Origin of the sequence: Hydrogenophaga sp., from assembly GCF_050182545.1 — a bacterium.
Taxonomy (GTDB): domain Bacteria; phylum Pseudomonadota; class Gammaproteobacteria; order Burkholderiales; family Burkholderiaceae_C; genus Hydrogenophaga.
Genome location: NZ_JBFXCD010000007.1, coordinates 112,529 through 167,441 on the forward strand (window position 1 = coordinate 112,529; position 54,913 = coordinate 167,441).

Here is a 54,913-nt window from a genome sequence, read left to right on the forward strand (position 1 = left end):
GCAGACCAGGTACACCAGCGCCGCCGCCCAGAGCCGGCGAAACACCATCCAGTTCAGGGTGAGCCAGCCTGCGGGCCCGTTCCATGCCGGGCTGGCGCGGCCCGCCTCATCGAAGCGCTCGAACACCTCCAGGTAGCGCGCCGTGTTCACCGGGCCCAGTGCAGCCCGGTACAGCGCCCGGGTGGCGCTCTCCGGAACGGTCGCGGCGGGTGGCGAGGTAGCGGCGGACATGTCCGCGATTCTGGCACGCGGCATGCGGGTTGTTGCCAGCACCGCAGGCAGGCGGTTCTGCCCACAATGCGCGCATGCGCGCCATCCCCCTCCCCAGCCTGCCATGAGCCCGAGCCAGATCATCGTGCTGGCCACGCCGGTGTTCTTCGCGCTGATCGCGGTCGAATACGCCATCGGGCTCAAACGCCAGCGCAACACCTACCGGCTTGACGACGCCATCAGCAGCATCGGCCTGGGCATGCTCAGCCAGATCAGCGCGGTGTTCACACGGCTGCTGCGCGTGGGCATCTACACCGCGGTGTATTCGGCCGTGGCCATCTGGCCGGACCACCCGTTCTGGACCACCCTGCCCGGCTGGCTGCTGGCGCTGGTGTTCTACGACTTCTGCTACTACTGGCTGCACCGCGCCGGGCACGAGAGCGCCATCTTCTGGGCCGCGCATGTGGTGCACCACCAGAGCCAGGACTACAACCTGTCCACCGCGCTGCGCCAGACCAGCTCGGGCGCGCTGCTGGGCTGGGTGTTCTACCTGCCGATGGCCGTGGCCGGTGTGCCGCCGCTGGTGTTCGGCGTGGTCGCGCTGATCGACCTGCTCTACCAGTTCTGGGTGCACACCGAACAGGTCGGCAAGCTCGGCTGGTTCGACCGCTGGTTCTGCAGCCCGTCCAACCACCGCGTGCACCACGCGGTGAATGACCGTTACGTGGACCGCAACTACGGCGGCATCCTGATCGTCTGGGACCGCCTCTTCGGCAGCTTCAGGGAAGAGGACGAGCCATGCGTCTACGGCACGCGCAAGCCGCTGAACAGCTGGGACCCCCTGTGGGCCAACGGTGAGGTGTACTGGGGCCTGCTCAAGGACTCGTGGCACACGCGGCGCTGGGCCGACAAGCTGCGCGTGTGGTTCAAGCCCCCCGGCTGGCGACCGGCCGACGTGGCCGCGCGCTTTCCTTCGCCCGCTTTCGACATCGACCGCGTTCAGCGCTATGCGCCGCCCATGTCGCGAGGTGTGCAGTGGTTCGCCGGCCTGCAGTTCATCGCCCTGCTCGCCGGCGTGGCCGGTTTCCTGTGGGTGGCCGACGGGTGGCCCCTGGCGCGCAGCGCGGTGGTGTTCGCGGTGCTGCTGCTGGCGCTGTGGGCCATCGGCGCGGTGATGCAGGGGCGCATCTCCATCGGCGAGGCGCTCATGATTGAAAGCGGCGCACTCGCCATGGCCACCGCCGCGCTGGGTGCGGTGGAGCTGCACCGCCTCTTCAAGCCGCTGACCATGGGCATTGCGATGGCGGTGGTGTTCGCCCATGCGCGTGGTGCGGGTGGCCTGCGGCGCGTTGACCTGCTGCTGATGGGCGCGCTCGCCTTCTCGCTTGCGGGCGACGCCTTCCTGATGTTCCCCGGTTACTTCATCCCGGGCCTGGTCGCCTTCCTCATCGCGCACCTGACCTACATCGCGCTGTTGCGGCAGGACGCCTCCTGGTTCGCCAGCCGGCGCGCGCTGCTGGCCACGCTGGGCATCGGCGCGGCCATGTACACCTTCCTCTGGCAGGGCGGCCTGCCGGCTGGCCTGCGCGCGCCGGTCGCGGCCTACGTACTGGTGATCGCCCTCATGGCCGCCCAGGCCATCGGCCGCGCCAGGGTTCTGCGCAACCGTGCCGCCTTCGCGGTGGCGCTGGGCGCGGGCTTCTTCATGCTCAGCGACAGCGTGCTGGCCATCAACCGGTTCGTCGCGCCGCTGCCGATGCCGCAGGTGTGGGTGCTGGGCACCTACTACGCCGCGCAGGTGCTGATCGTGATGGGGATGCTGCGCGGCGAGCGCGCGGTGCGCTGACCGCCGTTCAACGGTCGCAGCGCGGCACACGCAACTTGCCTTCCTCCGTGGCCCCACCGCCGCACAGGAGGAATACCCGGCAACGCCCATCGGTCCACAACCCCGTGGTTGGCGCAGCGTGTCGATCCCCGAGTCCCTGCTTCGTCGTCAAGGCAACATCAACCCACAGGAGTTCGCCATGAAATACCTCGGCCTTGCGTACTACAACCCGGAAAAATTCGCCGCAATGGCACCCGACGACGTGCAGGCATTGGTGAGCCAGTGCCCGGCGATGGATGACCGGATGCGGGCGACCGGCAAGGTACTGGTGGCCGCATCGCTGGCCGAGACCAGGGACTGGGTGGCGCTGCGCCCGCGTGGAGGCAAGCCGCAGATCAGCGACGGGCCCTACACCGAGGCCAAGGAAGTGGTGGGCGGTCTGTTCATCATCGAGGCGAATGACCGCGAAGAGGCCATCCGCCTCGCGGCGATGCACCCCGCTGCGTCCATCGGTGAAGCCGGTGGTTGGGGCGTCGAGTTGATCCCCATGGAATCCTTCTTCGGCTGAGTACCAGCGAGCATATGCCCCATTGCACGGCACGCCCCACGCGCTGGCGGCGCTTCTATTCGCTGAACAACTCGTTGGGTGAACTCGGCGGCGCCACCCCCAGGTGCCGGTACGCCGCCAGCGTGGCGACGCGCCCGCGCGGCGTGCGCTGCAGAAAGCCCTGCTGGATCAGGTAGGGCTCGATCACGTCTTCGATGGTGTCGCGCTCCTCGCCGATGCTGGCCGCGATGTTGTCCAGGCCAACGGGGCCGCCGTCGAAGCGGTGGATGACCGCTTCGAGCAGCTTGCGGTCCATCAGGTCGAAGCCCTGCGGGTCCACGTCGAGCATGGCCAGGGCGCGGTTGGCGATGTCTTGCGTGATGGTGCCGCTGCCCTTGACGTCGGCGAAGTCGCGCACGCGGCGCAGCAGGCGGTTGGCAATGCGCGGCGTGCCGCGCGAACGGCGCGCGATCTCGAAACCGCCCTCGGGGTCCATCGGCGCATTGAGCAGACCCGCGCTGCGCTTGACGATGCGCGCGAGCTCTTCGGCGGTGTAGAACTCCAGCCGCGCGACGATGCCGAAGCGGTCGCGCAGCGGGTTGGTGAGCATGCCGGCGCGCGTGGTGGCGCCGACCAGGGTGAAAGGCTGCAGGTCCAGCTTGATGCTGCGCGCGGCCGGGCCTTCGCCGATCATGATGTCGATCTGGTAGTCCTCCAGCGCGGGGTAGAGGATTTCCTCGACCACCGGGCTGAGCCGGTGGATCTCGTCGATGAAGAGCACGTCGTTGGCTTCGAGGTTGGTCAGCAGCGCGGCCAGGTCCTTGGGCTTCTCCAGCACGGGGCCGCTGGTCTGGCGCAGGTTCACGCCCAGTTCCTGCGCGATGATGTGGCTCAGCGTGGTCTTGCCCAGGCCCGGCGGGCCGAACAGCAGCACGTGGTCCAGCGCCTCGCTGCGCTTCCTGGCCGCGCCAATGAAGATTTCCAGCTGTTCGCGCACCTTGGCCTGGCCCACGTATTCGTCCAGCAGCTTGGGCCGCAGCGCGCGCTCGATCGCCTCTTCTTTCGGGGAAGCCGGTGCGGCGGACACCACGCGCGGCGCGGGGGCGAAGTCGTCGGTCTGGATGCTCATGGTTTATTTCGCCAGCGCCTTGAGCGCCAGCTTGATGCCTTCGCTCACACCCACATCCTTCGGCAGCGCCTTGAGCGCGGCGGCGGCGTCCTTCTCGCTGTAGCCCAGCGCCACCAGCGCCTGCTGGATGTCGCCACCCGCATCGCCCTGCGCGGCCGCGGCACCGGGCAGGTTCAGGTCGGCGCCGAGCTTGCCCTTGAGTTCGAGCAACAGGCGCTCGGCGGTCTTCTTGCCGATGCCGGGCACCTTGACGATGCGCCCGCTTTCCTGCGCGCTCACGGCCTGCGCCAGGTCGGCCACGCTCATGCCCGAGAGCACCGAGAGCGCGGTGCGCGGGCCGACGCCGCTGATCTTGATGAGCTGGCGAAAGGCCTCGCGCTCGGGCGCGGTGCCGAAGCCATAAAGGATTTGCGCGTCCTCGCGCACCACGAAGTGCGTGAGCAAGGTCACTTTTTCGCCGGTGGCGGGCAGGTTGTAGAAGGTGCTCATGGGCACGTCCACCTCGTAGCCAACGCCATGGCAGTCCAGCAGAATCTGGGGTGGGTTTTTCTCCAGCAGGGTACCGGTCAACTTGCCTATCATTGGGCGCTTCTTCCTTGGTTCATGGAATTATCGGCTTGATTCTCAGACACACCTTCTCCCCGCCCGACAACGCGCGCATGGCGCACCTGTGCGGCCCCATGGACAGCCACATCCGCAGCATCGAGGCGGCCTTGCAGGTGAAGGTGGCGCACCGCTTCGAGCAGTTTCGCATCGAAGGCCCCAAGGCCCGGGCCAACCAGGCGCTGGAGGCGCTGCAGGCCCTGTACGAGATGGCGAAGAAGCCGATTCCGCCCGAGCAGGTGCAGCTCATGCTCAGCGGCGACACCGCGCTGGCCGATCCGGGCGACGGCGCCCTGGCCATGCAGACGCGGCGTGGCGAGGTGCGCGGGCGCACGCCCAACCAGGCGCGCTACCTGGAGAACATGGCCACGCACGACATCACCTTCGGCATCGGCCCGGCCGGCACCGGCAAGACCTACCTGGCCGTGGCCTGCGCGGTCGATGCGCTGGAGCGCAGCGCGGTGCAGCGCATCGTGCTCACGCGCCCGGCGGTGGAAGCGGGTGAGAAGCTCGGCTTCCTGCCCGGCGACCTGGGCCAGAAGGTGGACCCCTACCTGCGCCCGCTGTACGACGCGCTGTACGACCTGATGGGCGCGGACAAGGTGAGCAAGGCCTTCGAGCGCCAGCAGATCGAGATCGCGCCGCTGGCCTTCATGCGCGGGCGCACGCTCAACCACGCCTTCGTCATCCTGGACGAGGCGCAGAACACCACGCCCGAGCAGATGAAGATGTTCCTCACCCGCATCGGCTTTGGCAGCAAGGCCGTGGTCACCGGCGACGTGAGCCAGATCGACCTGCCGCGCACCCAGCTCAGCGGCCTGATCGACGCCGAGCGCGTGCTCAAGCGCGTGCAGGGTATTGCGATGACGCGCCTGTCCAGCGCCGACGTGGTGCGCCACCCGCTGGTCGCGCGCATCGTGGACGCCTACGACGCGCGCTCGCCCGGTGCCGATGACGCCCCGCCCGCGAAGCGCCCGCGCCGCAGCGCTGCCGCCTGAAAGGAGCCCGCGGCCATGTCTTCGTCCAACCTATTCGCGCGTGCACTGGGCGTCCTGCTCGTGCCGCTGGCCCTGGGCACATCGGCCCAGACCAACCCGCCCACACCGAAGGCCGCGGCGCAGGCACCCTTGATCTTCAGCAGCCAGGCCGTGCGCTACCGCTGCGACGGCGGGGCCGAAATCGAGCTGGCCTACCTGAACCTGAGCAACGGCACCGCGTTTGCCGCGCTGCACTACAACGACCGCACCGTGATGCTGCAGGGCCGACGCGCGACCACCGGTGTGCGCTTCATCGCGCTCGACGAGCAGTACAGCCTGCGCTGGTACACCCAGGGCATGAAAGGCGAACTCAGTTTCCTGGCCGCCGACCACACCGCGCAGGAACAGACCCTGCTGTCCAACTGCTTCGCCCAGCCGGCGAACAAGCGCTGATGGCACGGCCTTCGCTCAGCCTGTCCCTGCAGTTCGGTGCGCTGCCCGATGCCGCCGCGCACCGCGCCGCGCTGCCACGCCATTGGGTGACACGCTGCATCCGCCACGCGCTCGACGCCGACGCGGAGATCACCGTGCGCATCGTCGACGCCGAAGAAGGCCAGGCGCTCAATCGCGACTACCGCGGGCGCGACTACGCGACCAACGTGCTCACCTTCGACTACGCCACCGACCCCATGGTGATGGCCGACCTGGTGCTGTGCGCGCCGGTGGTCGCGCGCGAGGCCGCCGAGCTGAACAAGCCGCTGGCCCAGCACTACGCCCACCTGCTGGTGCACGGCACGCTGCACGCGCAAGGCTGGGACCACGAGACCAGCGAGGCCGACGCCAAGGCCATGGAGGCGCGCGAGACCGAGATCCTGGCCGGGCTCGGGCAGCCGAACCCTTACGCCTGATTCGCGATCCGCAGCGGAATCGTCACCGGCCCGTCGTTGACCAGATGCACTTTCATGTCGGCGCCGAAGCGGCCCGTCTGCACCAGCGGGTGCTGCGCGCGAGCGGCCCGTACGAAAGCGTCGTAGAGCGCCTCGCCCAGAGCCGGGGGCGCGGCGCCGGTGAAGCCCGGGCGGTTGCCGCTTCTCGTGTCGGCCGCCAGGGTGAACTGGCTCACGATCAGCAGGCCGCCGCCCATGTCCTGCACGCTGCGGTTCATCTTGCCGGCCTCGTCGCCGAAGATGCGCAGCTTCAGGATCTTGGCGAGCATCTTTTCGCCCACGGCCTCGGTGTCGCCGGGTTCGGCGCATAACAGCACCAGCAACCCGGCGCCAATGGCGCCCGCGGTGTCCCCGGCGATCTCCACACGCGCTTCGCTCACGCGCTGCAGCAGCGACATCATTTCAGTTCGTCCTCTTCAAAGAACCGGGTTTCCGTGTCGGCGGGCAGCAACTGGATGGTCGCGCGCAGGCCCGGCACGGCGCCCATCAGCGCCTGCTCCACCTGGGCACGCACGGCGGCCGCACGCCCCAGAGACCAGGACGCGGGCAAGTGCATGTGCAGGTCCACGAAGCGGCGCTGGCCGGCGCGGCGTGTGCTGACGTGATCGAATCGAACCGTGCGCTTGTCGCCGAGCGAAAGGGCGTATCCGTCCAGCGTGGCCTGTATGGTGGTCAACACCTCGGGCTCAACCGCTTCGTCCATCAAGCCTTGCGACGAGCGCCACAGCAGGCGCGCGCCTTCCCTCATGATGTTGGCAGCCACCAGCATGGCCACGAGCGGGTCCAGCCAGAGCCAGCCGCTGAGGGCCACCAGCACCACACCGACCACCACGCCAGCGGACGTCCAGACATCGGAGAACAGGTGCTTGGCGTCGGCTTCGAGCGCGATGGAACGGTGCGCCTTTGCTGCGCGCAACATCACCCAGGCCAGCGTCCCGTTGAGCACCGAACTCAACACCGACAGGACCAGCCCCAGGCCCACTTGTTCAATGGGCCTGGGCTCGAGAAGGCGCAGACCCGCGGCCCAAAGAATTCCCAGCCCCGCCGCGATGATGAGGATGCCCTCGAATCCGGACGAAAAATACTCGGCCTTGTGGTGGCCATAAGGGTGATCGTCGTCCGCCGGGCGCGCGGCGATGGTGACCATCACCAGCCCGAACACCGCGCTCGCCAGGTTCACCAGCGACTCCATGGCATCGGACAGCAGGCCCACCGAATCGGTGATAAGCCATGCCAGGGTCTTCAGCGCGATCGTGGCCGTGGCCACTCCGATCGACGCGATCAGCAGGCGTCGGGGCGTGAGCCATCGGATCGAAGGGAAGTCCATGTCGCGATTGTGCCGGCACGCACGCATGCCAGAATCCGCCGGATGCGACAACAGCTGTGGCTCGGTGTGCGGTGGTGGGTGGTCGGCGGGACCGTGCTGGCGCTGGCAGGCGCGGTGCTGCTGGCGCGCCAGTCGCTGGACGAGCAGCGCGCGCTGTTCGAGACCGATGCGCGCATCGTGCACCGCTTGCTGAGCCAGCAGGTGGTGCAACACGACGCCATCCTCGCCACGCTGGCCTTGCTGCAGCCTGCGCCGCAAGGAACGGCCAGCGCATCGCCCGAACAGCGGCTGCCCGCGCTGTACCCGCAGATCCTGGCGGTGCAGCGCCGCGACCCCGGCCAGGCCTGGGCCGACCCGCAACTCGCCCGCGCCGAAGCGGCCTCGCACGCCCGGCGCCACGCCATGCTGGGCAACGCCGACCTTGCGCAGGGGCGCTACCAACTGGTGCTGTCCGCTTCGCCCACCAGCTACGCGCTGGACCTGGATCTGCGCGCCTTGGTGCCTTGGTCGGAGTGGCCGATGCAGCCTCAAAACAGCCCGGTGCGCGTGGTGCTGGAGCACGTGGGTGCGCGCCACGTGATCCAGCCCGGTAACAGCGAGCCGGGCACCGGCGGCGCGGGCTGGCGCTGGGAGGCGCGCAAGGCGCTGGCCAGCGAGAGCCAGCCCTTCGACGTGATCAACACGCTGAGCGTTGGCGCGGGCGAGCTGCCCTGGCTGCGCATGCTGGCCTGGGTGCTGGCCGTGGCCGCGCTGCTGACGGCCCTGCACCACCTGCAACGCCAGCGCGTGGCGCGCCAGCGCGCGGAGGAGCTGTTGCGCCTGGGCCAGGTGGCGCGCCTGAACACACTGGGCGAGCTGGCCGCCGGCATGGCGCACGAGCTCAACCAGCCGCTCACCGCCGTGCTGGCCAATACCCAGGCCGCGCAGCGGCTGCTCGATGACGAACCGCCCGAACTGGGCACAGCACGCGGCGCCATGGCGCAGGCGGCGGCGCAGGCCCGGCGCGCCGCCGAGGTGGTGGGCCGGCTGCGCCGCGCGGTCGAACGGCCCGATGCGGGTGGCGCCCTGCGCCCTGTCAGCCTGAACGAGACGGTGCGGCGCGCGCTCCACTTGCTGGAGCCGGAGTGCCAGCGTCGCGACATCTCTCCCGCGCTGCAAGGCACCGAGACGGTGACCGTGCTGGCCGATGCGGTGGCACTGGACCAGATCGTGCACAACCTCATCTTCAACGCGTTGCAAGCCCTCGAACAGGTGCCGGCGGCGCAGCGCTCGCTCATCCTCACCATCGGTACACGGGACGGGCGCGGCGCACTGACGGTGGCCGACAGTGGGCCCGGCATTGCGCCCGAAGTCCTGCCGCGCCTGTTCGAGCCCTTCTTCTCCACGCGCCAGGGCGGCCTGGGCCTGGGTCTGAGCCTGTGCGAGACACTGGCCAACGGCATGGGCGGTACCCTGGCAGCGGCCAATCGCACGCACGGCGGTGCCGTGTTCACCCTGCAACTGCCCTTGGGCGGAAACACGACGTGAGCCGCACCGAGCTGCCTGACACCCTCTCGCCTACGGTCCACCTGATCGACGACGACCAGGCCGTGCGCGACGGCCTGGCCCTGTTGATCGGCACCGTGGGTTTGCGCGTGCAGCCGTGGAGTGACCCGCAGGCTTTTCTGGCGCAGTTCGACCGCGAGGGGATCGGTGCCATCGTGCTCGACGTGCGCATGCCCGGCATCAGTGGCCTGAGCGTGCTCGACGCGCTGATGGCGCAGGGTGTGGACCAGCCGGTGATCATGCTCACCGGACACGGCACGGTAGAGATGTGCCGACGCGCCTTCAAGGCCGGTGCGGCCGAGTTCCTGGAGAAGCCGGTGGACGACGAGGCGCTGCTCGAAGCCCTGCAGAACGCGGTGCGCCAGCACGTGCGTTCGCGCCAGCGCCACCAGGCCGACCGCGCGGCGCGCGAGCGATACAGCCAGCTTTCCGAGCGCGAACGCGAGGTGCTGGGCCTGATCGTCGAAGGCCTGACCAACAAGGAGATCGGCCGCGCCCTGGGCCTGTCGCCACGCACGGTGGAGACCCACCGCGCCAACCTGTTCGGCAAGCTGCAGGCACCCTCCCTGGCGCAGCTGATCCGGCACTATGCGGCACTCGTGGACGCCAATGACGCGCAGGCACTGCGTAGTTCTACGGAGGGCCGCGCGTAGCCGTCCGAATGGCGGCAGCGCATCCGGATTTTTACAGTTCTCCCACGGTTGATCGAACCGTTTCACAACCCCGGAGAACACCATGCACGCCTTCGCCAAAACGTCCGTCCTCGCCCTGTCCCTCGCCGCCGCCAGCGTGGCCAGCGCGCAAGGTGTGCGGGTGGAAAAGAACATGTCGCTCGAGCTCGCCACCCAGATCGCCGCCGCCACCGTCGCGTCCTGCACCACGGCGGGCTACAACGTCGCCGCCACCGTGGTGGACCGCGCCGGCACCGTGCGCGTTGTCATGCGGGCCGACAACGCCGGCCCGCACACGCTTGAAGCCAGCCGCCTGAAGGCCTACACCTCGGCTTCGGCGAAGAACACCACGCTGGCCATCATGGAGGCGTCTCAGAAGAACCCGGCGGCCGCCAACCTGGTGAACATCCCGGGCTACCTGCTGCTGGGCGGTGGCGTGCCGGTGAAGGTGGGCAACGAGGTGATCGGCGCGGTGGGCGTGGGCGGGGCTCCCGGCGGTCACCTGGACGAACAATGCGCCATGGCCGCCATCGACAAGGTCAAGGACCAGCTGAAATGAAACGCCGCACCCTGATCAGCGGCCTGATGGTGGCGGCGTTGGCCTCCACCGTGCCCGCATGGGCACAGGTGGCCCCCAGCGCCAGCGAAGCCGCCGCCTACCGCGGCCTGCACGCGGCCGCCCACCAGGGCGATGCCGCGAAGATCGCGCGCCTGGTGGCCGGTGGCGCGGCGGTAAACGCCACCGATGCACGCGGGCGCACGCCCCTGCACGTGGCCACGTTTGCGCGGCAGCACGAATCCATCCGTGCGCTGGCCAAGGCTGGCGCCGACATCGACCGGCTGGAGGCCGACCGCTACGACGCGGTGACCATCGCCTCTGTGGCGGACGACGAGGAGACGCTGCGCGTGCTGCTGCAACTGGGCGCCAGCGCGAAACAGACGACGAGCCGCTACGACGGCACCGCCCTGATCGCCGCAGCCCACCTGGGCCACGACGGCGTGGTGCGGCAGCTCATCGCCGCGGGCGCCCCGCTGGACCATGTGAACAACCTGCACTGGACGGCGGTGATCGAGTCCATCGTGCTGGGCGATGGCGGTGCGCGCCACCAGGCCACGCTGCGCGCGCTCATCGAGGCCGGCGCCAACCTCCAGTTGACGGATCGGAACGGACAGACGCCGCTGGCGCTCGCGAAGTCGCGCGGCTACGCGGCCATGGTGGCGATGCTCGAGAAGGCCGGCGCGCGCTGACAGCCCTCAGGCCAGCGTCACGCGGGCGAACTTGCGCTTGCCCACCTGCACGACGAAAGTGCCTGCGGGGAGCTTGAGGCCCTTGTCGCTGACAACGGCGCCGTCGACCCGCACCCCGCCACCTTCGATCAGACGATTGGCCTCGCTGTTCGATGGCGCCAGCCCCGCGGACTTCAGGAGCGGCGCGATGCCCAGCGGCACACCCGCCAGCGACACGGCGGGGATGTCGTCGGGGATGCCGCCCTTGCTGCGGTTGATGAAGTCCTGCTCGGCCGCTTCCGCCTTCGCCGCGCTGTGGAAGCGCGTGGTGATTTCCTTCGCCAGCGAGACCTTGGCGTCCTTGGGGTTGCGACCCTCTTGCACTTCCTTCTTCAAGGCTTCGATCTCGGCAATCGACTTGAACGACAGCAGCGTGTACCAGCGCCACATCAGCGTGTCCGAGATGCTCAACACCTTGGCGAACATGGCGTTGGCGTCCTCCGTGATGCCGATGTAGTTGTTCTTGCTCTTGGACATCTTCTCGACGCCGTCCAGGCCTTCGAGCAAGGGCATCGTCAGGATGCACTGCGGTTCCTGGCCGTACTCGGCCTGCAGGTGGCGGCCCATGAGCAGGTTGAACTTCTGGTCGGTGCCGCCGAGCTCCAGGTCGCTCTTGAGCGCCACCGAGTCGTAGCCCTGCATCAGCGGGTACAGGAACTCGTGCACGCTGATCGGCGTGCCGGCCTTGAAGCGGTCGTGAAAATCATTGCGCTCCATCATGCGCGCCACGGTGTACTTGGCGGCCAGCTGGATCATGCCCATCGAACCCAGCGGCAAGCTCCACTCGCTGTTGTACCGGATCTCGGTCTTCGCAGGGTCCAGCACCAGGCTGGCCTGCTTGTAATACGTCTCGGCGTTGGCCTTGATCTGCTCGGGTGTGAGCGGCGGGCGCGTGTTGTTGCGGCCGGAAGGGTCGCCGATCAGGCTGGTGAAGTCACCGATCAGGAAGATCACCTGGTGCCCCAGGTCCTGCAGTTGGCGCATCTTGTTGAGCACCACCGTGTGACCGATATGGATGTCAGGCGCCGTAGGGTCCAGCCCGAGCTTGATGCGCAACGGCCGCCCGGTGGTTTCCGACTGTGACAATTTTTTGACCCAGTCGGCCTGGGGTATCAATTCTTCGCACCCCCGCAACGTCACGCCCAGCGCTTCGCTTACACCGTCCGTCAGGGACGAATCTTTTTGAATACGTTCGGCTTCTTTTTCAGGGGCGTTCATACGGGTTTTCTCAGATGCAAGGCACGGTGCGCTGGCTATACTGCCGGTCGCTGGTGACAGATTTTAGTTGGCGCACTTTTTGCACGATATCAAGTCGGTTCGTCACCGCCAGGGCGTTTGAGTGAACTTGTTCCGCCTCAAGCGCTCTTTTTGTGTGCGCCGATCCCCCAGGGAGACGGCTTTACCGGAAACACCGATTTTGACCCGTCCGCTACTCCTCACGCTGGCACAGCTTTTTGGTGCCACAGCCCAGACTCTATCGAGCCACCCACGCCGCATCATGGGCGGCCTTGGCGTGGTCCTTCTGGGCACCGGGGTGACTGCCTTCGGCATCGCCCCGCTCGCGCCAGACGCCTCCGACATCCCGGTGCACCAGGTCATCGAGGCCCTGAATGTGCCGACGCAGACGCAGGCCAACATCGATGCCCTGTCGGCCACTCAGCAGCCGGATGCGGCGCTGGTGCTCTACCGGACGGAAACCACGCGGCGGGACGATACCGCCCAGAGCCTGCTCCAGCGTCTGGGCGTACCCGACTCGCAGGCCCAGACCTTCCTGCGCAACGACCCCCTGGCCCGCCAGCTGTTGCAAGCCGGGCGCACCGGCCGACCTGTCAGCGTCGAAGCCAGCGCAAGCAACGAATTGCTTCGCCTGACGGCGCGCTGGCTCTCATCCGATGAACGTGGATTCACCCGCCTGGTGGTGGAGCGATCGGAAGACGGCAAGCTCCACTCGCGCCTCGAGCAAGGCGCCCTCACCGCTTCGACGAAGCTGGCCAGTGGCGTGATCCGCAGCTCCCTGTTCGCCGCCACCGATGAGGCCGGCATACCCGACCCGATCGCGATCCAGCTGGCCGAAATGTTCTCCAGCGACATCGACTTCCGCCGCGACCTGCGCCAGGGCGACCGCTTCAGCGTGGTCTTCGAAAGCCTGGAAGCCGACGGCGAAGCGCTGCGCACTGGCCGGGTGCTGAGCGCCGAGTTCGTCAACGACGGCAAGGAATATCAGTCCGTGTGGTTCGAGGAGCCCGGCCACAAAGGGGGGTACTACGGCTTTGACGGCCAGAGTTCCCGCCGCTACTATCTGTCCTCGCCGCTCGAGTTCTCGCGCGTGAGCAGCGGGTACGGCATGCGCTTTCACCCGATTTCCGGCACGCGCAAGCCCCACATGGGCGTGGACTACGCGGCGCCCACCGGCACGCCGGTGCGCACCATCGGCGACGGCGTGGTGGAGTTCGCTGGCGTGCAGCGGGGTTACGGCAACGTGATCTATGTGCGCCACCGCAACAACCAGATGACCGTCTACGCCCACCTCAGCCGCATCGGCGTGCGCAAGGGCCAGCGCGTGGACCAGGGCGACTTTATCGGAGCTGTGGGCAGCACGGGCGCCTCCACCGGCCCGCACCTGCACCTGGAGTTCCGCGACAACGGCGTGCACGTGGATCCGCTGTCGATCGCGCGCAAGAGCGAGTCGGTTCCCGTGCCTCCCGCCTTGCGTCAGCGCTTTGATGCGGTGGCCCAACTGCAGCGCCTGCAGCTGGACGCGGCGGCCAGCATCCGGCAGGCCAGCGCCGAGTAAAGGTGCGCTCCAGCACCATGAAAAAGGGAGCCCGAGGGCTCCCTTTTTCGTGGCCATTGCGGTGACCCTGTTTCAGACGCTGAAGCTGGAACCACAACCGCAGGTGGTAGTGGCGTTGGGGTTTTTGATCACGAACTGGGCGCCCTCCAGGTCCTCCTTGTAGTCGATCTCCGCGCCCACCAGGTACTGGTAGCTCATCGCATCGATCAGCAAGGACACGCCATTCTTGGACATCGTCGTGTCGTCCTCGTTGACGATCTCGTCAAACGTGAAGCCATACTGGAAACCAGAGCACCCCCCCCCCTGCACGAACACGCGCAACTTGAGATCGGGGTTGCCTTCTTCGGCCACCAGCTCGGCCACCTTGGCCGCCGCGCTGTCGGTAAAGATCAGCGGGGCCGGCATGTCGGTCGGAATGTTTTCGGCGACTGCGCTCATGGAATACCTCTTGTCGGTACCGCTTCCGTTCAACGGGCTGCGGCAATGGTGGGGCGGGTGCTCCGCACCCGGAAACTCAAAGAATCCCGGCAATGCTATAGCAATCTGCTCGGGAATGCCCTCAGCTGTTGTTTGCCGCCAGTTTCAGTGTGGGTTTGTCCTCGATCCCACCCGCCATGGGCTTGAGCTGACCGGAGATGGTGGCGCCCTGGTGCATTTCCAGGGCCTTGTAGGACACATCGCCCTCGATGCGGGCCTTGGGCTGCAATTCCAGCAACTCGAACGCGAGCACAGGGCCCTTGACCTGACCGTTGATGATGACGTGGTCGGCGTGAATCTGGCCTGTCACCACCGCCACCTCGCTGACCACGAGGATGCTCGCCTGCTCGTCGCTGGCCCGGATGTCACCCACCACCTCGCCGTCGATGCGCAGCCCGTCATGGAACAGCACGTTGCCCTCCACACGGGTGCCTTGCGCAATCAGGCTCTTGATGGGCGGCTGCTTCTTCTTTGCGAACATGGATTCTCCTGACGGCGGACCGTATGGGTTTACAGGTTGAAGGATTGCATGGACCTGACCGAGTTGCCCTGCAGGATCTTGGCGGTCACGTTTTCTACCACGGCCTGCGCGGGCACGTCCACCACACCCTCCATGCGCAGATAGCCCTTGATCAGTACGGGCTGAGGTGACGGCGCCTGTCTGGCCGACCAGGGTTTACCCGCCAGCGTGCCCGCGAACGTGACCTCGAGTGCGCCCTTGAAGTCCGGCGCGTTCTTGCTCGCCTGGATCATCAGCACCTGCCACTTCAGCTCCGTCTCTGAGACGCGCTCGGCCTGCAGGCCGCGAATGCTCAGCGCGCCGTTGCCCGAGCCGGGAATCAGCCGCTCGAAGAAGCCCAGGTCACTGCGCAGCAACTGGTTGTCGGCCTGCAACTGCCGGATCTGCATCATCAGTTGCTCTTGCGTGCTGCGCTCGGTGATCAGCAGGCTGTCGGTGGTGTTGGCCACCGACTGCGCCTCCTGCAGATCGGTGCGCAAAGTCTGAACCTCGCGGCGCAACTGCTCGAGCTCCTGCTGGGCGTTGCGGTCCAGCCCGGCAATGTCCTTGCCGAATTCAAAGGCCCAGACCGCGAGCGCACCCGAGAAGCCCAGTACCACGGCACCCAGCAGCCAGCGCAAGGGCCATGGCAGCGTGCTGCGCACCGACACCCTGGGTGCGCTGACGGTCAGTCTTCTACGCAGCAGGCGGAACCGCATTCAAACCTTTCAAAGTGCAAGCAAACGCAACCCGGGCCCAGAAAGCAAAAACCGCCCCAAGTTTGAACTTGAAGGCGGTTTCTGGAGCATGTGCAGCCGGCTTTAGCGCTTGCTGAACTGCTTGCGGCGGCGCGCGGAGCGCAGACCGACCTTTTTCCGTTCCACTTCGCGCGCATCGCGCGTCACGAAGCCCGCCTGCGACAGGCCAGACTTGAGCGCCGCGTCGTAGTCGATCAGGGCGCGGGTGATACCGTGGCGCACGGCACCGGCCTGGCCGGATTCACCGCCACCATGCACGTTGACCTGGATGTCAAAGGTCTCGGCGTGGTTGGTCAGCAGCAGGGGCTGCTTGGCGATCATGATCGAGGTCTCGCGGCCGAAGTAGGCCTGGATGTCCTTGCCATTGACCGTGATCTTGCCACTGCCTTTTTTCAGGAACACGCGCGCGACGCTGGATTTGCGACGGCCGGTTCCGTTGTTCCATTCACCAATCATCTCAAGGCTCCTTTAGAGTTCCAGCACTTGCGGCTGTTGGGCGGTGTGCGGGTGCTCTGCACCGCCGTACACCTTGAGCTTCTTGATCATGGCGTAGCCGAGCGGGCCCTTGGGCAGCATGCCCTTGACGGCCTTCTCGAGCGCGCGGCCAGGGTGCTTGGCCTGCATGTCGCGGAAGTTGGTGCCATAGATACCGCCCGGATAACCGGAATGACGGTAGTACACCTTGTCGAGGGCCTTGGTGCCCGTGACGCGGAGTTTGGCTGCGTTGATGATGACGATGAAGTCACCGGTATCGACGTGAGGCGTGTAAATGGCCTTGTGTTTGCCGCGCAGACGGAGAGCAACTTCACTGGCTACTCGTCCGAGGACCTTGTCGGTCGCGTCAATCACAAACCACTCGTGCGTCACGTCAGCGGGTTTGGCGCTGAACGTTTTGGTCATGAGTTTTCTCTTGAAGAGGTGGTTTGGCAGCTCTTTTCCACGGTCGGTCGTTCTCTGACGGAACGCTCTTAGGTGGGGTCTGGATACTTCGCCGCGGAGCCAGCAGTTCGCTGCGAAGCCCCCGATTGTACGAAATATCGGGCCTGACTGGCAAACCGCCTGCCGCCAGCGGTCGGGCAGCACGGTCCAACGGCTACCATCGGGGCATGTTCAGTTACCGACACGCCTTCCACGCGGGCAATCATGCCGATGTGCTCAAGCACATCACATTGATCGCCACGCTGCGCCACCTGATGCAGAAGGAAGCCGGTCTGACCTTGATCGACACCCATGCGGGGGCCGGGCTCTACCGGCTGGACGGGGACTATGCCGAAACCGGCGGTGAGGCCAAGGACGGTGTGGTCAAGCTCATGGGCGCCTTGCGGGCTGAAGGCCATGCGCCGGCGCAGACCGTCGCGCCGGCGATCGACGACTACCTGGACCTGATCGAGAGCTTCAATCCCTCAGGAGCACTGCGCGTCTACCCGGGCTCGCCCTTTGTCATGCACCACTTGCTGCGTGCGCAATCGCGTGACCGGCTCAAGCTCTTCGAACTGCACCCGACCGACAGCCGCACGCTGACGGCCAACATCGCGCAACTCGAAGCGGGGCGTCAGATCGTGGTGGCGCGCGAAGACGGATTCGAAGGAATCAAGCCGCTGCTGCCGCCGCCGCCATCGGCCACGGGCTCCAGACGTGCGCTGGTGTTGATCGATCCCAGCTACGAGATCAAAAGCGATTACTCGAAAGTGAGCGCCTGCATACAAGAGGCCATCAAGCGCTTTTCCACCGGCACCTACCTGGTCTGGTACCCGGTGATCCCCCGCCCGGAAGCGCACGATCTGCCGCGCCGCCTGCGCACGCTGTCCAACCAGGCGCAACGGCCCTGGCTCAACGCCACGCTGGCGATCGGTCAGGACCCGGCCCACGGTCCCGATGACCGGCCCGGCCTGACCGCCAGCGGCATGTTCGTGGTCAACCCGCCGCACACGCTCAAGGGTGTGCTGCAGGCGGCCCTGCCGCAGTTGCTCGCCCACCTCGGGCGCGGGCGCGGCAAGTCTCAAACACTTGAATCGGGCGGCTGAGCCGCGGGTTCACCGCGGCCGGCCCAGCGACATCGTCCAGTAGCGGCCGTAGTCGCTGCCCGTTCGCTGCATGCAACTCACGCCCACGTCGCGGTATTCGGCACGCATGATGTTCGCGCAATGGCCCTCACTGGCCAGCCAGGTGGACATCGCCGCCGATACCGTGGACTGCCCCGCAGCGATGTTCTCGCCTGCCCAGGACCAGGCGTAGCCCTCGTCGGCGATGCGCTGCGACGCGCTGCGCCCGTCCAGCCCGGTGTGCGAGAAGTAGTTGTTGGTCGCCATGTCGACCGAGTGGCGCGCGGCGGCGGAGAACAGCCGGTCGTCCCAGGTCAGCGGTGCCACTGCCGACATGAGCGTGCCGCCGCACTGGCGTGCCGTGGCCCGCGCGGCGTTGATCTGCTGCAGCAGGCTGTCGCGGAATTCAGGCAGGCCACAGCTTGTGCCGGCATCCAGCGCCAGCAGAACCGTCGCACTGTCGGTCGCACCGCCCGATCCACCCGATGCGCTGGCGGGCATGGGGCCCACGGCGAGACCGCCGGATCCGGCCTCAGCGCCACTGCCCCCGTCACCACCACCACCGCAGGCCGTCAGGCAGAGCGCTGTGCCAGCGACGGCGACCAGTCGCCGGATCACGGCGGGGCGCGCAACAAAGGACGCATGGGAGGGGTGACTGGGTGGATTGACCATGTGCCAACTCTACGGTCTGGCACCCAGCCTCTGGTAAGCGGATGTAGAAGGCCACCGCCCGTCCGGCAGCGCGACCGCACTTCGGTTGCACCCGGTTCCGGTGTTGCATAATTAGCCGACCGACCGGTTGGTTAATTGCATATACTTGCAACTGCACCCGAAAACCGGGGCCAGGAGACGCCGATGTACACCCAGTCTTTCAACGTGCCCGATGCCGACAGCAAAACCGGCGCGGCACTCCATGCGGTGCCGCCCCACGACACTGCCTTGCAGGCCCATTTCGACGCCGCGATCGACGCCGACGGCAAGATCGAACCGCGCGACTGGATGCCCGATGCCTACCGCAAGACGCTGGTGCGCCAGATCAGCCAGCACGCGCACAGCGAGATCGTCGGCATGCTGCCCGAGGGCAACTGGATCTCGCGCGCGCCCAGCCTCAAGCGCAAGGCCATCCTGGTGGCCAAGGTGCAGGACGAAGGTGGACATGGCCTGTACCTCTACAGCGCCGCGGAAACCCTGGGCACCAGCCGCGACCAGATGTTCCACGCACTGCACTCCGGCAAGGCCAAGTACAGCTCGATCTTCAACTACCCCACGCTGACCTGGGCCGATGTGGGCGTGATCGGCTGGCTGGTGGACGGCGCGGCGATCATGAACCAGATCCCGCTGTGCCGTTGCAGCTACGGCCCGTACGCACGCGCGATGATCCGCGTCTGCAAGGAAGAGAGCTTCCACCAGCGCCAGGGCTTCGAATCGCTGATGGTGATGATGCAAGGCACTGACGAACAGAAGGCCATGGTGCAGGACGCGGTGAACCGCTGGTGGTGGAAATGCCTGGCCATGTTTGGCCCACCAGATGCCGACAGCCCGAACAGCGTGCAGGGCATGCGCTGGGGCATCAAGCGCATCAGCAACGACGACCTGCGCCAGAAGTTCGTCGACGCCACCGTGCCGCAGGCCGAGGTGCTGGGCGTAACCCTGCCCGACCCCGACCTGAAATGGAACGAGGCGCGTGGCCACCACGACTATGGCCGGATTGACTGGGATGAGTTCTGGGCCGTGGTCAACGGCGACGGCCCCTGCAACAAGGAGCGCCTGGCCACGCGCGTGAAAGCCTGGAACGACGGCGCCTGGGTCCGCGAAGCCGCGCTGGCGCATGCCCGCAAGCAAGAGCAACGTGCCATGAAGGAGGCAGCATGAACACCCCCACATTGAAGGAATGGCCCCTGTGGGAAGTGTTCGTGCGCAGCAAGCAGGGCCTGGAACACAAGCACTGCGGCAGCCTGCACGCCAGCGACGCGGCCCACGCGCTGCAGATGGCGCGCGACGTGTACACACGCCGCCAGGAAGGCGTGAGCATCTGGGTCGTGCCCTCGGCCACCATCACCGCGAGCGAGCCCGACAGCAAGGACAGCTTCTTCGACCCGGCGGCCGACAAGGTCTACCGCCACCCGACCTTCTACGAAATCCCCGACAAAGTGGGGCATATGTGATGGTCTCGGCGCCCACCCATGCCCCGATCGGCTACCTGCTGCACCTGGCCGACAACGCCCTGGTGCTGGGCCAGCGCAACGCCGAGTGGTGCGGCCACGGCCCCGTCCTCGAAGAAGACCTGGCCCTGGCCAACAACAGCCTGGACCTGCTGGGCCAGGCCCGCCTGCTCTACCAACACGCCGCGGCGCTCATCAACGACGACGCGGATCTGGCACAGCGTTTCCGGCATCTGCAGGGCGCACGCGCCGATGGTGGTGTGACCGAGGACACCTTGGCCTATTTCCGCGACCCGGCCGAGTTCCGCAACCTCACGCTGCTGGAGCTCCCCCACCACGGGCCGCTCGCCGGCACCGCCGCGGCCGAGCGCGACTACGCCACCACCATCACCCGCAATTTCCTCTACAGCGCGCTGATGGTGCTGGTGTGGGAGCGCCTGCAGGCATCGGCCGACGCGCAACTGGCGGCCATTGCGGCCAAATCGCTCAAGGAGGTGCGATACCACCTGCGCCATGCCAGCGACTGGCTGGTGCGATTCGGCGACGGCACTGAGGCATCGCGCGCGCGCGCCCAGGCCGCGCTGAACCACCTGCTGCCGTATTGCCAGGAATTCTGGACCGGCAGCGAGGCGGAGACGCAGGCGGCGAACAACGGCACCGGTGCCGATCTGGCCAGCCTGAGGACGGCGTGGGAGGCGCTGGTGGACGACACGCTGAACGAAGCGACGCTCACGCGTCCGGTCCATGGCGGGCATGTGACCCAGGGCAAGCTGGGCGTGCACTCCGAACACATGGGCTTCCTGCTGGCGGAGATGCAGAGCCTGGCGCGCGCGCATCCGCAAGCGGTGTGGTGATCGCCGTGACTTCCACCTTCGTCGGGCACGATCACGCGGCCATCTGGGCGGCGCTGGCCGATCTGGCCGATCCGGAGATTCCGGTAATCAGCCTGCGCGAACTCGGCATCCTGCGCGATGTGCGCACGGGTGCCGACGGCATGCCCGAGGTGGTGATCACGCCCACCTACAGCGGCTGCCCGGCCATGGGCCAGATCGAGGACGACGTGCGCACCGCGCTCGTGACCGCAGGCATGTCGGCCCGCGTGGTCACGCAACTCGCGCCCGCCTGGACCACCGACTGGATGGACGAAGCCGCGCGCGAGAAGCTGCGCGCCTACGGCATCGCGCCACCGCAGTGCGACAGCGACAGACGCAGCGACGGCACGAACGTGCTCCGGTTCTCGCGGCAGGCGCAGCCTCGCGAGCATGTGCCCTGCCCGCAGTGCGGCTCGACACGCACGACCGAGACCTCGCCCTTCGGGTCCACCGCGTGCAAGGCGATGTACCGCTGCCTCGATTGCCTCGAGCCCTTCGACTACTTCAAACCGTACTGACGCCATGAGCACAGCAGCCGCCCGCGGATTCCATGACCTGCCCATCGCCCGCATCAGCCCCGAGGCGGCTGGCGCGGTCGCCATCACGTTCGCGGTCCCGCCCGAACAGCGTGACGCCTTCGCGTTCGAACCCGGGCAGTTCCTCACCGTGCGCGCCACCATCGCCGGGCAGGACGTACGCCGCAGCTATTCCATCAGCAGCCCGCGCAGCCTGCTCACGCGGCGCGGCGAACTCACGCTGGGCATACGCCCCGTCGAAGGGGGCGTGTTCTCCAACTGGGCCGCCACCGAACTCAAGGCCGGCGACACGCTCAAGGCCATGCCGCCGGACGGCCGCTTCACGGTGCACAAGCCGCGGGCCCTGCACCGCGTGGGCTTCGCAGCGGGTTCAGGCATCACGCCCATCCTCTCGCTCATGGCAAGCACGCTGGAGGAGTCCGACAACAGCAAGTTCACCCTGGTGTATGGCAACCGGCGCATGGGCAGCGTGATGTTCAACGAGGCACTGCAGGACCTCAAGGATCGCTACGCCGACCGGCTCACGCTGGTCCACATCCTCTCGCGCCAGGCGCAGGAGGTGCCCTTGCTCGAAGGCCGCATCGACGGCGACAAGGTGCGCGCCCTGATCGCCACGCTGCTGCCCGTCGCCAGCATGGACGAGGTTTTCATCTGCGGGCCCGAGGCCATGATCGAGGCCACGGAAACGGCCCTGCTCGACGCTGGCGTGCGCCCTGACCGCGTGCACACCGAGCGCTTCACCTCGCCCACGCTGGAGGCTTTGCCCAAGGCCGAACGCCGCGCCGCAGTGCTCGGCCACCCGGCGGTTCCCACTGAAGGGGAGGTGAGGTTGACCGTGGTGCTCGACGGCAAACCGCACGAATTGCGCATGAACCGCGACGAGCGAGTGCTGGACGTGGCCCTCAACGCCGGCCTGGACCTGCCCTGGTCGTGCCGCGGCGGCGTGTGCTGCACCTGCCGCGCCAAGGTGATGGAAGGCGCGGTGCTGATGGACAAGAACTTCACGCTCGAACCCTGGGAAACCGACAAGGGCTTCGTGCTGAGCTGCCAGGCCCGCCCCACCACCGACCGCGTGGTGGTGAGCTACGACGAACGCTGACCCCCTCGGGCGGCTCCCGTCAGGGCGCGAACACGATCACCGGCGCCACGCCCGCCTGGATGATGCCGATGGCCTCGGCGGCGGCGCGGCTGAGGTCGATCACTCGACCTTTCGTGAATGGACCCCGGTCGTTGATGCGCACCGTCACTTCGCGACCCGTGGTTGCATGGCGCACACGCACGCGGGTGCCAAACGGCAGCGTCTTGTGGGCGGCGGTGAAGTCGTTCATGTCAAACGACTCGCCGCTGGCGGTACGTCGGCCCTGAAATTTCTCGCCATACCAGGAGGCGATGCCGCGTTCGACCTCGCGCCCACTCGTGGTTGAAGCCGTGGCTGCCGATTCATGGTTCGCGGGCCCCGCACAGCCGCCCAGCGCCAACACCGCGACCAGCAGGCCAGCCAGTGCCCAGCCAGGTGGGCCCAATGCGCAGGCATCGGCGTGGATGGGGACGCGGGGAGCGAAAGGAGCAAGAAGATTCATGGTCGGCCAGGTTCCATGGTGACGGCATCCAGTTCAATGTGCCGGGCACAGCATGTGCTGTTGTACCAGACCCAGGCAAGCAAGACCTTGCGGGCTCAATCCGGCCCCGACGGAGCAGCAAATCGCCGACTCAGCACCGGCCACGCCTTGGCCCAGCAACACTGGTGATCAAACGCAGGCACCCGTTGCACCACCGGCGGGTGTGCGAACGGCGCGCCTGCGCCGACAAACCGTTGCAGGACCGCGGGTGGGACCACGCGATCTTCCAAGCCGATGAAGTGCCACTGGCGCAGGTAGGCCAAGCGCACAGACACGTCCCGTGGATTGAGCGACCCCTCCAGCGGCGACACTCGAAGCTGCTGCGCCCAGGTCTCGATGTCCAGCACACCCGCCACCGTCACCAGCGCCACCACATCGTTGCGGCGCGCCGCCAGAAGGGCAGCAATGCCTGCACCGCCGGAGTACCCCACGAGCACGAGTTCGCTGGCACCGGCGTCCGCCGCCAGCAGTCCGACGGCGCGGTCCATCGCCGCCACAACCTCGAGCGCCATGCGATGACTGCCCCAGTACCGTTGATGACACCCCTTGAACGCCGGACCCTGTACGTACTGGCACGGGCGCGCAAGGTAGACCGCCGCTCCACCCTCGTCGGCCATGGCCATCCGAAGCGCCACGGGGTCGACCGGGGTCGGCGCGAACGACGGTGTGTGCCGGTCCAGCCACGCCAGGCCATCGCCTTCGATGTAGACCGTCAGGCGGTGGGACCGGATCGTCCGCGCGGGCACAAAGGCCAGCAGATCGAATGCCGGGCCGGGCAGCAATCGGGGCTGCCACCCTTGGGTGATCGCCCACGCCTGCAGCGAGGCACTGCGTTCGTCCGGGGAGAGCGCAACGCAGCCCGTCAGCCAGGCCAGCGCCAGCGCCGCCAACGGCCACGCGCGCTGGCAAAGACGGCGGTGGGTCAGAACATCCAAGCCAGACGCACCGACGCGGTCTGGTCGCGCAGGCCCTTGCGCAGCCGGAGGTCGTAGCGCGCGCTGATTTCCATCCGTTCGCTGGGCCGATGGCGCAGCCCCAGACCGAACTCCGCCACCATCCGCGACCGGGGCAGACCCTCGGTGGTGAAGGCCACGCCGCCGCCGGTGAAGCGGGCAGTCACGGTGTTGGCCTGACCGCTGAGGTCCGCCCCCACCGCCGCGCGGGTCAGCCATTGGGTCCGTGTGTTGAAGTCTTTCTGCACCTGCGCACCGACCTTCAGGATGGCTTCACGGGCCTTCTGGGCATTGACCTGCAGGTTCAACGCGCCGGCACCGTCCTCGGTGTAGGCCTCGCTCGCGTACTGCCGCCAGTCCAGAGCCACCAGCGGCCGGACGGTCATGCCCTGCCACGGTTGCGCCCAGCTCAGACCGAGGCCAAGGTGCCATGCATCGCCGAAGTAACGCGCCTGTGCCGTGCGGCCGATGAACGCGAGCGAGCGACGGGACTCCACACGACTGCGCGTGTAGTCGCCTCGCCATGTCAGTTGCAGCCCGGTGTCGTTGAGTGCATAGCGGCCATAACCCATCAGCTGGACGCTTTCCATGTCGCTGCGGTGGTTTTCAGCGAATCCTTCGCCGTCCACGTTGCCCTGGAGGTACGCGACTCCCAGACCCAGCGCGGCCGCGGTGCCCACGTCCTGCTGTACACCACCCACCAGGCCGTAGGTGCCGACCTCGTAACCATTGGCGCCATCCCGGCCGTCCTGGTGCACCCAGTTGCCCACCGGCTTCACCCAGAGGCTGCGGCCACTCGACGAGGCGCCTCCGGACTGGCCCGACCCGGCCAGCTGCGCTTCGACGGCAGCGTTTGAGGCAGCGCTGTGCGCTAGGGCGGCGAGCGCCGCATTGCCATGCAACAGCGGCATGGCTTGGCCAACGGCCACCGCGACATCGCGGTTGGTCGCCTGCCGACCCAGCGCAGTCACCACGCTGTCCCAGTCGGTTCCGGTCACACCGCCGCGCACGTAGCCGTCGAGCACGCGAGCGGCGGGCACACCGTTGAGCAGATTGCTAAGCGTCACGGCGGGCACGACGCCCTCGCTGGACGAGGACGATCCACCGGCGGCCACAAGGTCCAGGTCGATGGCACTGCCGTTGACGCTGGATTCGAAATTGAAGAGCGCGCTGTTGTCGACCACATTGGTCGCCGGGGCCGAATTCGTCAGCGTGCCGCTGGCGGACAAAACACCTGCGAGCGTCTGACCCGTGGACAGGGTGTTGAACGCGTTGACGTCGACCTCGAAACGCGCACCCGAATCCAGCGTCGCATTGCCGGTGACGTTTAGCCGGCCGAAGGCCGCAGCGCTGGTGGCGCCAATGCGCAGCGTGCCCGTCTGCTTGTAGTTGCCGGAAATCTGGCCCTGGACGCCGACCGGTACGTACAGGGTGCCCGCGTTGTTGAAGGCGTCGGCCGAGCCGCTGCTCAGTGTGATGGTGTGCGTTGACGCGCCAATGTTCAGACGGCCACCACTCAGGACTTGAAACGTTGCGGCGTTGAACGTGTTCTCGGTGGTGAACACTGCGCCCGACAGCACACGAATCGACCCAGCGGTGTTGGCCACCGCGCCTGTGATCCGCGAGGAGGTGCCAAGCAGGTTGAGGGTGGTGCCGGTGGTCTGGATGCCGCCCAGAATCCGGCCGGCGTTGTTGAGCGTGCCCAGCGTGCCGGTGCTTTCGATGACATTCGGCCACGTGCTCGTACCGGAGATCACGCCCGAGGCTTCGTTGTTCAGCACCGTGATGGTCCCCAGGTTGTACACACCCAGTGCGAAAGCACTGCCCCCCTGAAGCGTCCCGCGGTTGACGATGCTGTCGATGCTGCCCATGTTCCAGATGGCGTCGAACGGCGAACCTGCGATGGTGCCGTCGTTGGTGATCCGCACACCCGTCACGCCAGCACCAACGCGCACACCGACAGACGCACCCAGGCCATCACCTGTGATGCTCCCACCGGATGTGACCGAAAGCGAATCACCGTTGTCGAGGCCGCACTCTCCCACCACGGGAGCAGATACGTTGATCGCCCCCGCCCCCACGCAGGAGCCCGTTCCAGCCAGAGTGAATCCGTGGGACAACGCGAACAGGCCGGGCAACACCAGGCGCTTGAGGGTCAGAGGCGGGAGATATCGGGTCATGCGAGCAGCACCTGAGAGACAGCTTCAGAAAAAAGGCGGATCTGTGGTCCGCCGCTTGAATACAGACGTCTGACTGCATTCAGTTAAATTTTCTTACATTTCTCACAAATTGCTGCGAGCAATTGGTCACAAATTCCTTAGCGCCAGAGGGACAGTGACCCCCGCGCATGCACCGACATCCGCCGTGCCGTCACTCAGTTGATGCCCGCAACCGCCGCATGATCTCCAGCGTCGCCGCGCTCTGGTTCATGGTGTAAAAGTGCAGGCCGGGCGCGCCGCCACGGCACAGCCGCTCGCACAGGTCGGTGACCACGTCCAGCCCAAAGGCCTTGATGGACGCCGTGTCGTCGCCAAAGGCCTGCAACCGCATGCGGATCCAGCGCGGAATCTCGGCACCGCAAGCGTCCGAGAAACGCATGAGCTGCGTGGAGCTGGTGATGGGCATGATGCCGGGCACCACCGGCACATCCACGCCGCGCGAGCGCAGGTCGTCCAGATAGCGGAAGTAGCCGTCGCTGTTGAAGAAGTACTGCGTGATGCCCGAGTCCGCACCGGCCTGCACCTTGGCCACAAAGGCGTCGAGATCAGAAAGCGGCGACCGGGCCTGCGGGTGCGTTTCAGGGTAGGCCGCCACCTCGATGTGGAAATGGCTCCCGGTCTCGGCGCGCACGAACGCCACGAGATCGCTCGCGTAGCGAAACTCGCCACCCACGCCATACCCGCTGGGCAGGTCGCCACGCAAAGCCACGAGGCGGCGGATACCGGCCGCCGTGTACGCCGCGAGGCGCTCGCGGATGCTCTCGCGCGACTGGCCGATGCAACTCAGATGCGGCGCGGCCGGACAGCCCTCGGCCATGATCTCGGTCACGGCCTGCAGCGTGCCGTCCTGCGTGGAGCCACCGGCGCCAAAGGTCACCGAGCAGAACTCGGGCTTGAGCGCATACAGCTGCTCGCGCACCGCGCGCAGCTTGGTCGCGCCCTCGGGCGTCTTGGTCGGAAAAAATTCCAGGCTGATCGGAAGACTCATGGTCTCGTCCTTGCTGATATCACTTGCTTGCACACACAAAGAATTCGCGGTTCCCGTCACCACCGGTGATCGGGCTGTCGAAGTAGTCCTGCAGCGTCAGGCCGTTGTCGCGGCAGGCCTGTTCGATGCGCTCGCGCACCCGCTCGTGGCTGACCGCGTCCTTCACCAGGCCCCCCTTGCCAATGTGTTCGGGCTGCAGCTCAAACTGCGGCTTGACCAGCGTCAGCAGACGTCCACCTGTCTCCAGCAACGGCACGAGGGCCGGCCACACCAGGGTCTGCGAGATGAACGACAGGTCGCCCACGATCAGCTCGAACGGTGGCGCCGCACCCGCATCGCGCAGTGCATCGGCGGTCAGTTCCCTCGCATTGCACTTCTCGATGCAGACCACACGCGGGTTGCTCCGCAGCGAAGGATGCAACTGGCCCTGGCCCACGTCCACGCCGACGACCCGCGCCGCGCCGTGTTGCAGCAGGCAGTCGGTGAACCCCCCGCTGCTCTGCCCCACGTCGAGACAGCGCAGTCCGCTCACCTCCAGACCGGTGTGCTTCAACGCGCCTTCGAGCTTGAGGCCTCCCCGCGAGACGTAGCGCGTCTCGGCGCTGTCCAGCAGCCGCAGTTCGGCCACGTCGCGCAGTTCTTCCCCGTTCTTGGACACGGCCCGCCAATCGCCCTCCGGCAAGCGCCATTGCACGCCCGCGGCAATGAGCCGCTGGGCCTGTGAACGGGTGGCTGCCAGGCCGCGCTCGACGAGCAATTGATCAGCACGCATGGTGAACCTCCAGCGATGCCGCGGAACCGGCCTGGCCGGGCCGCAGGCATCGCCCCCTTGAGGGGGTCGCGCAAAGCGCGGCGGCGGTGCTCAATACCTGTACGTGTCCGGCTTGTACGGGCCGGCCTTGTTCACGCCGATGTAGGCGGCCTGCTCGTCGGTCAGCTCGGTCAGCATCGCGCCGACTTTCTTCAGGTGCAGGCGCGCCACTTTCTCGTCCAGGTGCTTGGGCAGCACGTACACCTTGCCGATGTCGTAGCCGTCCGGGTGGCAGAACAGCTCGATCTGCGCAATGGTCTGGTTCGCGAAAGAGCTCGACATCACGAAGCTGGGGTGGCCGGTGCCGCAACCCAGGTTCACCAGGCGGCCCTTGGCCAGCATGATGATCTTCTTGCCGTCGGGGAAGATCACGTGATCGACCTGGGGCTTGATCTCTTCCCACTGGTACTTTTCGATCGAGGCGATGTCGATCTCGTTGTCGAAGTGGCCGATGTTGCAGACGATGGCCTGGTCCTTCATCGCAACCATGTGGTCGTGCGTGATGATGGACTTGTTGCCCGTGGTGGTCACGAAGATGTCGGCCTTGTCGGCGGCGTATTCCATGGTCACGACCTTGAAGCCCTCCATGGCGGCCTGCAGGGCGTTGATGGGGTCGATCTCGGTCACCCACACTTGCGCCGAGAGCGCGCGCAGCGCCTGCGCCGAGCCCTTGCCCACGTCGCCGTAGCCGGCCACCACGGCCACCTTGCCGGCGATCATCACGTCGGTGGCGCGCTTGATGCCGTCGACCAGCGATTCGCGGCAGCCATACAGGTTGTCGAACTTGCTCTTGGTCACCGAGTCGTTCACGTTGATGGCGCGGAACGGCAGCGTGCCCTTGAGGCTCATTTCCTTGAGGCGGTGCACGCCGGTGGTGGTCTCTTCGGTCACGCCGATGATCTGCGCCGCCTTGCGCGTGTACCAGGTCGGGTCCTGCGCCAGTTTGGACTTGATCGCGGCGAACAGGCAGGTCTCTTCCTCGCTGGTCGGCTTGCTGATCACCGACGGGTCCTTCTCGGCCTTCTTGCCCAGGATCATGAGCAGCGTGGCGTCACCGCCGTCGTCCAGGATCATGTTCGGGCCTTCGTTCTCGGTGCCCGCGGCGCCGAATTCGAAGATGCGGTGCGTGAAGTCCCAGTACTCGGCCAGGGTCTCGCCCTTGTGCGCGAACACCGGCGTGCCCTGCGCCACCAGGGCAGCGGCGGCGTGGTCCTGCGTGGAGAAGATGTTGCAGGAAGCCCAGCGCACGCTGGCGCCCAGGGCCTGCAGGGTTTCGACCAGCACCGCGGTCTGGATCGTCATGTGAATGCTGCCGGTGATGCGCGCGCCCTTGAGCGGCTGCGAGGCCGCGAATTCCTCGCGGATGGCCATCAGGCCGGGCATCTCGGTTTCGGCGATGCGGATTTCCTTGCGGCCCCATTCGGCAAGGGAAAGGTCGGCGATCGAGCTGTCGTTGACAGCGGGGTTGTTCAGACGTGCATTCATGGTTCGCTCCGTGAGGGATGGACAAACCACATCTCGCAAACATTGAGTAAGAAAGGACTCATCGCACGAGAAGTGGACGAGCGTCGTTGCATGGATGGTCCGAGCCTCACGCCCCGCGGCCGACGGTGTCGGTGGGGGCGCTGCAACGCTCCTCGGATCGCGGGATTCTATCGCAGCATGCCCCGGTTGCCCCTGCCGCGCGTCGCCGGTGGCACCGCGCGGACCACACGGCCTGTGCGACACTGCCGCCCGCCCATGCCCATGAATCCGCTCACCCTCTGGCCCGCCGCGGCCCGCGCCCGCATCCGCGGCGTGCTGACCGACATCGACGACACGCTGACGACCGACGGCGCCATCACGCCCGATGCGCTGCACGCCCTGCAGCGCCTGCGCGCGGCGGGCTTGCCGGTGTTCGCCATCACCGGCAGGCCGGCGGGCTGGAGCGAGGCTTTCGCGCTGGCCTGGCCGGTGAACGCGATCGTGGCGGAAAATGGTGCCGTCGCGCTCTGGCGCGGTGCCGCAGGCGAATTGCGCCGCGACTACCTGCAGGATGCCGCCACGCGCGCCACCAACTTTGCGCGTCTGAAGGCCGCCGCCCAACATGTGCTAGCCGAACTGCCGCACACCCGCCTGGCCACCGACAGCCCCGGTCGCGAGACCGACATCGCCATCGACCACAGCGAGTTCGCGCACCTGGGCGAGGCGGACATCGCGCGCGTGGTGCAACTCATGAAGAGCCAAGGCCTCAATGCCACCGTGAGCTCCATCCACATCAACGGCTGGATCGGCGACCACGACAAGCTCGCCGGCGCGCGCTGGATCGTGCAGTCCCACCTGGGCCGCGCGCTGGACGATGAACTCGATCACTGGGTCTACGTGGGCGACTCGACCAACGACGCGCGCATGTTCGGCCACTTTCCGCACAGCGTGGGCGTGGCCAACGTGGCGCGCTTCTGGAACGCACTCGCGCACCGCCCGCGCTACGTGGCGCAGGGTGAGCGCGGCGCGGGCTTTGCCGAGCTGGTGAACGCGGTGCTGGACGCACGGGCCGCGGACCGGGCATGACCGAACACCCCCTGCCACCCCAGCACAGCCAGGCCATCACCGGCACCGCGCCCACGCCACTCGTGCCCTCGCAGGCCCGGCTCGGCCTGGTCGCCATCTTCGGCTCCACATTTCTCCAGCTGGTGGGCTACTTCATGCTCATGCCGCTGCTGTTGCTGCGGCTCAAGGGCGACGGCGTATCCACTGCGCTGGCGGGGGTGTTCGTGGCGACCGGCTGGCTCGGCGTCTTCGCCATGACGCCGTTTGCGTCGGCCATCACGCAGCGTCTGGGCCGGCGCCCATCGCTGTGGCTCGCCGCCTTCGTGCCGGTGCTCGCCATCACCGGCTTCCTGTTCAGCGATTCGCTGCTGTTGTGGTTCGTCTGCATCCTCATTGAAGGCATGGCAGCGGGCTTGCGCTGGGTCCTGGCCGAAGCCATCGTGGCCGAGTTCTCGCCGCCCACACAACGCGGGCGCAACGTCGGTATCTTTGAAACCATGGTGGGCACCACCTTCGTGCTCGGCCCGCTGGTGCTGGCCTGGGTCGGTGCGCAGAGCGATGCCGCGCTGTGGCTGGCGCTGGCGCTTACCGCGTTCGGCCTGGGTTGGAGCCTGCTCATCCCGCGCCTGCCGGCCGCCGCCGACGCGCACGACGCCAAGGTCGGCCTCTCGGGCGTGTGGCACGCGCTGCGCCTGCACCCGCTGATCATGACGGTGGGCTTCGTCGGCGGCTTCTTCGAAAGCGGGCTCACCTCCATCCTGCCGCTGTACGGCCTGGCGCTCGGCCTGGGCGCCACCGCCGCGGCCCTGCTGGTCTCGGCCAGCGGCCTGGGCAGCGCCATCATGATGCTGCCCGCCGGCCTGCTGGCCGACCGCCTGGCGCACCACCCCAGGCAGCGCTGGGGCAACGTGCGCGACTCGCGCCTGAAGATCATGCGGCTGTGTGCGCTGATCACGCTGCTGGCCACGCTCGTCATTCCCTTCGTGGCGGGCACGCCCTGGCTGGCCGCGCCGGTGGCCTTCCTGTGGGGTGGGGCCGGCGGCAGCCTCTACACGCTGGCCATGATCGACATCGGCTCGCGCGAGGAAGGCATCACCCTGGTCAACAGCACCGCCGTGCTGGTGCTGTCGTACACACTGGGTGGCGTGCTCGCGCCCGCGCTGGGTGCCGCCGCGCTGCAGTGGGTGCCCACGCTGGGCTTCCCGGCGCTGCTGCTGGCGGTGGCCGGCTGGGGCTGGTGGCTGTTGCGACGGGCCACAACGTCCCCATCTGCAGGAACCCCACGGGTTTAAGCTGCTCCCACCGTGTTCCCGCCCACCTGTGAAAGGACTCCCCATGGCCATCCCCTGGCTGGTTGCCCTGAAAGTGATTCCCTGGGGCGACGTGATCGAGCACGCGCCCAAGGTGCTCAATGCCGCGCGCAAGCTGATGGACCGCCAGAAGATGCCGGCCGAGAGCACGCCCCTGCCTGAACCGCTGGACATGGGCGACGCGCCCCCCAGTCCGGGTGAGCTGAAAAACCGCCTGATCGAGGCGCGCCAGCTGATCGACCAGCAGGCGGCGGTGCAGGAACAGATGGCGCAGACGCTCACCGAGTTGGCCGAACAGAACGCGCGCCTGGTGGGTGCGGTGGACCTGCTGCGCAAGCGCACGCGCGTGCTGATGGTGGTGGTCGCCGCCCTGGTCGTCGGCATGGCCGTGCTGTTCGCGCGCTGATCATCCTTCGTCGCGTTCGGCCTGCAGCGTCGCGTCGCAACCCACGCCCGCCGCGATCCAGCGCCGCGCGAGCCGCCGCAACACCGGCGCCGCCCAGCGCCAGCGCGGCCCCAGCACCGTTGCCGTGTCGGTGAGCGCACCGCAGCGGTAGTTCGACCGCGCCTCGTCCCAGCGCAGCGCATCGCACGCGCCCACGCGCTTGCGCGAGATCACCCGACCCAGCGGGCACGGCTCGGCCAGGCAGCACACGCCACAGCCGTTGCAGGGCGCGCCCAGCGCGGGCTTGTCCGGCGCCTCTTCGTGGATGTGGATGACCTGGGGGATCATCTCAGCCGGCCTGGGCCTTGCCGGCCACCCGCAATTCCGGCGCGCATCCAGTACACACCGCGGAACTGGCTTCGCCAGGCCGCTGGTGTGGTCCCCCTGGGGGGATGCCGCGAAGCGGCGCAGGGGGGATTCATGTTCTCGCCAGCACCGGCCCCAGCACCCGCCCGGTGTGCGTGCCCAGCCGCACCACCTCGTCCGGCGGCGCGGCGGCGACGATCTGGCCACCACCGCTGCCGCCTTCGGGGCCGAGGTCGATGATCCAGTCGGCCTCGGCCATCACGTCCAGATCGTGTTCGATCACGATCACGCTGTGGCCGCCGTCGACCAGGCGGTGCAGCACGCGGATGAGTTTCTCCACGTCGGCCATGTGCAGGCCGACCGTGGGCTCGTCGAGCACATAGAGCGTGTGGGGCGCCTTCTGGCCACGGCGCGTGATGTCATCGCGCACCTTGCTCAGTTCAGTCACCAGCTTGATGCGCTGCGCCTCGCCACCGGACAGCGTGGGGCTGGGCTGGCCCAGCGTGAGGTAGCCCAGGCCCACATCCTTGAGCAGTTGCAAAGGATGGGCGATGTTGGGCATGGAGGCGAAGAAGTCGACCGCCTCGTCCACTTCCATCTGCAGCACATCGCCAATGCTCTTGCCCTTCCAGGTGACGGCCAGGGTCTCGGGGTTGAAGCGCGCGCCGTGGCAGACCTCGCAGGGCACTTTCACATCGGGCAGGAAACTCATCTCGATGGTGCGCATGCCCTGGCCCTCGCAGGCCGGGCAGCGGCCCTCGCCGGTGTTGAAGCTGAAGCGGCCCGGCCCGTAGCCGCGCGCCTTCGCTTCCAGCGTGTCGGCGAACAGCTTGCGCACCGTGTCCCAGAAGCCGATGTAGGTGGCCGGGCAACTGCGCGGCGTCTTGCCGATGGGGGTCTGGTCGACTTCGAGCACACGGTCCACGGGCTCGCTGCCCAGCAACCTCTCGCAGCCGGTCCACGCAGGTCGCTCGCCCGCGTCCCATGCCTTCTTGCCGGCCGCCGTGTTGCGCGCGGCCACGGCGGCAGCCACGTTGGTCAGCAGCACGTCGCGCGCGAGGGTGGACTTGCCCGAGCCCGACACGCCGGTGATGACAACCAGGCGCTGCAGCGGTACGGCGGCATCGAGCTCGTGGAGGTTGTGCAGGTTCGCGCCGCGGATCTGCAGCCAGGGCGTGCTCTCACCCCCACCCGCTCCCGCCTGAGGGAGCAGAGGCAGGACCGCGCGCCGCGCCTTCAACGGGTGTTTCATCGCGTGCAGCAGGTAGCGCCCAGTCACCGAATCCGCATTCGCCGAGAGATCGCTCACCGAGCCCTGCGCGACCACGCGGCCTCCGCGTTTGCCGGCGCTGGGGCCGATGTCGATGATGTGGTCGGCGCGGCGGATCGTGTCCTCGTCGTGCTCCACCACCACCAGCGTGTTGCCCTGGTCGCCGAGCTTGTGCAGCGCGTTGAGCAGGATGGCGTTGTCACGCGCGTGCAGACCGATGGTGGGCTCGTCGAGCACGTAGCACACGCCCTGCAGGTTGCTGCCCAGCTGCGCCGCCAGCCGGATGCGCTGTGCCTCGCCGCCACTGAGCGTGGGCGCGCCGCGGTCCAGCGTCAGGTAGTTCAGCCCGACCTCTTCAAGGAACGCAAGGCGGCCCTCGATCTCGGGCAGCAGGTCGCGCGCGATGTCGGCCTCGCGAGGGGACATGAGCCCCCACGCTCCGCCACTGACGCGGGTCGCTGCCCCCCTGGGGGGCTGATCCGGCCTGGGGCGGCCCGGCGCCGGATCCTCCACAGCCTCGCCGCCGCCCATCAACCCGCGCACCCAGGCGCGCACCTCGCGCACCGACAGGCGCGCGACATCGGTGATGCCCACGCCCGCGAACTTCACCGCGCGCGCCTGCGCATTCAGGCGTGTGCCCTCGCAGGTGGGGCAGGCCTCGTCCACCAGGTCTTCCACCTCGGGCTCGGCAAAGCTTTGCTCTCGGCCCTTCTCCTTGTCGTCGCGCACCGAATCGTCCAGCGCCTTGCGCTGGTCGCGCGAGAGCTTCACCCCGGTGCCGACGCAATCCGGGCACCAGCCGTGTTTGCTGTTGTACGAGAACAGTCGCGGGTCGAGTTCGGGGTAGCTGGTCGCGCACACCGGGCAGGCGCGCGTGGTGGAAAACACCTCCATCGTGCCAAGCTCGCGGGTGGACGCGCCATCGGCCAGCGCCTGGGCCAGGCCATCGAGCGGCGCGAGCACATGCACCACACCCTTGCCGATCTCCAGCGCCTTGTTGAGCTGCTGGCGCAGCGCGGTCTCGTGGTCGGCGCTGACCACGAAGTCGGCCACGGGCAATTCGATGGTGTGTTCCTTGAAGCGGTCGATGCGCGGGAAACCGGTGGTAGGCAGGAACTCGCCGTCCACCCGCAGGTGGCTGTAGCCGCGCGGCCGCGCCCAGTCGGCCAGTTCGGTGTAGACGCCCTTGCGGTTGACCACCAGCGGCGCAAGCAGGCCGACGTGCCGGCCCTTGTAGCGCGAGAGGATGGCGGCGGCGATGCTGTCGGCGCTCTGCGGCATCACGGCCGCGCCGTCGTGCACGCAGTGCTGCGTGCCCAACTTCACATAGAGCAGGCGCAGGAAGTGCCAGATCTCGGTGGTCGTGCCCACGGTGGACTTTCGACCGCCGCGCGAGAGGCGCTGCTCGATCGCCACCGTGGGCGGGATGCCGTAGACCGCGTCCACCTCGGGGCGGCCTGCGGGCTGCACGATGCTGCGGGCATAGGCGTTGAGGCTCTCCAGGTAGCGCCGCTGCCCTTCGTTGAAGAGGATGTCGAAAGCCAGCGTGGACTTGCCCGAACCGCTCACGCCCGAGATCACGTTGAACCGGCCGCGCGGGATGTTGACACTCAGGCTCTTGAGGTTGTGCTCCTTGGCGTTGACGATGCGGATCGCGTGATCGTTCGGCGCCTCTGCGCGCGCGGCCCGCACCCCTGCCCTCCCCCAGCGGGGGAGGGAGTCGGAGACGGCGTGCACCTCGCCCATGGCCAGCGCGTACTCGCGCAGCGCCTTCGCCGTGTGGCTGCTGGCGTGCTCGCGCACCTGTTCCGGCGGGCCTTCGGCCACGATCAGCCCGCCCGCGTCGCCGCCCTCGGGGCCGAGGTCGATCAGCCAGTCGGCCGATCGGATCACGTCCAGGTTGTGCTCGATCACCACCAGCGAGTGGCCAGCGTCGAGCAGCTTGCGCAGCGAGCGCATGAGCTTGGCGATGTCGTCGAAATGCAGGCCGGTGGTGGGTTCGTCGAACAGGAACAGCGTGCCCTTGCGCGCCACCGGCTGGCGGCTCGCACTGCCGCTCTTCGAGGCCTCGGCCAGAAAACCCGCGAGCTTGAGGCGCTGCGCCTCGCCGCCCGAGAGCGTGGGCACGGGCTGGCCGAGCTTGACGTACTCCAGCCCCACGTCCACGATGGGCTGCAGCACGCGGATGACGTCTCTGTCGCCCGCGAACAGGGCCGCGGCCTCGCTCACGGTGAGGTCGAGCACGTCGGCCACGTTGAGGTGGCGGCCGCCGCGTTCGATGCGCACTTCCAGTATCTCGGGCCGGTAGCGCTTGCCGTCGCAGTCCGGGCAGCGCAGGTACACGTCGCTGAGGAACTGCATCTCCACATGCTCGAACCCCGAGCCGCCGCAGGTGGGGCAGCGCCCGTCGCCGCTGTTGAAGCTGAACTTCGCCGGCGTGTAGCTGCGCTGGCGCGCCAGCGGGGCGTCGGCGAACAGCGCGCGGATCGCATCCCAGGCACCGACGTAGCTCACCGGGTTGGAGCGCGCGGTCTTGCCGATGGGCGACTGGTCGACGAACACGACCTCGCTCAGGAAGTCGGCACCGAGCAGGCGGTCGTGCGCACCCGGGCTGTCGGTGGACTTGCCGAAGTGGCGCAGCAGCGCGGGCGCCAGCACGTCCTGGATCAGGCTGGACTTGCCCGAGCCCGACACGCCGGTGACCACCACAAGGCGCTGCAGCGGGAACTCGACCGACACGTCCTTCAGGTTGTGCTCGCGCGCGCCTTCGAGGATGAGGCGCGGCGTGCTGTCGGTCACCGCGCGCTTGAAGCCCATGCCGATGGTCTTGCGCGAGCCGAGGTAGGCGCCGGTGAGCGTGTCGGCCGAACGGATCGCCTCGGGCGTGCCGTCGAACACGATCTGCCCGCCGCGCTCACCCGGGCCGGGGCCCATGTCGATCAGGCGGTCGGCCGCAAGCATCACGGCCGGGTCGTGCTCCACCACCACCAGCGTGTTGCCGGCGTCGCGCAGGCGCAGCATGGCGTCGTTGATGCGCGCCATGTCGCGCGGGTGCAGGCCGATGCTGGGCTCGTCGAGCACGAACAAGGTGTTCACCAGCGAGGTGCCGAGCGCCGTGGTGAGGTTGATGCGCTGCACCTCGCCGCCGCTGAGCGTGCGGCTCTGGCGGTCCAGCGTGAGGTAACCGATGCCGACCTCGCAGAGGTAGCGGATGCGGGTGTTGATCTCGTCAAGCAGGAGCTTGAGGGCCTGCGCCTGGCCCGCATGGACCTCCTTCCCTCCCGGGGGGAAGGCGGGGATGGGGGCTTGTGCGACAGCAGGCGCGAGGGAGGCAAAAAACACCCGCAACCTGTCCAGCGGCATCAGCATCAGGTCGTGCAGGCACAAACCGGGCAGCGCTTCGAGTTGCGCGCGCTGCCACTTCACGCCCTGCGGCATGTAGCGCTGCGACGGCGGCAGCACCGCGTCGGCCTGCGCCCTCGTGCCGAGGCGCCACAACAGGCTGTCGGTCTTGAGCCGCGCACCGTGGCAGGTGGGGCACTCGGTGTAACTGCGGTACTTCGACAAGAGCACGCGGATGTGCATCTTGTAGGCCTTGCTCTCCAGGTATTCGAAGAAGCGGTCCACGCCATACCAGTGCTGGTTCCACTTGCCGTTCCACTGCGGCGAGCCGCTCTTCACCCAGTGCCGCTGCTCGTCGGTCAGCTTGGCCCAGGGCGTGTCGCGAGGGATGCCGGCGGCCTCGGCGTGGCGCATCAGGTCGTCCTGGCACTCCTTCCAGGCCGGCGTCTGGAACACCTTGATCGCACCCGCGCGCAGCGTGAGCTTGTCGTTGGGAATGACCAGCCCGTAGTCCACGCCAATGACACGGCCAAAACCCCGGCAAGCCTCGCAGGCCCCCACCGCCGAGTTGAACGAAAACATCGACGGCGTGGGCTCGCTGTAGCGGATATCGCTCTCAGGGCAATGCAGCCCCGTCGAAAAGCGCCACACCTCGGCCTCCACCGATCCGGCGCCACCCGATTGGGGGTCAGATTCCGATTTCAGGGCATGGACCATGAGCTTGCCGCCGCCGCGCTTGAGGCCGACCTCGATCGCCTCCATCACGCGCGCGGGCTCGGCGCTGCCGATGCGGAAACGGTCGGCCACGACGTCGAGCACCTTGATGGATTCCATGGGCGCGGCCTTGGTCTTGCCTTTGCCCTTCGCCTTGTCTTCTCCCGAGGGCGCCGCGCGCTGCACCACGCGCTCGGCCTGCACCCGCGTGTAGCCACTGGCGGAGAGCCATTGTTCGATCTCCTCGGGTGTGGTGCTCGCGGGCAGTTCCACCGGAAAGGTCACGACCAGACGGGGATCGCCCTGCTCCCGCGCCCGTTGCTGCAGCTCCAGGTAGATCGACTCGGGCGAGTCGTGCCGCACCAGCATCGCCGTCTCACGGTCGTACAGCTCGGCACCGCGCGCGAACAGCAGCTTCAGGTGGTCGTTCAGTTCGGTCATGGTGCCCACCGTGGAACGTGAGCTGCGCACCGGGTTGGTCTGGTCGATCGCAATGGCCGGCGGCACGCCCTCCACCCGGTCCACGGCGGGCTTGTCCATGCGGTCGAGGAACTGGCGCGCGTAGGCGCTGAAGGTCTCCACGTAGCGGCGCTGGCCTTCGGCGAACAGGGTGTCGAACACCAGGCTGGATTTGCCCGAGCCGCTGGGCCCGGTGACCACGGTGAGTTCGCCGGTGCGGATGTCCAGATCGAGGTTTTTCAGGTTGTGCTGGCGCGCCCCGCGGATGCGGATCAGCCCGGAACCGCCTTCCGTCGGTCCATCAAGCACATCGGCATCGGACGCAATTGAAATGGCGGCCGCGGACAGCTCGGCGGGCGGAAAGGCATCGGACATGCAGGGGCTCCAGAGGGGGACGCAAAGATTCTACGGAGCCGTGTGACAAAGCCACCGGCGCGTACGTCATATCCACAATTTCCGGTCCGCGCGCTGTCCATAGACTCGGCCCACACCCGGAGACACACACCTATGAACAACGTCCATATGCGCAAGCAGATCCTCGCAACCCTCGGCCTGTGTGGCCTGCTGCTCGCTGCCCCCGCGTTGGCCCAGCTGCGCATCGGCCAGCCCTCGGGCTTCACGGGCTCGGTGGCGGCCGGCGTCAAGGAAAACACCGATGGTGCCAAGCTGTATTTCGACGCCGTCAATGCGCGCGGCGGCATCAATGGCCAGAAGATCGAGCTGATCTCGGTGGACGACAAGTTCGATCCCAAGGTCACCGTGGAAGTCGCGCGCGAGCTGATCACCAGACAGGGCGTGCTGGCGCTGTTCCTGAACCGCGGCACGCCACACTCGCAGGCGCTGCTGCCGCTGCTGGCCGAGCACAAGGTGCCGCTGGTGGGACCGAGCACGGGCGCCATGGTGCTGCACGAGCCGGTCAACCCCTGGGTGTTCAACGTGCGCGCCACCTACCAGCGCGAGGCGGCCAAGGCGATCGAACACCTGGCCAGCATCGGCATCACCCGCATCGCCGTGTTGACGACCGACGATACCTTCGGCGCCGACGGTGCCGAGGGCGCGCTCAAGGGGTTTGCAGAGGCCAGGCTCCAGCCGGTGCTGCTCGAGAAATTTCCGCGCGACAAGCCGGTGTTCACCGAACTGGCCAAGGGCGTGCACACCAGCAACGCGCAGGCGGTGATGGTGATCGGCTCGGCCGGCAACACCGCCAACGCGGTCAAGGCGATCCGTGCCGCGGGCTCGCGGGCGCAGGCGGTCACGCTGTCGAACAACGCCTCGGAGGGCTTCATCAAGCTGCTGGGCGAACATGCGCGCGGCGTGATCGTCACGCAGGTGTTTCCCAACGAGCGCTCGGTGGCCTACGGCCTGATCAAGGAAGCGCAGGACCTCGCCAAGGCCAAGGGCATGCCGGGTGTGTCGCCGGCGATGATGGAGGGCTTCGCGGCCGCCAAGGTGGTGGCCGAGGGCCTGCGCCGCGCCGGGCCCAAACCCACCCCGGCCGCGCTGCGTGACGCGCTGGAAGGCATGCGCAACTACGACCTGGGCGGGCTGTCGGTGAGCTACAGCCCGACCAACCACACGGGGCTGGATTTCGCCGACCTGTCCATCGTGGACGCGAGCGGGAAGTTCAGAAGGTAGGCGCCCGCCTGCTATCCCTTCACGATCAGCACCGGCGTCTTCGCGTGCGTCAGCACCTTCTGCGCCACGCTGCCGAGAATCAGCGCCTTCACGCCACGGTGGCCGTGCGAGCCCATGACGATCAGGTCGCAGCCCTCGGCCTCGGCCGTTTCGATGATGCCTTCGTAGACCACGTTGCGTTCGATGGTGTCGCCCACGCACTCCACCCCTTCGGCCTTGCAGGCCAGGCGCAGGGCGTCCAGCGCCTGGGTGGCCGCACCCTTGGCTTCGGTCAGGTAGGCCTGCAGGCCGATGGCCGAGGCGTCACCGATGCCGATGTAGGGGAACGGGTCGATCACGTTGACGCCGACGATCTGCGCGTTCAGGCGCTTGGCGAGCTGTACCGCCGCGGTGGTGGCCTGGGCCGCGAGCGTGGAACCGTCGGTGGGAACCAGGATTTTCTTGAACATGGCAACTCTCCTGTGGTGTGAGATGAACCCGCCCCGGCGGGGACTGGGTCCATCGTAGGTGTCCGGCTTGCCTGCGGGCTTGAGGCAGGTCAATGCCGGGCCGTTGCGCGCGCGGCCTGCAGGGGCCGCACGTCCACCGCACAGTACTTCAATTCGGCGATCTTGCCCACCGGATCCAGGGCCGGGTTGGTCAGCAGGTTGGCCGCCGCCTCGGCATAGGCGAATGGGATGAAAGCCGTCTCGCGCGGCATGCCATCGTCCAGCCGCACCGGCAACGCCACTTCGCCCCGGCGAGAACGCACCTGCGCCAGCGCCCCAGCCTCCAGACCCAGGCGCGCTGCCGTCTCGGGGTGCAGGCTCACCACGGGGCCCGGCTCGAGCGCGTCGAGCACGCCACTGCGCCGCGTCATGCTGCCCGTGTGCCAGTGCTCAAGCTGCCGGCCCGTGATCAGAACCAGCGGGAAGCCGGCATCGGGCTGTTCGTCCGGTGGCGTGAGCGCGGCGCGCACCAGCGTGGCGCGACCGCTGGCGGTGGGAAAGCCATCGACGAACACCACCGCCTGCCCGGGCTCGTCCTCGCGGCCCACCGGGTAGGTCACTGCGCCTTCGCGGCGCAGGCGCGCCCACGACAGGCCGGCGATGCTGGGCATGAGCGCGCGCATTTCCTCGAACACCGCGCCGATGCCCTGCCGCGCATCGTCGCCCGCGCTGCCGTCGGCGGCCACGCCATACGCCCAGCCCAGCCCCAGGCGGCGCGCGAGCTGTTCGGTGATCCACGCATCGGCGCGCGCCTCACCCGGTGCGGCCACGGCCTTGCGGCCGAGCTGCACGCAGCGGTCGGTGTTGGTCACGCTGCCGGTCTTTTCGGGCCAGGCGGTGGCGGGCAGCACCACATCGGCCAGACTCGCGGTTTCGGTCAGGAAGATGTCCTGCACCACCAGATGGTGCAGGCCGGCAAGGGCTTCGCGGGCATGGGTCGCGTCGGGGTCGCTCATGGCCGGGTTCTCGCCCTGGATCAGCATGGCGCGAATGTCACCGCGGTGCGCGGCGTCGATGATCTCCACCACCGTCAGGCCGGGTTCGCTGCCCAGCGTGCCGGCGGGCAGGCCCCACAGGCGCTCGGCCTTCTCACGCGCCGGCGCGTCGGCCACGCGCTGGTAGTCGGGCAGCACCATGGGAATCAGGCCCGCATCGCTCGCGCCCTGCACGTTGTTCTGCCCGCGCAGCGGGTGCAGGCCGGTGCCTGGCCGGCCGATCTGCCCGGTGATGAGCGAGAGCGCGATCAGGCAGCGCGCGTTGTCGGTGCCGTGTGTGTGCTGGCTGATGCCCATGCCCCAGAGAATCATGGCGTTCCTTGCCGTGGCGTAGGCGCGCGCGACCTCGCGCAGCGTGCCCGCGTCGATGCCGCAGACCGGGGCCATGGCCTCGGGCGCGAAGTCGGCCAGATGCGCTTTCAGTTGCGCATAGTCCAGGGTATGGGCTTCGATGTAGGCGGGATCGGTGAGGCCCTCGAACACGATGGTGTGCAGCAGCGCATTGAGCAGGGCCACATCGGTGCCGGATTTGAAGCCCAGGTGCTTCCAGCTGTGCCGCGCGAGCTCGGTGCGGCGCGGATCGGCCAGCACCAGCTTCATGCCGTTGTTGCGCACCGCGTTCTTGATCCAGGTCGCGCCCACCGGATGGTTCTGCGCCGGGTTGGCGCCGATCAGCAGCACGAAGTCGGCGTGCTGCACGTCGCGCAGCGGGTTGGTGACCACGGCCGAGCCCAGGCCCTCCATGAGCGCGGCCACGCTGGAGGCGTGGCACAGGCGGGTGCAGTGGTCCACGTTGTGCGTGGCGAACGCGGTGCGGACCAGCTTCTGGAACAGGTAGGCCTCTTCGTTCGTGCCCTTGGCCGAGCCGAAGCCGGCCACCGGGCTGCGGCGGCCGCGCTCGGGCGTGGCGGCGAGCGCGCGGCGAAAACCTTCCGCGGCCACGTCGAGTGCTTCATCCCAGCTGGCTTCGCGGAAGCGCTCGCGCACCTGTTCGGGTGTGAGGCGACGCAGTTCGCCCTGCGGGTCTTTCGGCACGCCGGCGCGGCGGATCAGCGGGCGCGTGAGGCGCTCCGGGCTGTGCGCGTAATCGAAACCGAAACGGCCCTTGACACACAGCCGGCCCTCATTGGCCGGACCCGCGATGCCCTCGACGTGCTCGATCTTTTCATCCGTGACGTGGTAGGTGAGCTGGCAGCCCACGCCGCAGAAGGGGCATACCGAGTCCACCTGCCGCTGCGAAGGCTTCGCATAGGCGCCATTGGCGGGCGCGATGGCGCCCGTGGGGCAGGCCTGCACGCATTCGCCGCAGGCCACGCAGGTGCTCGCGCCCAGGAGGTCGTTCTGGTCGAACACGATCTGCGCGTGGCCGCCGCGAAACGCCAGGCCGAGCACGTCGTTGCCCTGCGTCTCACGGCAGGCGCGGATGCAGCGCGTGCACTGGATGCAGGCGTCCAGGTTCACCGCCATGGCCGGGTGGGACAGATCGGTGCCCCCCGAGGGGGCTGCCCCGCCTTGGGGCGGCCCGGCGGCGGGTCGTGCGCCTTGTCGCAACGGGAAGCGGGAAGCACGCGCACCCGAGGCCTGCGCCCAGTGCGCCAGCTCGCTGTCGAATTTGAGCGCGGTGGTGTCCGGTGCATCCGACAGCAGCAGCTCCAGCACGGTTTTCTGCGCCGCGACCGCGCGCGGATTGTCACTGTGCACCACCATGCCCGGCGCGGGCGCGCGGCAGCACGAGGGCGCCAGCACCCGCTCACCCTCGATCTCGACCACGCAGGCGCGGCAGTTGCCGGGGCTGCGCAAGCCGTCCTTGTGGCACAGGTGCGGAATGGCCACGCCCGCGCGCTGCGCCGCCTTCAGCAAGGTCTCGCCGGGCGCGGCCTCGACCGCTCGGCCGTTGAGCGTGAAGGCCACCGGCGTCGCGTCCTTTGGCAGGTCGTCGGTCTTCATGCGGACACCTCCTTCGGGAAGAAGCGCAACACACTGTCCACCGGATTGGGTGCGGCCTGGCCCAGGCCGCAGATGCTCGCGTCGCGCATCACCTGCGAGAGTTCGGCCAGCAGCGGCGCGTCCCACACCGGCGCCTGCATCAGCTGCACAGCTTTCGTGGTGCCGGCGCGGCAGGGTGTGCACTGGCCGCAGGATTCGTGCTCGAAGAACCGCATGAGGTTGAGCGCGGCACCGCGCGCGGTGTCGTTCTGGCCCAGCACCACCACAGCCATGGAACCCACGAAGGCACCATGTTCGGCCAGGGTGTCGAAGTCCAGCGGCACGTCGGCCAGCGACGCAGGGAGGATGCCGCCCGAGGCGCCACCCGGCAGCCAGGCGTGGAGGGTGTGCCCTTCGGCCATGCCGCCGGCAAAGTCGTCCACCAGCTCGCGCAGCGTGACGCCGGCGGGCGCCAGATACACACCGGGCTTTTTCACCCGGCCCGAGACCGAGAAGCGCCGCAGGCCGCTGCGCCCACGCCGGCCCTGGCCGGCGAGCCAGGCGCCACCTTTGTCCAGCAGGGTGGGCACCCACCAGAGGGTCTCGGGGTTGTGCGCCAGCGTGGGCCGGCCGAACACACCATTGAGCGCGACGATGGGCGGCTTCAGGCGCGGCAACCCGCGTTTGCCCTCCACCGATTCGATCAGCGCCGATTCTTCGCCGCAGATGTAGGCACCGGCCCCGCGCCGCAGTTCGATGTGCGGCGGCGCGTAGTCGGGGTAGCGCACGGTGAGCGCGCGCAGTGTGGCCTCCAGCACGGTCAGTTCGCGCGTGAGCAGGGTGCGCAGGTCGTGGTACTCGTCGCGCAGGTAGATCCACACGCGCTCGGCGCCCACCACATGGGCGGCAATCAGCATCCCTTCGAGCATCTGCGGTGTGCCGGCCTGGGTGCTGGTGAGCAGCTGCCCGTCCTTGAAGGTGCCGACCTCGCCTTCGTCGATGTTGACCACCATGTGGCGTGGGCCAGGCTGCGCGCGCACGGTGTCCCACTTGCGCCAGGCTGGAAACCCTGCACCGCCCAGGCCCCGCAGGTTCGAGGCCTTGAGCTCGGCCAGCACCTGGTCGGCCGTGAGCGCGCCCGAGAGCAGGCGGCGCAGCTGCGGCAGGTCGGACCGGTCGGGCGCGGGCAAGGCGCGCGGCCCGGTCTCGCCGCGCGCCAGCAGGTCCCGCACCGCGGTCACGCTGGCCGCGGGCAACTGCCGCTGACCAACGCAGGCCGCGGGTGCCCCATGGCACTGACCCACACAGGGGGCGGCCTGCACGCGCACCGAGGCGTCGCCCGCCAGCGCCGCCTGCAGATCGGCCAGCAGCGCCTCACTGCCCGCCATGGCGCACGAAAGGCTGGTGCACACGCGCACCACGGTGGCCGGCAGTGGCGCCGCGTCGTCCACGATCTCGAAGTGGTGGTAGAAGCTCGCCACCTCGAACACCTCGACCTGGCTCAGGCGCAGGCGCTCGGCCAGCGCCGCCAGATGGCCGTGGCGCAGCCCGCCTTCGGCGTCCTGCAGGCGGTGCAGGTGCTCGATCAGCAGGTCGGCGCGGGGCTCAAGGCCTGCGCACAACGCGGCGACGCGCCCGCGTGCCTCGGGCGCCACCTGGCGCCCCTTGGGCGTGTGGCGCGGGCGGCCACGGCCCGGGGTGTCCAGCGAACGGATGGGAATCACGGTGGGTTTCATGGGGCGTTGGCCGGTCTCGCGGACCGCTCTGGTGTGTGGTTTTCAGCGTAGCACCCTCACGCCGGCTTAATATGTTCTTCACTTCATAAAGTCACACCACTCGACATGCTGCGCATCACCCTGCAACCCCACTGGCGCATCGGCCAGGACGACCGCGATGGCGCGGCCGCGCTCGACGCCAGCACCCTGCTCGGCCTGCTGGCGGCGGTGCAGGGCTCGGGCAGCATCGCGCAGGCGGGGCGCGAGGTCGGCCTGTCGTACCGCCACGCCTGGGGATTGCTGCAGCAGGCCGAAACGCTGTTCGGGCAGGCCCTGCTGGTGCGCGGGCGCGGCCGGGGTTCGGCGCTGACCGAGCTTGGCGTGAAGCTCATCTGGGCCGACGCGCGCATCGGCGCGCGCCTGCAACCGCTGCTGGAGTCGCTGGCCTCGGAACTCGAAGGCGAGCTCGGGCGCGTGCAGCGCCGCCAGCGCGCGGTGCCGCGCCTGCATGCGAGCCATGGCTTTGCGGTGGCGGCGCTGCGCGAGCAGCTCGCGGCGCGCCAGGTGCCGGTGGAGCTGCGTTACCGCAGCAGCCTGGAGGCCGTGGCGGCGCTCGCGCAGGGCGACTGCGAGCTGGCGGGCTTCCATGTGCCGCTGGGCGAATTCGAGGCCGCCGCCGTACAGCGCTACCTGCCCTGGCTCAAGCACGAGCAGCACCTGCTGGTGCACCTGGCGGTGCGCAGCCAGGGTCTGTTCGTCGCGCCCGGCAACCCGCTCGGCCTGCATGGCCTGGGCGATCTCGCGCGGCCGGGGCTGCGCTTCGTCAACCGGCCGGAAGGCTCGGGCACGCGGGTGCTGACGGACCTGCTGCTGCAGCGCGAAGGCATCGCGCCACGCGCGGTCGCCGGCTACGACAACACCGAGCTGACCCACGCCGCCGTCGCCGCCTACGTGGCCAGTGGCATGGCCGACGTGGGCATCGGCGTGCAGACGGCGGCGCAACGCTTCGGGCTGCACTTCATTCCGCTGCTCAAGGAGCGCTATTTTTTCGCCATGCCGGCCGACGCGCTGGACCGCGCCGAGCTGCGCCCGGTGCTGGGCGTGCTGCGCTCGCCGGCGTTTCGCGCGCGCGTGGCCGCACTCAGGGGCTACGAGGCAGCGAACACGGGACAGGTGCTGGCCCTGGGCGAGGCCTTTCCCGACTGAGGCCCACGACTGCCACGGCCCGTCAGCGCCGCTTCACGCCCTCCGGCGTGCTGGCCGCGGCCTCCCAGGCGCCGCCCTGGAACCAGGCATCGCCGTCGAGGTAGGCGCGCAGCATGGGCAGCGCGTCGAAGCCCCAGAACACGCGCCCATCCACCACCATGGCCGGCACGCCGAACAGACCGAGCGCGAGCGCTTCGTCGGTGTTGGCGCGCAGGCGCTGCTTCACCACCTCGCTGTCGGGGGCATGCCAGGGCTTTTCGCGCTGCACCATGTGGTCCTGCATCCGCGCCTGCAGTGCCGCCAGCCGCGCGGGGTCGGTGGCATCGAGACCCCCGCGCCAGACATGGTGGAACAGCTGTTCGGTGACGTAGCGGTTGGTCTCGCCGGGGGCGTCCTCCAGGGCACAGGCCAGGCCCAGACGCAGCAGCGGCAAGGGGTTGAAGGGGTGGGCGGCGGGCAGGTCCAGCGCCACCCCGTGGTGGTGCGCCAGCCAGGCGACCTGGCGGTAGGTCCAGGCGCGCTTGGCGGGGATCTCGGCTGGACCGAGCTGGCCGTTCGCCTTGAGCAACGCGGCGAACAGCACCGGTTTGTAGCGCACCGCCACGCTGTGGCCCATGAGGGTCTCGGGCAGGCGCTCGAACGCGAGGTGCGCGTAGGGCGAGATCGGGTCGTAGAAGAAGGTGATATCTCTCATGATCCGTGCGCCTGACGCGCCTCGATCTGCTGCCAGACGAGCAGCTTGGCTGCATCGCCCGACTGGCTCCAGAGCCGGATTTCGTCCAGGGTGCGGTAGCAGCCCTTGCACAAGCCGCTGATGGCATCCATCTGGCACACCGAGATGCAGGGCGAAGGCACGCCGGGTGCAAGGCCGGCACGTCGGCGCGCAGCCTGCAAGGTGATGGGAGGCAATGGGTTCATCGTTCTGTCGATTCGGTGGTGACTGCATGCACCGGCGCGCCGGTGAGTTCCCGCAACTGCGCCGGGGTGAGGCGGAACACCGCGTGCGGATGCCCGGCCGCGGCCCAGATCTCGTCAAAGCGAAACAACTCGGCATCGATCAGCGTGACGACGGGCGTGGCGTGCGCCAGCGGCGACACCCCGCCGATGGAAAAGCCGGTGGCGCTTTTCACGAACTCGGCATCGGCACGACCGAGCTTGCCGCCATCGGTGCAGACGATGGCCTGCACCTTCTTCTCGTCCACGCGCAAATCCCCCGAGGTGACCACCAGCACCGCCACCCCATCGCTCTTGCGGCGGAACACGATGCTCTTGGCGATCTGGCCCAGCGCCACACCCAGCGCGTCCGCAGCCTGCTGCGCGGTGCGCGCGGCGTCTTCGAGCATGCGGGGCGCGTGTGGGTGGTTCAGGGCACGCAGGTGATCGGTCACGCGCTGTACGGCCGGGCTGGAGATGCTGGTGGTGTCACTCATGGCGTCGATGGTAGCGGCCCGAGGCGCCGCGTCAGAACTTCGTCATCACATCTTCAGCGATGGCTCATTCATCCAATGCGCCCGGAGCCAAGAATTCCAGACACGCCTTCCACAGCGTGCCTCGCCTCGTCGAAATCATCCACATCCCTTTCCTGGAGCGCGACATGTACGGTTATCTGGTCCTGAAAGACGACAAAAGCATCGACACGATCTTCACGAACTGGATGCAGCTTCTGAGGAATTCGCCCTCTTCCGCGCAAGAGAAGGAGGCGCTGAAAGTGCTCGATGTGCTTTGCTCACCCAAGGATCCATTTCGAAAGCAGGTCAACAACGACGAATTCACGCAATTGTTCTCGCGCATTCCGTCCAACGTGCTTTCGTTTGGAATCAGTCTTTGGCTGGCCCATCTGCGTCTGCCGGTTTTGACGCGCAAACTCCGGTTGGCGGCCATCGACGGCATCGTGTCGGCGCAATTCGATGGTCTTGAGCCGCTCAACAACCTGGAGTTGGTGCGCCAGAACTTCGGGCGCATGGCGCTTCTTCTCCCGGACCCCCTGCAGGACTGCGACATCCGGGACGAATGTGCGAATTTCCTGAACTCAGAGCTTCCCAATACCAACTTCTTCAAGCTCAAGCTGCAACCGCTCTTGAACAGTGCCCTGTCCCTGGTCCAAAAAATGCCGGCCGCCAGATTCGACCTCCTCAAGAATCACGTCTGGATGACCATCTGCACAAGGCGTCATGAGGAACGTGAAGCGACTGCGAAGTCGATGCTGCAACTGTTCCAGGCGCAGAAGTTCCAGTTGCTTGAGGAAGCCGACCAAAGTGCGAAGGCATTGAGCCCCCCACTGCCGCAACCCCTGTTCTACGACGCGGTCTGCCAGATGGTGGTCATCGCCCTCACCTCGAACGATCTCTCAAATGCGGAGATCATCAACGGCTGCCTGAACCAGGCCAGTGATCTGTATGCCTCGCTGATCAACCGCGCCACGCGCGACACCATGGAGGCTGTGGCGGCAGGCACCTCGCTGGGCGACAAGACGGTTGGCAGCCAGCAGGCATTGAGGGAGTTCAACGGTTTGATTGACTTGCAATCCCGCAAGCAAACCCGCGATTGCGCACAGCTGGCGCGCCAACGCCGCAAGGGAACATCCACGCCCTTGCCCGAAGCACAGCAGGTCGAAGCCGCCGCACTGCAGGCATGGTCGATGGAGCAACTCGCCCGATGGATAGAAGGTCCCCTTCCCGAGAAGCGACCGGGCGGCCGGATCGACCGCAAGGCGATCCTGGAGAGGCAGCAGAGGCCGTCGCAGTCCGCCAAATCCAAGCAACCCGCGCCCAAGTCGAGCGCCCAGGACACCGATTCGCTGACAGCAGACGATCTGGACGAAACCATCCAGCAAGCGTTTGCGGCCACGGCCAGCTTCTTTCTTTCGGAAATCAACAGCCTGATGATTCCCGCCAAGACACTCAACGCGCCGCATGACTTGATGGCCCCCTGCCTCGGCATGGTGGACACCTTGCAACAGTTGGCAAGCTCGCAGGAGCCTCTGCAAGAAGAGAACGCGGCCGAGTTGCTGACACGCGCGGAGCACTCGATCCGCGAACTCCGTCAAGGGTTGAAGTCAGCCGAGTCGGCCGCGAAACTGCAGGCTCGGTTCCCGAACGCATTGATTGCCGCATTGCGTTTGGAACCCCTGGAACTGGGCAAACGCCAGGGCGGCCAGATTGGGTACACGGCGGGCGTCGAGGACTGGGCGTACGTATCCGGCAACTTTCACAACCGGTGGCTGCCTCAAGTCAAGGGCATTCTGGTGAACGGCAAACGCACACAGCTGAGAGCCGACCAGGCCGTTGCCCTCTACGTCACTGGCAGCAGCCAGAGCGGCTACGCCTTCGACGTGTCCGTGCACCTGTGGCAGCGACGCCAAGCCCGGCAAAGCCAACCCGGTGTCAAAGGCGGCCTGTTCCCGCCCATGAACCAGGAAGACTGGTTTGACACCTATGTGACGTGCTGCGTGCTGCACGTGCCCGCAGCGGGTTGATCCGGCTTCACGCCGCGCGCTTGACCAGCAGCAGGCTCGCGCCCATGGCCATGAGCACGCCGCCGAACACACGGTTCTGCGCGCGGCGCGCACGCGCCGTGGCCAGCCAGCGCTGGGCGCGCGAAGCCAGGAAGGCGTAGCCGTGCATCACGATCAGGTCGACCACGATCGTGGTCAGCAGCAGGATCAGCAACTGCAGCCACAGCACGCGCTGCGGGTCGATGAACTGGGGCAGCACTGCCACCATAAACACGATGCCCTTGGGGTTGGTCACGTTGGTGAAGAAGCCGGTGACAAAGCGCTCGCGCGCGGAAGGTTCGCCGCCTGGCGACGGCGCGGCCTCGCCCGATTCCGGCATCACGCCGTCGCGCGCACGCCATTGCCGCAGGCCGAGCCAGATCAGATAGCCCGCGCCCGCGAACTTGACGACCGTGAACGCGGTGGCCGATGCCAGCAACAAGGCGCCCACCCCCACGCCGGCCACCAGCAGGATCACCGACAGTCCCAGCTGCAGGCCGGCAATGGTGGCGCTGGTCTTCTTCACGCCGTGCGCCAGGCCGTGGGTCATCGACAGCACGGCGCCCGATCCCGGCGAAAGCGCAATGGCCCAGGAGGCGGCGAAATAGGCAAACCAGACGTGGAGATCCATGGAACAGGGAGGGGTCAGCAAGACAGCCCGACATGATGCCATCGCGCCCGGGTGCGCGCCGGCCGCCCCTGCGATGCCCCTGCGGCCGCGCACTTGCGCACACGCGAACCGGCGCTCAGGCCGCGGGCGCCTGGTCCGCGAGCGGCCGCAGCCGCTGCCAGAGGCCGTCGGGAATGTCCAGCCCCTCGCGTTGCGCCGCCTGCTGGCGGGTGGGGCGCTGTGCGCCCGGCAGGCGCACGTTGTCGTCCTGCAGCATGACCTCGACCAGGCTCTCGATGCGCGCGAAATACGTCTCGCGCCCGGCCAGCGCATCCGGGTCGATGAGCAGGAAGACCTGGCCCACGCGCGGCGGACGGCCATCGTCGTCGAGCAGGGAATCGGCCTCGAAGCCGAAGTGCGAACCGGTCAGGGTGGCGACCAGCAGATCGATCACCATGGACAGCAGGGTCCCTTTCACGCCACCTGCCGGCACCATGGAACCGGCGAGGCCGGCCTTGGGATCGGTGGTGGACTGGCCGTCGGCGTCCAGCGCCCAGCCCAGCGGGATGGCGCGCCCCTGCCGCGGGAAGGCGGCCGCGATCAGGTTGGTGCCGAACAGCGGGCGCATGCCACCCCAGGCGGGCATGGAGGCCGGTGCATTGCCCAGCGCCAGTCCGACCAGCCCCGCCTCGGCCACCGGCAGCAGGTGCTGGGCCGCAGCACCGTCGGCGCGGCATCAGGGCCAGTGAGTGGCTCAGCCGGCGCGTTTGGCCAGCAGCGCGCGCGCCACGCGCGAGCCGGTGGGCCGGCCGAGCTGCTCGCTGATCCAGGCGCCCGTGTCCACCAGCGCGTCCAGATCGATGCCGGTGTCGATGCCCATGCCGTGCAGCAGGTAGACCACGTCCTCGGTGGCCACGTTGCCGGTCGCGCCCTTGGCGTAGGGGCAGCCACCCAGGCCCGCCACCGACGACTGGAAATTCCAGACGCCCATCTCGAGCGCGGCCAGGGTGTTGGACAAGGCCTGGCCGTAGGTGTCGTGGAAGTGGCCCGAGACATGGTCGATGTCGAAGTGCTTCAGCGTGGCCTCCATCGCCGCCTGCACCTTGCGCGGCGTGCCCACGCCGATGGTGTCGGCCACGTCCACGCGCTGCACGCCGATACCCTTCATGAGGCCCGCCAGGTAGCCCACCCGCTCGGGCGAGATGTCGCCTTCATACGGACAGCCCACGGTGCAGCTCATGGCGCCGCGCACCGCGATGCCCGCCGCGAGTGCCGCCTGCACCACCGGCGCGAAGCGCTCGATGCTCTCGGCGATCGAGCAATTGATGTTCTTCTGGCTGAAAGCCTCGCTGGCGGCGCCGAACACCACGATCTCGTCGGGCTTGTCGGCCACGGCGGCCTCGTAGCCCTTGAGGTTGGGCGTGAGCACCGAGTAGCGCACCCCGTCCGCGCGCGCGAGACCGCTCATGACGTCGTGGTTGTCGGCCATCTGCGGCACCCACTTCGGGCTGACGTAGCTGGTGACCTCGATCTCTTTCAGGCCGGCCGCCTGCAGGCGGTGCACCAGTTCGATCTTGGTGGCCGCGGGCACCGGCTGCTTCTCGTTCTGCAGTCCGTCGCGCGGACCAACGTCGACCAGTTGGACAAGGTAGGGCAGTTTCATGGCGTGTCTCTGGTGTCGGGGTCGGTGGTGTCGGGGTCAGTACCCACGGGCCGGATCGACCAGCCCGGCAATCGGTTCGCCGCGTTCCAGCGCGAGGATCTTGCCGGCAATCTGGGCGATGCTCTCGTCGCGCAGCGTGCGCGCCGAGGTGTGGGGCGTGACGGTGATTTTCGGGTGTTTCCAGAACGCGTGCCCGGCGGGCAGCGGTTCGGTGCGGAACACGTCGAGCGTGGCACCGGCCAGGTGGCCGCCATCGAGCAGGGCGAGCAGGTCGTCGTCCACCAGGTGCGCGCCGCGCGCGACATTGATCAGGTAGGCGCCGGGGCGCAGGCGCGAGAGCGTGTCGCGGTTCAGGATGTCCTGCGTCTCGGGCGTGAGCGGCAGCAGGTTGACCAGCACCCGGCACGACGAGAGGAAATCGTGAAAGGTCGCCGGACCGGCATAGCAGGCCACGCCGTCGACGGCCTTGGCCGAGCGGCTCCAGCCGCGCACGGGAAAGTCGAACTGGCGCAGCGCGCCGGCCACACGCTGGCCGAGCACGCCCAGGCCCATGACACCGACCGGAAAGTCGGTGCGCGCGCGCGGCTTGCGGTACGACCAGCGGCCTTGCGCCACATCGGCCTCGTAGCCACCGAACTCGCGGAAGTGGCGGATCGCCGCATGACACACGTACTCGGCCATCTGCACCGACATGCCGGCGTCGTCGAGCCGCACCACCTTGAGCGATGGCGGCAACCTGAGCTTGAGCAGGGCATCGACGCCGGCGCCGATGTTGAACATTGCCTTGAGGCCTTGCTGTTCGTCCAGAAACCGTTGCGGTGGCGCCCAGACCACGGCGTGGTCGGCCGGTGGCGCGCCGGGTTGCCATTCGGTCACGGTGGCCTGCGGCAGCGCCGCGCGCAGGCCCGCGAGCCAGGGTTCGGCCTTGGTGTCGGTGCAGCAGAAGGTGATGTTCATGCGCTGAGCTTATCCGGTGGCCGTCTCAGCCCGCCGAGAGCTTGAGCAGTTCCGCGCCTTCATTGACCTGGTCACCCGGCGCGTACAGCAGCTCGGCCACGGTGCCGTCGACGGGCGCGGCGATGGTGTGTTCCATCTTCATGGCTTCCATCACGGCGAGTGCCTGGCCCTTCTTCACCGCGTCGCCCGCCTTGACGGCGAAGGACACCACCTTGCCCGGCATGGGCGCGGTCAGGCGCCCGCCTTCGGCCGCGGCCTCTCCCGCGTGCGCCAGCGCATCGATCTCGACGATCTGCGTCGCGCCCAGGGGGCAGAACACGTGCACGTTCTCGTCCACCTGCCAGGTCTGCACGGTCTGGCGCTGGCCGTTGAAGCGCAGGTCCATGCGGTTGCCCGTTTCGGCGGGCAAGGCGTCAAAGTCCAGCAGGGCGTTCACATCCCCGAAGGCCAGCTGCAACGCACCATCGTGGAGGTAGCTCAGGTGCGCCAGCAGGGACTCGCCCTGGTACTCGAAATCAAAGCGGCGCACGGTGATGCCGTGCGGGCGCCAGCCGTCGCGGCGCGAAAACGGGTCGGCCCTTTCGCTGGCGCGCTCGGTCAGCAGGGTCTGCGCCACGGCGGCGGCCACGGCCAGCGGTTGGCCGACCTTGTCCTGGTGGAACAGCGCCGCCGCCTCGCGCGGGATCAGCGCCGTGTCCAGATCGGCCTGCGCAAACGAGCGGCTGCCCACCACATGGCGCAGAAACTGCACGTTGGTGGACAGGCCGACGATGCGCGTCTCGGCCAGCGCCGCGTCCAGGCGCGCCAGGGCTTCCTCGCGCGTGGCGCCGTGCACGATGAGCTTGGCCACCATGGAGTCGTAGAAGGGGCTGATGGTGTCGCCCTCGCGCACACCGTCGTCCACCCGCACCGTGCCACGTTCGAAGGCCGTGCACGCCGGCTTGCGGTACACCGTGAGCGTACCGGTGGCGGGCAGGAAGTTGTTGTCGGGCGTCTCGGCGCAGATGCGCGCCTCGATCGCGTGGCCGTGGATGCGCAGGTCCTCCTGTTTCAGGGGCAGCGGCTCGCCACTGGCCACGCGCAGTTGCCACTCCACGAGGTCCAGGCCCGTGATGGCTTCGGTGACGGGGTGCTCCACCTGCAGGCGCGTGTTCATCTCCATGAAGTAGAAGCGCATGCCGCCTTCGGGCGGCTGTTCGACGATGAATTCCACCGTGCCCGCGCCGACGTAGTTCACCGCCCTGGCGGCCGCCACCGCCGCCGCGCCCATCTGCGCGCGCAGCTCGGGCGTCATGCCCGGCGCCGGGGCTTCCTCCAGCACCTTCTGGTGACGGCGCTGCACCGAGCAGTCGCGTTCGAACAGGTAGACGCAGTTGCCTTGCGTGTCACCAAAAACCTGGATCTCGATGTGGCGCGGGCGCTGCACGTACTTCTCGATCAGCACCGCATCGCTGCCGAAGCTGTTGCGTGCCTCGCGCTGGCAGCTCGCGAGCGCGGCGGCGAAGTCCTCACTCTTCTCGACCACGCGCATGCCCTTGCCGCCCCCGCCTGCGCTGGCCTTGATGAGCGCCGGGTAACCGATGCGGTCGGCCTCGCGCTGCAGCAGCGCCGGGTCCTGGTCGCTGCCGTGGTAGCCGGGCACCAGCGGCACGCCGGCCTTTTCCATGAGCTGCTTGGACTCGGCTTTCAGGCCCATGGCCAGGATGGCGGAAGCCGGTGGGCCGATGAAGGCGATGCCCGCTTCGGCGCAGGCGTTGGCGAAGGCGTCGTTTTCGCTCAGGAAGCCGTAGCCGGGGTGGATGGCCTGCGCCCCCGTGGCCCTGGCGGCTTCGATGATGCGCTCCCAGCGCAGGTAACTGTCCTTGGGCGCGCTGCCGCCGATGTGCACCGACTCGTCGCAGGCCGCCACGTGCTTGGCGCTGGCGTCGGCGTCGGAGTACACGGCCACGGAGCGCACGCCCAGGCGGCGCGCGGTGGCGGCGACGCGGCAGGCGATTTCACCTCGGTTGGCAATGAGGATCTTGTTGAACATGGCACTTCCTAGGCGGTGAC

General features: G+C 67.9%; 53 protein-coding genes, 1 pseudogene and 1 riboswitch (2 of these 55 cut by a window edge). Of the genes and pseudogenes, 22 read left to right on the plus strand and 32 right to left on the minus strand.

Going from position 1 to position 54,913, the window contains the following annotated elements:
- Positions 1–231, minus strand: partial view of an SPOR domain-containing protein gene (locus AB7P10_RS09845; protein ID WP_428293665.1) — the 5' end (the start) only. Its footprint begins 864 nt before the window's first position; only the first 231 of its 1,095 coding nucleotides appear in the window; the start codon lies at positions 229–231; the stop codon falls past the left edge of the window.
- Positions 232–334: 103 nt separating this feature from the next.
- On the opposite strand from AB7P10_RS09845, the gene AB7P10_RS09850 reads away from it, so the two are divergent.
- Together AB7P10_RS09850 and AB7P10_RS09855 are read left to right on the plus strand one after the other, a co-directional pair.
- The gene (locus AB7P10_RS09850) at positions 335–2,056 is read left to right on the plus strand and encodes a lysoplasmalogenase family protein (protein ID WP_428293666.1); all 1,722 of its coding nucleotides are present in this window, start codon (positions 335–337) and stop codon (positions 2,054–2,056) included.
- A 178-nt stretch (positions 2,057–2,234) separates the two neighbouring features.
- Entirely contained in the window at positions 2,235–2,603 is a 369-nt protein-coding gene (locus AB7P10_RS09855; protein WP_428293667.1) for a YciI family protein, read from the plus strand.
- A 55-nt stretch (positions 2,604–2,658) separates the two neighbouring features.
- Here AB7P10_RS09855 and ruvB read toward each other — a convergent pair whose 3' ends face one another.
- Complete coding sequence (gene ruvB, locus AB7P10_RS09860; protein ID WP_428293668.1) at positions 2,659–3,711, minus strand: Holliday junction branch migration DNA helicase RuvB; 1,053 nt, start codon at positions 3,709–3,711, stop codon at positions 2,659–2,661.
- 3 nt (positions 3,712–3,714) lie between these two features.
- Positions 3,715–4,293, minus strand: coding sequence for a Holliday junction branch migration protein RuvA (gene ruvA / locus AB7P10_RS09865; RefSeq protein ID WP_428293669.1), 579 nt, complete (start codon positions 4,291–4,293; stop codon positions 3,715–3,717).
- A gap of 35 nt (positions 4,294–4,328) precedes the next feature.
- Here ruvA and AB7P10_RS09870 point away from each other — a divergent pair, with 35 nt between their 5' ends.
- Genes AB7P10_RS09870 through ybeY form a run of 3 tightly spaced genes read left to right on the plus strand, consistent with a single transcriptional unit; the run spans position 4,329 to position 6,199 of the window.
- Positions 4,329–5,312 carry a PhoH family protein gene (locus tag AB7P10_RS09870; protein WP_428293670.1) on the plus strand — a complete coding sequence of 328 codons (984 nt, stop codon included), beginning with the start codon at positions 4,329–4,331 and terminating at the stop codon, positions 5,310–5,312.
- Between the two features lie 15 nt (positions 5,313–5,327).
- A complete protein-coding gene (locus AB7P10_RS09875) occupies positions 5,328–5,744 on the plus strand; it encodes an MliC family protein (protein WP_428293671.1) in 417 nt (138 codons plus the stop codon).
- Entirely contained in the window at positions 5,744–6,199 is a 456-nt protein-coding gene (ybeY, locus tag AB7P10_RS09880; protein ID WP_428293672.1) for an rRNA maturation RNase YbeY, read from the plus strand. Before AB7P10_RS09875 ends, ybeY begins: the two co-directional genes overlap by 1 nt.
- Here the strand turns inward: ybeY and dtd are convergent.
- Both dtd and AB7P10_RS09890 read right to left on the minus strand, forming a co-directional pair.
- Complete coding sequence (gene dtd / locus AB7P10_RS09885) at positions 6,190–6,639, minus strand: D-aminoacyl-tRNA deacylase (protein ID WP_428293673.1); 450 nt, start codon at positions 6,637–6,639, stop codon at positions 6,190–6,192. The two genes, ybeY and dtd, sit on opposite strands and share 10 nt — an antisense overlap.
- Positions 6,636–7,565 carry a cation diffusion facilitator family transporter gene (locus AB7P10_RS09890; RefSeq protein WP_428293674.1) on the minus strand — a complete coding sequence of 310 codons (930 nt, stop codon included), beginning with the start codon at positions 7,563–7,565 and terminating at the stop codon, positions 6,636–6,638. Before AB7P10_RS09890 ends, dtd begins: the two co-directional genes overlap by 4 nt.
- A gap of 42 nt (positions 7,566–7,607) precedes the next feature.
- Between AB7P10_RS09890 and AB7P10_RS09895 the strand changes: the two genes are divergently transcribed.
- The 4 genes from AB7P10_RS09895 to AB7P10_RS09910 all read left to right on the plus strand — a co-directional run bounded on the left by AB7P10_RS09895 (position 7,608) and on the right by AB7P10_RS09910 (position 11,029).
- On the plus strand, positions 7,608–9,092 hold the full coding sequence (locus AB7P10_RS09895; protein WP_428293675.1) for a sensor histidine kinase: 1,485 nt from the start codon (positions 7,608–7,610) through the stop codon (positions 9,090–9,092).
- Positions 9,089–9,763: a response regulator transcription factor gene (locus AB7P10_RS09900; RefSeq protein ID WP_428293676.1), complete on the plus strand. Its 675-nt coding sequence runs from the start codon at positions 9,089–9,091 to the stop codon at positions 9,761–9,763. Before AB7P10_RS09895 ends, AB7P10_RS09900 begins: the two co-directional genes overlap by 4 nt.
- An 82-nt stretch (positions 9,764–9,845) precedes the next feature.
- Positions 9,846–10,340 carry a GlcG/HbpS family heme-binding protein gene (locus tag AB7P10_RS09905; protein ID WP_428293677.1) on the plus strand — a complete coding sequence of 165 codons (495 nt, stop codon included), beginning with the start codon at positions 9,846–9,848 and terminating at the stop codon, positions 10,338–10,340.
- Entirely contained in the window at positions 10,337–11,029 is a 693-nt protein-coding gene (locus tag AB7P10_RS09910; RefSeq protein WP_428293678.1) for an ankyrin repeat domain-containing protein, read from the plus strand. The genes AB7P10_RS09905 and AB7P10_RS09910 overlap by 4 nt, the downstream gene beginning before the upstream one ends.
- 6 nt (positions 11,030–11,035) lie before the next feature.
- Here AB7P10_RS09910 and tyrS read toward each other — a convergent pair whose 3' ends face one another.
- Positions 11,036–12,286 (minus strand): tyrosine--tRNA ligase, encoded by a 1,251-nt coding sequence (tyrS, locus tag AB7P10_RS09915; protein ID WP_428293679.1) that lies wholly within the window; start codon positions 12,284–12,286, stop codon positions 11,036–11,038.
- A gap of 280 nt (positions 12,287–12,566) precedes the next feature.
- Here tyrS and AB7P10_RS09920 point away from each other — a divergent pair, with 280 nt between their 5' ends.
- A complete protein-coding gene (locus AB7P10_RS09920) occupies positions 12,567–13,862 on the plus strand; it encodes a peptidoglycan DD-metalloendopeptidase family protein (protein WP_428293680.1) in 1,296 nt (431 codons plus the stop codon).
- Between the two features lie 72 nt (positions 13,863–13,934).
- On the opposite strand, the gene erpA is transcribed toward AB7P10_RS09920, so the two are convergent.
- From erpA to rplM, 5 genes are all read right to left on the minus strand, one after another.
- The gene (erpA, locus tag AB7P10_RS09925; protein WP_428293681.1) at positions 13,935–14,300 is read right to left on the minus strand and encodes an iron-sulfur cluster insertion protein ErpA; all 366 of its coding nucleotides are present in this window, start codon (positions 14,298–14,300) and stop codon (positions 13,935–13,937) included.
- A gap of 121 nt (positions 14,301–14,421) precedes the next feature.
- Complete coding sequence (locus AB7P10_RS09930; protein ID WP_428293682.1) at positions 14,422–14,820, minus strand: bactofilin family protein; 399 nt, start codon at positions 14,818–14,820, stop codon at positions 14,422–14,424.
- Positions 14,821–14,849: 29 nt separating this feature from the next.
- Positions 14,850–15,557, minus strand: coding sequence for a DUF6776 family protein (locus tag AB7P10_RS09935; RefSeq protein WP_428293683.1), 708 nt, complete (start codon positions 15,555–15,557; stop codon positions 14,850–14,852).
- A gap of 102 nt (positions 15,558–15,659) precedes the next feature.
- Complete coding sequence (gene rpsI / locus AB7P10_RS09940; protein WP_428293684.1) at positions 15,660–16,052, minus strand: 30S ribosomal protein S9; 393 nt, start codon at positions 16,050–16,052, stop codon at positions 15,660–15,662.
- A 12-nt stretch (positions 16,053–16,064) separates the two neighbouring features.
- Positions 16,065–16,496 carry a 50S ribosomal protein L13 gene (gene rplM, locus AB7P10_RS09945; RefSeq protein ID WP_297657974.1) on the minus strand — a complete coding sequence of 144 codons (432 nt, stop codon included), beginning with the start codon at positions 16,494–16,496 and terminating at the stop codon, positions 16,065–16,067.
- Positions 16,497–16,702: 206 nt separating this feature from the next.
- On the opposite strand from rplM, the gene AB7P10_RS09950 reads away from it, so the two are divergent.
- Positions 16,703–17,620, plus strand: coding sequence for a 23S rRNA (adenine(2030)-N(6))-methyltransferase RlmJ (locus AB7P10_RS09950; protein WP_428293685.1), 918 nt, complete (start codon positions 16,703–16,705; stop codon positions 17,618–17,620).
- Between the two features lie 9 nt (positions 17,621–17,629).
- On the opposite strand, the gene AB7P10_RS09955 is transcribed toward AB7P10_RS09950, so the two are convergent.
- Entirely contained in the window at positions 17,630–18,310 is a 681-nt protein-coding gene (locus AB7P10_RS09955; RefSeq protein WP_428293686.1) for a CAP domain-containing protein, read from the minus strand.
- 183 nt (positions 18,311–18,493) lie between these two features.
- On the opposite strand from AB7P10_RS09955, the gene paaA reads away from it, so the two are divergent.
- From paaA to AB7P10_RS09980, 5 genes are read left to right on the plus strand one after another with little or no spacing between them, the layout of a single operon-like run.
- Positions 18,494–19,510 (plus strand): 1,2-phenylacetyl-CoA epoxidase subunit PaaA, encoded by a 1,017-nt coding sequence (gene paaA / locus AB7P10_RS09960; RefSeq protein WP_428293687.1) that lies wholly within the window; start codon positions 18,494–18,496, stop codon positions 19,508–19,510.
- Positions 19,507–19,803 (plus strand): 1,2-phenylacetyl-CoA epoxidase subunit PaaB, encoded by a 297-nt coding sequence (paaB, locus tag AB7P10_RS09965; protein ID WP_428293688.1) that lies wholly within the window; start codon positions 19,507–19,509, stop codon positions 19,801–19,803. Before paaA ends, paaB begins: the two co-directional genes overlap by 4 nt.
- Positions 19,803–20,654: a 1,2-phenylacetyl-CoA epoxidase subunit PaaC gene (paaC, locus tag AB7P10_RS09970; protein WP_428293689.1), complete on the plus strand. Its 852-nt coding sequence runs from the start codon at positions 19,803–19,805 to the stop codon at positions 20,652–20,654. The genes paaB and paaC overlap by 1 nt, the downstream gene beginning before the upstream one ends.
- Complete coding sequence (gene paaD, locus AB7P10_RS09975; RefSeq protein WP_428293746.1) at positions 20,654–21,190, plus strand: 1,2-phenylacetyl-CoA epoxidase subunit PaaD; 537 nt, start codon at positions 20,654–20,656, stop codon at positions 21,188–21,190. Before paaC ends, paaD begins: the two co-directional genes overlap by 1 nt.
- Before the next feature lie 4 nt (positions 21,191–21,194).
- Positions 21,195–22,307, plus strand: coding sequence for a 2Fe-2S iron-sulfur cluster-binding protein (locus AB7P10_RS09980; protein WP_428293690.1), 1,113 nt, complete (start codon positions 21,195–21,197; stop codon positions 22,305–22,307).
- 19 nt (positions 22,308–22,326) lie between these two features.
- On the opposite strand, the gene AB7P10_RS09985 is transcribed toward AB7P10_RS09980, so the two are convergent.
- From AB7P10_RS09985 to ahcY, 6 genes are all read right to left on the minus strand, one after another.
- On the minus strand, positions 22,327–22,788 hold the full coding sequence (locus AB7P10_RS09985) for a septal ring lytic transglycosylase RlpA family protein (RefSeq protein ID WP_428293691.1): 462 nt from the start codon (positions 22,786–22,788) through the stop codon (positions 22,327–22,329).
- 95 nt (positions 22,789–22,883) lie between these two features.
- The gene (locus AB7P10_RS09990; protein ID WP_428293692.1) at positions 22,884–23,762 is read right to left on the minus strand and encodes an alpha/beta hydrolase; all 879 of its coding nucleotides are present in this window, start codon (positions 23,760–23,762) and stop codon (positions 22,884–22,886) included.
- Positions 23,750–25,921, minus strand: a complete 2,172-nt coding sequence (locus AB7P10_RS09995; protein ID WP_428293693.1) for an autotransporter outer membrane beta-barrel domain-containing protein — start codon at positions 25,919–25,921, stop codon at positions 23,750–23,752. Before AB7P10_RS09995 ends, AB7P10_RS09990 begins: the two co-directional genes overlap by 13 nt.
- A 229-nt stretch (positions 25,922–26,150) precedes the next feature.
- The gene (metF, locus tag AB7P10_RS10000) at positions 26,151–26,987 is read right to left on the minus strand and encodes a methylenetetrahydrofolate reductase [NAD(P)H] (protein WP_428293694.1); all 837 of its coding nucleotides are present in this window, start codon (positions 26,985–26,987) and stop codon (positions 26,151–26,153) included.
- A 19-nt stretch (positions 26,988–27,006) separates the two neighbouring features.
- Positions 27,007–27,759, minus strand: a complete 753-nt coding sequence (locus AB7P10_RS10005) for a TlyA family RNA methyltransferase (protein ID WP_428293695.1) — start codon at positions 27,757–27,759, stop codon at positions 27,007–27,009.
- 90 nt (positions 27,760–27,849) lie between these two features.
- Positions 27,850–29,283 carry an adenosylhomocysteinase gene (ahcY, locus tag AB7P10_RS10010; RefSeq protein ID WP_428293696.1) on the minus strand — a complete coding sequence of 478 codons (1,434 nt, stop codon included), beginning with the start codon at positions 29,281–29,283 and terminating at the stop codon, positions 27,850–27,852.
- Between the two features lie 71 nt (positions 29,284–29,354).
- Positions 29,355–29,443, minus strand: a riboswitch (S-adenosyl-L-homocysteine riboswitch).
- A 101-nt stretch (positions 29,444–29,544) separates the two neighbouring features.
- Between ahcY and AB7P10_RS10015 the strand changes: the two genes are divergently transcribed.
- The 3 genes from AB7P10_RS10015 to AB7P10_RS10025 are packed head-to-tail and all read left to right on the plus strand — an operon-like array spanning position 29,545 to position 32,043.
- On the plus strand, positions 29,545–30,348 hold the full coding sequence (locus AB7P10_RS10015; RefSeq protein WP_428293697.1) for an HAD-IIB family hydrolase: 804 nt from the start codon (positions 29,545–29,547) through the stop codon (positions 30,346–30,348).
- Positions 30,345–31,619, plus strand: a complete 1,275-nt coding sequence (locus AB7P10_RS10020; RefSeq protein ID WP_428293698.1) for an MFS transporter — start codon at positions 30,345–30,347, stop codon at positions 31,617–31,619. The genes AB7P10_RS10015 and AB7P10_RS10020 overlap by 4 nt, the downstream gene beginning before the upstream one ends.
- Before the next feature lie 43 nt (positions 31,620–31,662).
- Positions 31,663–32,043 (plus strand): hypothetical protein, encoded by a 381-nt coding sequence (locus AB7P10_RS10025; RefSeq protein WP_428293699.1) that lies wholly within the window; start codon positions 31,663–31,665, stop codon positions 32,041–32,043.
- Here the strand turns inward: AB7P10_RS10025 and AB7P10_RS10030 are convergent, their stop codons facing one another.
- Positions 32,044–32,370, minus strand: a complete 327-nt coding sequence (locus tag AB7P10_RS10030) for a hypothetical protein (RefSeq protein ID WP_428293700.1) — start codon at positions 32,368–32,370, stop codon at positions 32,044–32,046.
- A 130-nt stretch (positions 32,371–32,500) separates the two neighbouring features.
- Complete coding sequence (uvrA, locus tag AB7P10_RS10035; protein WP_428293701.1) at positions 32,501–38,548, minus strand: excinuclease ABC subunit UvrA; 6,048 nt, start codon at positions 38,546–38,548, stop codon at positions 32,501–32,503.
- A gap of 132 nt (positions 38,549–38,680) precedes the next feature.
- Here uvrA and AB7P10_RS10040 point away from each other — a divergent pair, with 132 nt between their 5' ends.
- Complete coding sequence (locus AB7P10_RS10040) at positions 38,681–39,808, plus strand: ABC transporter substrate-binding protein (RefSeq protein ID WP_428293702.1); 1,128 nt, start codon at positions 38,681–38,683, stop codon at positions 39,806–39,808.
- 11 nt (positions 39,809–39,819) lie between these two features.
- Here AB7P10_RS10040 and AB7P10_RS10045 read toward each other — a convergent pair whose 3' ends face one another.
- From AB7P10_RS10045 to AB7P10_RS10055, 3 genes are all read right to left on the minus strand, one after another.
- Positions 39,820–40,257, minus strand: a complete 438-nt coding sequence (locus AB7P10_RS10045; RefSeq protein ID WP_428293703.1) for a universal stress protein — start codon at positions 40,255–40,257, stop codon at positions 39,820–39,822.
- 89 nt (positions 40,258–40,346) lie between these two features.
- Positions 40,347–43,238: a molybdopterin-dependent oxidoreductase gene (locus AB7P10_RS10050; RefSeq protein ID WP_428293704.1), complete on the minus strand. Its 2,892-nt coding sequence runs from the start codon at positions 43,236–43,238 to the stop codon at positions 40,347–40,349.
- Positions 43,235–44,953, minus strand: a complete 1,719-nt coding sequence (locus tag AB7P10_RS10055) for an NADH-ubiquinone oxidoreductase-F iron-sulfur binding region domain-containing protein (protein WP_428293705.1) — start codon at positions 44,951–44,953, stop codon at positions 43,235–43,237. Before AB7P10_RS10055 ends, AB7P10_RS10050 begins: the two co-directional genes overlap by 4 nt.
- 105 nt (positions 44,954–45,058) lie before the next feature.
- On the opposite strand from AB7P10_RS10055, the gene AB7P10_RS10060 reads away from it, so the two are divergent.
- Positions 45,059–46,138: a substrate-binding domain-containing protein gene (locus AB7P10_RS10060; RefSeq protein WP_428293706.1), complete on the plus strand. Its 1,080-nt coding sequence runs from the start codon at positions 45,059–45,061 to the stop codon at positions 46,136–46,138.
- 22 nt (positions 46,139–46,160) lie between these two features.
- On the opposite strand, the gene AB7P10_RS10065 is transcribed toward AB7P10_RS10060, so the two are convergent.
- Genes AB7P10_RS10065 through AB7P10_RS10075 form a run of 3 tightly spaced genes read right to left on the minus strand, consistent with a single transcriptional unit; the run spans position 46,161 to position 47,568 of the window.
- The gene (locus tag AB7P10_RS10065) at positions 46,161–46,832 is read right to left on the minus strand and encodes a 2-hydroxychromene-2-carboxylate isomerase (protein WP_428293707.1); all 672 of its coding nucleotides are present in this window, start codon (positions 46,830–46,832) and stop codon (positions 46,161–46,163) included.
- On the minus strand, positions 46,829–47,056 hold the full coding sequence (locus tag AB7P10_RS10070) for a DUF1289 domain-containing protein (RefSeq protein ID WP_428293708.1): 228 nt from the start codon (positions 47,054–47,056) through the stop codon (positions 46,829–46,831). The genes AB7P10_RS10065 and AB7P10_RS10070 overlap by 4 nt, the downstream gene beginning before the upstream one ends.
- Entirely contained in the window at positions 47,053–47,568 is a 516-nt protein-coding gene (locus tag AB7P10_RS10075; RefSeq protein ID WP_428293709.1) for a YbaK/EbsC family protein, read from the minus strand. Before AB7P10_RS10075 ends, AB7P10_RS10070 begins: the two co-directional genes overlap by 4 nt.
- A 164-nt stretch (positions 47,569–47,732) precedes the next feature.
- On the opposite strand from AB7P10_RS10075, the gene AB7P10_RS10080 reads away from it, so the two are divergent.
- Entirely contained in the window at positions 47,733–49,613 is a 1,881-nt protein-coding gene (locus AB7P10_RS10080; RefSeq protein ID WP_428293710.1) for a hypothetical protein, read from the plus strand.
- A 7-nt stretch (positions 49,614–49,620) separates the two neighbouring features.
- On the opposite strand, the gene rhtB is transcribed toward AB7P10_RS10080, so the two are convergent.
- The 6 genes and pseudogenes from rhtB to AB7P10_RS10110 form a co-directional block, all read right to left on the minus strand.
- Positions 49,621–50,262 carry a homoserine/homoserine lactone efflux protein gene (gene rhtB, locus AB7P10_RS10085; RefSeq protein ID WP_428293711.1) on the minus strand — a complete coding sequence of 214 codons (642 nt, stop codon included), beginning with the start codon at positions 50,260–50,262 and terminating at the stop codon, positions 49,621–49,623.
- Between the two features lie 115 nt (positions 50,263–50,377).
- Positions 50,378–50,965 (minus strand): annotated as a pseudogene (locus tag AB7P10_RS10090) (Ldh family oxidoreductase); the annotation flags it as partial.
- 30 nt (positions 50,966–50,995) lie between these two features.
- The gene (locus AB7P10_RS10095; protein WP_428293712.1) at positions 50,996–51,904 is read right to left on the minus strand and encodes a hydroxymethylglutaryl-CoA lyase; all 909 of its coding nucleotides are present in this window, start codon (positions 51,902–51,904) and stop codon (positions 50,996–50,998) included.
- 36 nt (positions 51,905–51,940) lie between these two features.
- Complete coding sequence (locus tag AB7P10_RS10100) at positions 51,941–52,861, minus strand: 2-hydroxyacid dehydrogenase (RefSeq protein ID WP_428293713.1); 921 nt, start codon at positions 52,859–52,861, stop codon at positions 51,941–51,943.
- Positions 52,862–52,886: 25 nt separating this feature from the next.
- Complete coding sequence (locus AB7P10_RS10105; RefSeq protein WP_428293714.1) at positions 52,887–54,893, minus strand: acetyl/propionyl/methylcrotonyl-CoA carboxylase subunit alpha; 2,007 nt, start codon at positions 54,891–54,893, stop codon at positions 52,887–52,889.
- Positions 54,894–54,901: 8 nt separating this feature from the next.
- Positions 54,902–54,913, minus strand: the 3' end of a protein-coding gene (locus AB7P10_RS10110; RefSeq protein ID WP_428293715.1) for a DUF4126 domain-containing protein. It continues 609 nt past the right edge of the window; 12 of the gene's 621 nt are visible here — the last part of the coding sequence; its start codon lies off the right edge, out of view — the gene reads right to left on this strand; its stop codon occupies positions 54,902–54,904.

Excerpts from the sequence above, each read along its gene's own strand:
- AB7P10_RS09920 (WP_428293680.1), top strand. The coding sequence starts at position 12,567 with ATGGGCGGCCTTGGCGTGGTCCTTCTGGGCACCGGGGTGACTGCCTTC.
- ruvA (WP_428293669.1), bottom strand. The coding sequence starts at position 4,293 with ATGATAGGCAAGTTGACCGGTACCCTGCTGGAGAAAAACCCACCCCAG.
- AB7P10_RS09905 (WP_428293677.1), top strand. The coding sequence starts at position 9,846 with ATGCACGCCTTCGCCAAAACGTCCGTCCTCGCCCTGTCCCTCGCCGCC.
- paaC (WP_428293689.1), top strand. The coding sequence starts at position 19,803 with ATGGTCTCGGCGCCCACCCATGCCCCGATCGGCTACCTGCTGCACCTG.
- ybeY (WP_428293672.1), top strand. The coding sequence starts at position 5,744 with ATGGCACGGCCTTCGCTCAGCCTGTCCCTGCAGTTCGGTGCGCTGCCC.
- dtd (WP_428293673.1), bottom strand. The coding sequence starts at position 6,639 with ATGATGTCGCTGCTGCAGCGCGTGAGCGAAGCGCGTGTGGAGATCGCC.
- AB7P10_RS10055 (WP_428293705.1), bottom strand. The coding sequence starts at position 44,953 with ATGAAACCCACCGTGATTCCCATCCGTTCGCTGGACACCCCGGGCCGT.
- AB7P10_RS09875 (WP_428293671.1), top strand. The coding sequence starts at position 5,328 with ATGTCTTCGTCCAACCTATTCGCGCGTGCACTGGGCGTCCTGCTCGTG.
- AB7P10_RS10095 (WP_428293712.1), bottom strand. The coding sequence starts at position 51,904 with ATGAAACTGCCCTACCTTGTCCAACTGGTCGACGTTGGTCCGCGCGAC.
- tyrS (WP_428293679.1), bottom strand. The coding sequence starts at position 12,286 with ATGAACGCCCCTGAAAAAGAAGCCGAACGTATTCAAAAAGATTCGTCC.
- AB7P10_RS09985 (WP_428293691.1), bottom strand. The coding sequence starts at position 22,788 with ATGAATCTTCTTGCTCCTTTCGCTCCCCGCGTCCCCATCCACGCCGAT.
- rplM (WP_297657974.1), bottom strand. The coding sequence starts at position 16,496 with ATGACCAAAACGTTCAGCGCCAAACCCGCTGACGTGACGCACGAGTGG.
- AB7P10_RS10030 (WP_428293700.1), bottom strand. The coding sequence starts at position 32,370 with ATGATCCCCCAGGTCATCCACATCCACGAAGAGGCGCCGGACAAGCCC.
- AB7P10_RS10045 (WP_428293703.1), bottom strand. The coding sequence starts at position 40,257 with ATGTTCAAGAAAATCCTGGTTCCCACCGACGGTTCCACGCTCGCGGCC.
- AB7P10_RS10020 (WP_428293698.1), top strand. The coding sequence starts at position 30,345 with ATGACCGAACACCCCCTGCCACCCCAGCACAGCCAGGCCATCACCGGC.
- AB7P10_RS09850 (WP_428293666.1), top strand. The coding sequence starts at position 335 with ATGAGCCCGAGCCAGATCATCGTGCTGGCCACGCCGGTGTTCTTCGCG.
- AB7P10_RS09855 (WP_428293667.1), top strand. The coding sequence starts at position 2,235 with ATGAAATACCTCGGCCTTGCGTACTACAACCCGGAAAAATTCGCCGCA.
- erpA (WP_428293681.1), bottom strand. The coding sequence starts at position 14,300 with ATGAGCGCAGTCGCCGAAAACATTCCGACCGACATGCCGGCCCCGCTG.
- AB7P10_RS09935 (WP_428293683.1), bottom strand. The coding sequence starts at position 15,557 with ATGCGGTTCCGCCTGCTGCGTAGAAGACTGACCGTCAGCGCACCCAGG.
- AB7P10_RS10005 (WP_428293695.1), bottom strand. The coding sequence starts at position 27,759 with ATGCGTGCTGATCAATTGCTCGTCGAGCGCGGCCTGGCAGCCACCCGT.
- rhtB (WP_428293711.1), bottom strand. The coding sequence starts at position 50,262 with ATGGATCTCCACGTCTGGTTTGCCTATTTCGCCGCCTCCTGGGCCATT.
- AB7P10_RS10060 (WP_428293706.1), top strand. The coding sequence starts at position 45,059 with ATGCTGCGCATCACCCTGCAACCCCACTGGCGCATCGGCCAGGACGAC.
- paaA (WP_428293687.1), top strand. The coding sequence starts at position 18,494 with ATGTACACCCAGTCTTTCAACGTGCCCGATGCCGACAGCAAAACCGGC.
- AB7P10_RS10015 (WP_428293697.1), top strand. The coding sequence starts at position 29,545 with ATGAATCCGCTCACCCTCTGGCCCGCCGCGGCCCGCGCCCGCATCCGC.
- metF (WP_428293694.1), bottom strand. The coding sequence starts at position 26,987 with ATGAGTCTTCCGATCAGCCTGGAATTTTTTCCGACCAAGACGCCCGAG.
- AB7P10_RS09910 (WP_428293678.1), top strand. The coding sequence starts at position 10,337 with ATGAAACGCCGCACCCTGATCAGCGGCCTGATGGTGGCGGCGTTGGCC.
- rpsI (WP_428293684.1), bottom strand. The coding sequence starts at position 16,052 with ATGATTGGTGAATGGAACAACGGAACCGGCCGTCGCAAATCCAGCGTC.
- AB7P10_RS10040 (WP_428293702.1), top strand. The coding sequence starts at position 38,681 with ATGAACAACGTCCATATGCGCAAGCAGATCCTCGCAACCCTCGGCCTG.
- ruvB (WP_428293668.1), bottom strand. The coding sequence starts at position 3,711 with ATGAGCATCCAGACCGACGACTTCGCCCCCGCGCCGCGCGTGGTGTCC.
- AB7P10_RS09895 (WP_428293675.1), top strand. The coding sequence starts at position 7,608 with ATGCGACAACAGCTGTGGCTCGGTGTGCGGTGGTGGGTGGTCGGCGGG.
- AB7P10_RS10075 (WP_428293709.1), bottom strand. The coding sequence starts at position 47,568 with ATGAGTGACACCACCAGCATCTCCAGCCCGGCCGTACAGCGCGTGACC.
- AB7P10_RS10025 (WP_428293699.1), top strand. The coding sequence starts at position 31,663 with ATGGCCATCCCCTGGCTGGTTGCCCTGAAAGTGATTCCCTGGGGCGAC.
- AB7P10_RS10050 (WP_428293704.1), bottom strand. The coding sequence starts at position 43,238 with ATGAAGACCGACGACCTGCCAAAGGACGCGACGCCGGTGGCCTTCACG.
- AB7P10_RS10080 (WP_428293710.1), top strand. The coding sequence starts at position 47,733 with ATGTACGGTTATCTGGTCCTGAAAGACGACAAAAGCATCGACACGATC.
- AB7P10_RS10105 (WP_428293714.1), bottom strand. The coding sequence starts at position 54,893 with ATGTTCAACAAGATCCTCATTGCCAACCGAGGTGAAATCGCCTGCCGC.
- AB7P10_RS09955 (WP_428293686.1), bottom strand. The coding sequence starts at position 18,310 with ATGGTCAATCCACCCAGTCACCCCTCCCATGCGTCCTTTGTTGCGCGC.
- AB7P10_RS10065 (WP_428293707.1), bottom strand. The coding sequence starts at position 46,832 with ATGAGAGATATCACCTTCTTCTACGACCCGATCTCGCCCTACGCGCAC.
- AB7P10_RS10100 (WP_428293713.1), bottom strand. The coding sequence starts at position 52,861 with ATGAACATCACCTTCTGCTGCACCGACACCAAGGCCGAACCCTGGCTC.
- AB7P10_RS09950 (WP_428293685.1), top strand. The coding sequence starts at position 16,703 with ATGTTCAGTTACCGACACGCCTTCCACGCGGGCAATCATGCCGATGTG.
- AB7P10_RS09890 (WP_428293674.1), bottom strand. The coding sequence starts at position 7,565 with ATGGACTTCCCTTCGATCCGATGGCTCACGCCCCGACGCCTGCTGATC.
- AB7P10_RS09980 (WP_428293690.1), top strand. The coding sequence starts at position 21,195 with ATGAGCACAGCAGCCGCCCGCGGATTCCATGACCTGCCCATCGCCCGC.
- AB7P10_RS10070 (WP_428293708.1), bottom strand. The coding sequence starts at position 47,056 with ATGAACCCATTGCCTCCCATCACCTTGCAGGCTGCGCGCCGACGTGCC.
- ahcY (WP_428293696.1), bottom strand. The coding sequence starts at position 29,283 with ATGAATGCACGTCTGAACAACCCCGCTGTCAACGACAGCTCGATCGCC.
- paaB (WP_428293688.1), top strand. The coding sequence starts at position 19,507 with ATGAACACCCCCACATTGAAGGAATGGCCCCTGTGGGAAGTGTTCGTG.
- AB7P10_RS09930 (WP_428293682.1), bottom strand. The coding sequence starts at position 14,820 with ATGTTCGCAAAGAAGAAGCAGCCGCCCATCAAGAGCCTGATTGCGCAA.
- uvrA (WP_428293701.1), bottom strand. The coding sequence starts at position 38,548 with ATGTCCGATGCCTTTCCGCCCGCCGAGCTGTCCGCGGCCGCCATTTCA.